This window comes from Candidatus Clostridium eludens, assembly GCF_045310515.1.
Taxonomy (GTDB): domain Bacteria; phylum Bacillota; class Clostridia; order Clostridiales; family Clostridiaceae; genus Clostridium_B; species Clostridium_B eludens.
The window spans coordinates 57672-109480 of the sequence record NZ_JBJHZX010000016.1 but is presented as its reverse complement, the minus strand read 5'-3'; the positions used below and the strand labels follow the sequence as shown (position 1 = coordinate 109480).

Annotated in this window: 56 protein-coding genes and 6 pseudogenes (1 of these 62 only partly in view); 5 read left to right on the top strand and 57 right to left on the bottom strand. The window is 31.5% G+C overall.

Annotated features, from left to right (window positions below; genetic code table 11):
* Window positions 1-78: 78 nt before the first annotated feature.
* A pseudogene (gene ppsA, locus ACJDU8_RS12205) lies at window positions 79-2256 on the top strand (phosphoenolpyruvate synthase); the annotation flags it as partial.
* 106 nt (window positions 2257-2362) lie between these two features.
* Here ppsA and ACJDU8_RS12200 read toward each other — a convergent pair.
* From ACJDU8_RS12200 to ACJDU8_RS12070, 27 genes and pseudogenes are all read right to left on the bottom strand, one after another.
* Window positions 2363-3163 (bottom strand): SDR family NAD(P)-dependent oxidoreductase, encoded by an 801-nt coding sequence (locus ACJDU8_RS12200; protein WP_406792418.1) that lies wholly within the window; start codon window positions 3161-3163, stop codon window positions 2363-2365.
* Between the two features lie 115 nt (window positions 3164-3278).
* The gene (locus ACJDU8_RS12195) at window positions 3279-3797 is read right to left on the bottom strand and encodes a hypothetical protein (RefSeq protein ID WP_406792417.1); all 519 of its coding nucleotides are present in this window, start codon (window positions 3795-3797) and stop codon (window positions 3279-3281) included.
* Between the two features lie 220 nt (window positions 3798-4017).
* On the bottom strand, window positions 4018-4539 hold the full coding sequence (locus tag ACJDU8_RS12190; RefSeq protein WP_406792416.1) for a hypothetical protein: 522 nt from the start codon (window positions 4537-4539) through the stop codon (window positions 4018-4020).
* A gap of 77 nt (window positions 4540-4616) precedes the next feature.
* A complete protein-coding gene (locus ACJDU8_RS12185) occupies window positions 4617-5699 on the bottom strand; it encodes a HAMP domain-containing sensor histidine kinase (protein ID WP_406792415.1) in 1083 nt (360 codons plus the stop codon).
* Window positions 5696-6367: a response regulator transcription factor gene (locus tag ACJDU8_RS12180; RefSeq protein WP_406792414.1), complete on the bottom strand. Its 672-nt coding sequence runs from the start codon at window positions 6365-6367 to the stop codon at window positions 5696-5698. The genes ACJDU8_RS12185 and ACJDU8_RS12180 overlap by 4 nt, the downstream gene beginning before the upstream one ends.
* A gap of 249 nt (window positions 6368-6616) precedes the next feature.
* Window positions 6617-7711, bottom strand: a complete 1095-nt coding sequence (locus ACJDU8_RS12175; RefSeq protein WP_406792413.1) for a zinc-dependent alcohol dehydrogenase — start codon at window positions 7709-7711, stop codon at window positions 6617-6619.
* 213 nt (window positions 7712-7924) lie between these two features.
* Complete coding sequence (locus ACJDU8_RS12170; RefSeq protein WP_406792412.1) at window positions 7925-8341, bottom strand: cupin domain-containing protein; 417 nt, start codon at window positions 8339-8341, stop codon at window positions 7925-7927.
* A 25-nt stretch (window positions 8342-8366) separates the two neighbouring features.
* Entirely contained in the window at window positions 8367-8906 is a 540-nt protein-coding gene (locus ACJDU8_RS12165) for a flavodoxin family protein (RefSeq protein WP_406792411.1), read from the bottom strand.
* Window positions 8907-9073: 167 nt separating this feature from the next.
* Window positions 9074-10426, bottom strand: a complete 1353-nt coding sequence (locus ACJDU8_RS12160) for an MATE family efflux transporter (RefSeq protein WP_406792410.1) — start codon at window positions 10424-10426, stop codon at window positions 9074-9076.
* 102 nt (window positions 10427-10528) lie between these two features.
* The gene (locus ACJDU8_RS12155; RefSeq protein WP_406792409.1) at window positions 10529-11428 is read right to left on the bottom strand and encodes a LysR family transcriptional regulator; all 900 of its coding nucleotides are present in this window, start codon (window positions 11426-11428) and stop codon (window positions 10529-10531) included.
* A gap of 218 nt (window positions 11429-11646) precedes the next feature.
* Window positions 11647-12781, bottom strand: a pseudogene (locus ACJDU8_RS12150) (aldo/keto reductase).
* A 550-nt stretch (window positions 12782-13331) separates the two neighbouring features.
* Window positions 13332-13511 (bottom strand): hypothetical protein, encoded by a 180-nt coding sequence (locus ACJDU8_RS12145; RefSeq protein ID WP_406792408.1) that lies wholly within the window; start codon window positions 13509-13511, stop codon window positions 13332-13334.
* Between the two features lie 218 nt (window positions 13512-13729).
* Window positions 13730-14146, bottom strand: coding sequence for a YjdF family protein (locus ACJDU8_RS12140; protein ID WP_406792407.1), 417 nt, complete (start codon window positions 14144-14146; stop codon window positions 13730-13732).
* A gap of 194 nt (window positions 14147-14340) precedes the next feature.
* A complete protein-coding gene (locus ACJDU8_RS12135) occupies window positions 14341-14787 on the bottom strand; it encodes a helix-turn-helix domain-containing protein (RefSeq protein ID WP_406792406.1) in 447 nt (148 codons plus the stop codon).
* 480 nt (window positions 14788-15267) lie between these two features.
* Window positions 15268-16740, bottom strand: coding sequence for a DUF4179 domain-containing protein (locus tag ACJDU8_RS12130; RefSeq protein WP_406792405.1), 1473 nt, complete (start codon window positions 16738-16740; stop codon window positions 15268-15270).
* Window positions 16733-16957 carry a sigma factor-like helix-turn-helix DNA-binding protein gene (locus ACJDU8_RS12125; protein WP_406792404.1) on the bottom strand — a complete coding sequence of 75 codons (225 nt, stop codon included), beginning with the start codon at window positions 16955-16957 and terminating at the stop codon, window positions 16733-16735. Before ACJDU8_RS12125 ends, ACJDU8_RS12130 begins: the two co-directional genes overlap by 8 nt.
* 15 nt (window positions 16958-16972) lie before the next feature.
* Window positions 16973-17305 (bottom strand): sigma factor, encoded by a 333-nt coding sequence (locus ACJDU8_RS12120; RefSeq protein ID WP_406792403.1) that lies wholly within the window; start codon window positions 17303-17305, stop codon window positions 16973-16975.
* A 478-nt stretch (window positions 17306-17783) separates the two neighbouring features.
* Window positions 17784-18908, bottom strand: coding sequence for a radical SAM protein (locus tag ACJDU8_RS12115; protein WP_406792402.1), 1125 nt, complete (start codon window positions 18906-18908; stop codon window positions 17784-17786).
* 28 nt (window positions 18909-18936) lie between these two features.
* Window positions 18937-19929: a hypothetical protein gene (locus ACJDU8_RS12110; protein ID WP_406792401.1), complete on the bottom strand. Its 993-nt coding sequence runs from the start codon at window positions 19927-19929 to the stop codon at window positions 18937-18939.
* Between the two features lie 41 nt (window positions 19930-19970).
* Window positions 19971-20195: pseudogene (locus ACJDU8_RS12105) on the bottom strand (acetyltransferase); the annotation flags it as partial.
* Window positions 20196-20231: 36 nt separating this feature from the next.
* Window positions 20232-21131, bottom strand: coding sequence for an ATP-binding cassette domain-containing protein (locus ACJDU8_RS12100; RefSeq protein ID WP_479723069.1), 900 nt, complete (start codon window positions 21129-21131; stop codon window positions 20232-20234).
* 594 nt (window positions 21132-21725) lie between these two features.
* Complete coding sequence (locus ACJDU8_RS12095) at window positions 21726-22586, bottom strand: AraC family transcriptional regulator (RefSeq protein WP_406792400.1); 861 nt, start codon at window positions 22584-22586, stop codon at window positions 21726-21728.
* The gene (locus ACJDU8_RS12090) at window positions 22561-23538 is read right to left on the bottom strand and encodes a DMT family transporter (protein WP_406792399.1); all 978 of its coding nucleotides are present in this window, start codon (window positions 23536-23538) and stop codon (window positions 22561-22563) included. Before ACJDU8_RS12090 ends, ACJDU8_RS12095 begins: the two co-directional genes overlap by 26 nt.
* Before the next feature lie 187 nt (window positions 23539-23725).
* Window positions 23726-24094, bottom strand: coding sequence for a DUF6483 family protein (locus ACJDU8_RS12085; RefSeq protein ID WP_406792398.1), 369 nt, complete (start codon window positions 24092-24094; stop codon window positions 23726-23728).
* Between the two features lie 171 nt (window positions 24095-24265).
* Window positions 24266-25005: pseudogene (locus ACJDU8_RS12080) on the bottom strand (EFR1 family ferrodoxin).
* Window positions 25006-25148: 143 nt separating this feature from the next.
* On the bottom strand, window positions 25149-25277 hold the full coding sequence (locus ACJDU8_RS12075; RefSeq protein ID WP_406792397.1) for a MerR family transcriptional regulator: 129 nt from the start codon (window positions 25275-25277) through the stop codon (window positions 25149-25151).
* 661 nt (window positions 25278-25938) lie between these two features.
* Entirely contained in the window at window positions 25939-26391 is a 453-nt protein-coding gene (locus ACJDU8_RS12070) for a MerR family transcriptional regulator (RefSeq protein ID WP_406792396.1), read from the bottom strand.
* A 230-nt stretch (window positions 26392-26621) separates the two neighbouring features.
* On the opposite strand from ACJDU8_RS12070, the gene ACJDU8_RS12065 reads away from it, so the two are divergent.
* Window positions 26622-27383 (top strand): SDR family NAD(P)-dependent oxidoreductase, encoded by a 762-nt coding sequence (locus ACJDU8_RS12065; protein ID WP_406792395.1) that lies wholly within the window; start codon window positions 26622-26624, stop codon window positions 27381-27383.
* Between the two features lie 640 nt (window positions 27384-28023).
* Here the strand turns inward: ACJDU8_RS12065 and ACJDU8_RS12060 are convergent.
* From ACJDU8_RS12060 to ACJDU8_RS12025, 7 genes and pseudogenes are all read right to left on the bottom strand, one after another.
* Window positions 28024-28369 (bottom strand): annotated as a pseudogene (locus tag ACJDU8_RS12060) (VOC family protein).
* 335 nt (window positions 28370-28704) lie between these two features.
* Entirely contained in the window at window positions 28705-29214 is a 510-nt protein-coding gene (locus ACJDU8_RS12050) for a DUF6933 domain-containing protein (RefSeq protein ID WP_406792394.1), read from the bottom strand.
* Window positions 29211-29336 (bottom strand): DUF1413 domain-containing protein, encoded by a 126-nt coding sequence (locus tag ACJDU8_RS26015; protein ID WP_479723070.1) that lies wholly within the window; start codon window positions 29334-29336, stop codon window positions 29211-29213. The genes ACJDU8_RS12050 and ACJDU8_RS26015 overlap by 4 nt, the downstream gene beginning before the upstream one ends.
* Window positions 29337-29787: 451 nt before the next feature.
* Window positions 29788-30129 carry a hypothetical protein gene (locus tag ACJDU8_RS12040; RefSeq protein ID WP_406792393.1) on the bottom strand — a complete coding sequence of 114 codons (342 nt, stop codon included), beginning with the start codon at window positions 30127-30129 and terminating at the stop codon, window positions 29788-29790.
* A gap of 101 nt (window positions 30130-30230) precedes the next feature.
* Window positions 30231-30752, bottom strand: coding sequence for a hypothetical protein (locus tag ACJDU8_RS12035; RefSeq protein ID WP_406792392.1), 522 nt, complete (start codon window positions 30750-30752; stop codon window positions 30231-30233).
* A 75-nt stretch (window positions 30753-30827) separates the two neighbouring features.
* Complete coding sequence (locus ACJDU8_RS12030) at window positions 30828-31595, bottom strand: epoxyqueuosine reductase (protein ID WP_406792391.1); 768 nt, start codon at window positions 31593-31595, stop codon at window positions 30828-30830.
* A 134-nt stretch (window positions 31596-31729) separates the two neighbouring features.
* Window positions 31730-32038: pseudogene (locus ACJDU8_RS12025) on the bottom strand (N-acetyltransferase family protein); the annotation flags it as partial.
* 228 nt (window positions 32039-32266) lie between these two features.
* Between ACJDU8_RS12025 and ACJDU8_RS12020 the strand changes: the two are divergent.
* Together ACJDU8_RS12020 and ACJDU8_RS12015 are read left to right on the top strand one after the other, a co-directional pair.
* Window positions 32267-32494, top strand: coding sequence for a helix-turn-helix transcriptional regulator (locus tag ACJDU8_RS12020; protein WP_406792390.1), 228 nt, complete (start codon window positions 32267-32269; stop codon window positions 32492-32494).
* Entirely contained in the window at window positions 32487-32795 is a 309-nt protein-coding gene (locus ACJDU8_RS12015; RefSeq protein WP_406792389.1) for a hypothetical protein, read from the top strand. The genes ACJDU8_RS12020 and ACJDU8_RS12015 overlap by 8 nt, the downstream gene beginning before the upstream one ends.
* Window positions 32796-32992: 197 nt before the next feature.
* On the opposite strand, the gene pgaD is transcribed toward ACJDU8_RS12015, so the two are convergent.
* The 21 genes from pgaD to ACJDU8_RS11910 all read right to left on the bottom strand — a co-directional run bounded on the left by pgaD (window position 32993) and on the right by ACJDU8_RS11910 (window position 50543).
* On the bottom strand, window positions 32993-33397 hold the full coding sequence (gene pgaD / locus ACJDU8_RS12010; RefSeq protein WP_406792388.1) for a poly-beta-1,6-N-acetyl-D-glucosamine biosynthesis protein PgaD: 405 nt from the start codon (window positions 33395-33397) through the stop codon (window positions 32993-32995).
* Between the two features lie 2 nt (window positions 33398-33399).
* Window positions 33400-34626 carry a poly-beta-1,6-N-acetyl-D-glucosamine synthase gene (gene pgaC, locus ACJDU8_RS12005; RefSeq protein ID WP_406792387.1) on the bottom strand — a complete coding sequence of 409 codons (1227 nt, stop codon included), beginning with the start codon at window positions 34624-34626 and terminating at the stop codon, window positions 33400-33402.
* 500 nt (window positions 34627-35126) lie between these two features.
* The gene (locus ACJDU8_RS12000) at window positions 35127-35753 is read right to left on the bottom strand and encodes a type 1 glutamine amidotransferase family protein (RefSeq protein ID WP_406792386.1); all 627 of its coding nucleotides are present in this window, start codon (window positions 35751-35753) and stop codon (window positions 35127-35129) included.
* 99 nt (window positions 35754-35852) lie between these two features.
* A complete protein-coding gene (locus tag ACJDU8_RS11995; RefSeq protein ID WP_406792424.1) occupies window positions 35853-36815 on the bottom strand; it encodes a helix-turn-helix transcriptional regulator in 963 nt (320 codons plus the stop codon).
* A 436-nt stretch (window positions 36816-37251) separates the two neighbouring features.
* Window positions 37252-37449 carry a hypothetical protein gene (locus ACJDU8_RS11990; protein WP_406792385.1) on the bottom strand — a complete coding sequence of 66 codons (198 nt, stop codon included), beginning with the start codon at window positions 37447-37449 and terminating at the stop codon, window positions 37252-37254.
* A gap of 531 nt (window positions 37450-37980) precedes the next feature.
* Window positions 37981-38817 carry a DUF2268 domain-containing putative Zn-dependent protease gene (locus ACJDU8_RS11985; RefSeq protein WP_406792384.1) on the bottom strand — a complete coding sequence of 279 codons (837 nt, stop codon included), beginning with the start codon at window positions 38815-38817 and terminating at the stop codon, window positions 37981-37983.
* Window positions 38818-38953: 136 nt separating this feature from the next.
* On the bottom strand, window positions 38954-39169 hold the full coding sequence (locus tag ACJDU8_RS11980) for a nucleotidyltransferase family protein (protein WP_406792383.1): 216 nt from the start codon (window positions 39167-39169) through the stop codon (window positions 38954-38956).
* Between the two features lie 609 nt (window positions 39170-39778).
* A complete protein-coding gene (locus tag ACJDU8_RS11975; RefSeq protein WP_406792382.1) occupies window positions 39779-40543 on the bottom strand; it encodes an ABC transporter permease in 765 nt (254 codons plus the stop codon).
* A complete protein-coding gene (locus tag ACJDU8_RS11970) occupies window positions 40540-41457 on the bottom strand; it encodes an ABC transporter ATP-binding protein (RefSeq protein WP_406792381.1) in 918 nt (305 codons plus the stop codon). The genes ACJDU8_RS11975 and ACJDU8_RS11970 overlap by 4 nt, the downstream gene beginning before the upstream one ends.
* Entirely contained in the window at window positions 41457-41594 is a 138-nt protein-coding gene (locus tag ACJDU8_RS11965; RefSeq protein ID WP_406792423.1) for a PLDc N-terminal domain-containing protein, read from the bottom strand. Before ACJDU8_RS11965 ends, ACJDU8_RS11970 begins: the two co-directional genes overlap by 1 nt.
* A 65-nt stretch (window positions 41595-41659) precedes the next feature.
* Entirely contained in the window at window positions 41660-42778 is a 1119-nt protein-coding gene (locus ACJDU8_RS11960) for a helix-turn-helix domain-containing protein (protein WP_406792380.1), read from the bottom strand.
* 491 nt (window positions 42779-43269) lie between these two features.
* Window positions 43270-44070 carry a permease prefix domain 1-containing protein gene (locus ACJDU8_RS11955; RefSeq protein ID WP_406792379.1) on the bottom strand — a complete coding sequence of 267 codons (801 nt, stop codon included), beginning with the start codon at window positions 44068-44070 and terminating at the stop codon, window positions 43270-43272.
* A 2-nt stretch (window positions 44071-44072) separates the two neighbouring features.
* Window positions 44073-44405, bottom strand: coding sequence for a PadR family transcriptional regulator (locus ACJDU8_RS11950; RefSeq protein ID WP_406792378.1), 333 nt, complete (start codon window positions 44403-44405; stop codon window positions 44073-44075).
* Window positions 44406-44966: 561 nt separating this feature from the next.
* Window positions 44967-45527 (bottom strand): hypothetical protein, encoded by a 561-nt coding sequence (locus tag ACJDU8_RS11945; RefSeq protein ID WP_406792377.1) that lies wholly within the window; start codon window positions 45525-45527, stop codon window positions 44967-44969.
* Window positions 45528-45576: 49 nt separating this feature from the next.
* A complete protein-coding gene (locus ACJDU8_RS11940; protein ID WP_406792376.1) occupies window positions 45577-46107 on the bottom strand; it encodes a hotdog family protein in 531 nt (176 codons plus the stop codon).
* A gap of 185 nt (window positions 46108-46292) precedes the next feature.
* Window positions 46293-46811: a methyltransferase family protein gene (locus ACJDU8_RS11935; protein WP_406792375.1), complete on the bottom strand. Its 519-nt coding sequence runs from the start codon at window positions 46809-46811 to the stop codon at window positions 46293-46295.
* 118 nt (window positions 46812-46929) lie between these two features.
* Window positions 46930-47526 (bottom strand): glycerol-3-phosphate 1-O-acyltransferase PlsY, encoded by a 597-nt coding sequence (gene plsY, locus ACJDU8_RS11930; RefSeq protein WP_406792422.1) that lies wholly within the window; start codon window positions 47524-47526, stop codon window positions 46930-46932.
* Between the two features lie 340 nt (window positions 47527-47866).
* A complete protein-coding gene (locus ACJDU8_RS11925) occupies window positions 47867-48379 on the bottom strand; it encodes an NUDIX hydrolase (protein ID WP_406792374.1) in 513 nt (170 codons plus the stop codon).
* 120 nt (window positions 48380-48499) lie between these two features.
* A complete protein-coding gene (locus tag ACJDU8_RS11920; RefSeq protein ID WP_406792373.1) occupies window positions 48500-48955 on the bottom strand; it encodes a hypothetical protein in 456 nt (151 codons plus the stop codon).
* Between the two features lie 325 nt (window positions 48956-49280).
* Window positions 49281-50141, bottom strand: a complete 861-nt coding sequence (locus tag ACJDU8_RS11915) for a DUF4351 domain-containing protein (RefSeq protein ID WP_406792372.1) — start codon at window positions 50139-50141, stop codon at window positions 49281-49283.
* Between the two features lie 81 nt (window positions 50142-50222).
* Window positions 50223-50543: a hypothetical protein gene (locus ACJDU8_RS11910; RefSeq protein WP_406792371.1), complete on the bottom strand. Its 321-nt coding sequence runs from the start codon at window positions 50541-50543 to the stop codon at window positions 50223-50225.
* A 181-nt stretch (window positions 50544-50724) separates the two neighbouring features.
* Between ACJDU8_RS11910 and ACJDU8_RS11905 the strand changes: the two genes are divergently transcribed.
* Window positions 50725-51012 carry a hypothetical protein gene (locus tag ACJDU8_RS11905; RefSeq protein ID WP_406792370.1) on the top strand — a complete coding sequence of 96 codons (288 nt, stop codon included), beginning with the start codon at window positions 50725-50727 and terminating at the stop codon, window positions 51010-51012.
* Window positions 51013-51015: 3 nt separating this feature from the next.
* Here ACJDU8_RS11905 and ACJDU8_RS11900 read toward each other — a convergent pair whose 3' ends face one another.
* Both ACJDU8_RS11900 and ACJDU8_RS11895 read right to left on the bottom strand, forming a co-directional pair.
* A complete protein-coding gene (locus ACJDU8_RS11900; RefSeq protein ID WP_406792421.1) occupies window positions 51016-51288 on the bottom strand; it encodes an FAD-dependent thymidylate synthase in 273 nt (90 codons plus the stop codon).
* 410 nt (window positions 51289-51698) lie between these two features.
* Window positions 51699-51809 carry the 3' portion of a GrpB family protein gene (locus ACJDU8_RS11895; RefSeq protein WP_406792369.1) on the bottom strand. 405 nt of this gene lie beyond the right edge of the window, so 111 of the gene's 516 nt are visible here — the last part of the coding sequence; its start codon lies off the right edge, out of view; its stop codon occupies window positions 51699-51701.

Genomic DNA, 51809 nt, shown 5'->3' with positions numbered 1-51809 from the left:
GCAGCACTCCATGAAAGTATTTATTGAAATTTTTAGAAGATTAACTTGTTATAACCATATATATGTCCATACGTCAGCCTAAACCATATCAGCAAGTGCTGGGCATCGCTATTTACCGAAAGGGCAGTAACTTACCGCCTTCAAAACGGCTTTGACCACCGTAAAGTCCACCTGTCTGTGGTTGTTCAAAAGATGGTCTTCCCGCAGGCAGCAGGGATTTTGTTTACTGCTGATCCCATCACTTCTAATAGGAAAGTGTTATCCATTGATGCCAGCTTCGGACTTGGTGAGGCCTTGGTCTCCGGACTGGTGAATGCTGATAACTATAAAGTACGTAACGGCAAGGTTATCCATAAGAAGATATCCACCAAGAAGCTGGCTATTTATGCCTTAAAAGATGGAGGTACGAAAGAACAGGAGCTTGAGCCTGAGAAGCAGAATAGGCAAACCCTGACGGATGAGCAGATTTTACAGCTTGAGAGCATGGGGAGAAAGATCGAAGAACATTTCGGCTGCCCACAGGACATCGAATGGTGTTGGGTTGATGATACATTTTATATTGTCCAGAGTCGGCCAATCACTACTTTATACCCCATCCCCGAAGCTAATGATGAAGAAAATCACGTTTATGTATCTGTAGGTCATCAACAAATGATGACAGACCCCTTGAAACCACTTGGGATGTCTTTATCTGAGTTAATATCTTTTGGACTCAGGTTTAAAGCTGGTGGAAGGTTGTTTGTTGATGTGGCACAGATGCTAGCTTCACCTAACAGCAGAAAAATGTTATTAGATACCCTGGGACAACACGATCCACTTATAAAAGACGCACTCATTACCATAATAGAACGAGATTTCATAAAATCTTTACCAAATGATAATGAGGAACAGAGTTCCGGTAAAAGCAATAAAAGAGTGTGGTCTGCGGATTCAGAGGCACAAATCGAAAACGATCCGGCAATGGTTTCTCATTTAATTAAGAACTGTCAAAGATCCATAGAAGAGTTAAAACAAAACATCCAAAGGAAATCAGGAGCAGATTTATTTGATTTTATTCTAGAAGATATCCAAGAGTTAAAGAAGATCTTATTTGACCCACAAAGTACGGCTGTATTTATGGCTGCTATAAATGCTTCACATTGGATCAATGAAAAAATGAAGGAATGGTTAGGTGAAAAAAATGCAGCAGATACGCTCTCTCAATCTGTACCAAACAATATTACTTCAGAAATGGGGCTGGCACTACTGGATGTGGCAGATGTGATTCGTCCTTATCCAGAAGTAATTGATTATTTACAACATGTAAAAGATGATGACTTTTTAGAGAAATTGGTTAAGTTTGATGGCGGAAATAAAATCCAACAAGCTATCTATGCTTATCTTGACAAATACGGAATGCGATGTAGTGGAGAAATCGATATTACTAAACCCCGCTTCAGCGAAAAACCAATTACACTTGTTCCCATGATTCTTAGTAATATCAAAAACTTTGAGCCTAACGCCAGTAATGAGAAATTTGAGCAAGGGCGGCAGGAAGCTTTGACAAAAGAACAAGAGTTATTAAAACGATTGAAGCAATTACCGGATGGTGAACAAAAAGCCAAAGAAACAAAACGAAAGATTGACCTAATCCGGAATTTCATCGGTTATCGTGAATATCCAAAATACGGCATGATTAACCGCTACTTCGTTTATAAGCAGGCGTTACTGAAAGAAGCCGAACAACTCGTACAAGTAGGCGTTATTCATGAAAAAGAAGATATTTACTACCTGGCTTTTGAAGAACTTCGGGAAGTTGTACGCACAAATAAATTAGATTACCAGATCATCAATAAACGAAAAGACGAGTACAAATTATATGAAAAGCTAACTCCACCACGTGTTATCACGTCTGACGGTGAAATCATTGCAGGTGATTACAAACGAGAAAATCTCCCAGAGGGCGCTATGGCAGGTCTGCCTGTTTCTTCTGGAGTCATAGAGGGAAGAGCACGTGTCATCTTAAACATGGAAGAAGCTGATCTAGGAGATGGAGATATATTAGTCACCTTCTTTACTGACCCTAGCTGGACACCATTGTTTGTATCCATAAAAGGCCTAGTCACCGAAGTTGGTGGACTGATGACCCATGGAGCAGTTATCGCACGTGAATATGGCTTACCGGCAGTTGTAGGAGTAGAAAATGCTACCAAACTGATAAAAGATGGTAATCGAATTCGTGTGCATGGAACAGAAGGGTATGTAGAAATCCTATAATGGGGAAGATACCATCTTCATCTTGAAAAAAATAATGGATGAAAGCTAGGAAGGCGGCTCAATCAGAGTCGCTTTATCTTCTTCCCATAACTAAATACAATCAGCATTAATGTGCTTTTGATCCCATTACATGTTTGATTAATCGCGCAGCAAAACCCGCATTAATACTATAAATAAAATTCATAGCTTTAGAGTCCTTACCAATGCAAAAACGGTACTTGTTCTTTTCCATTCCATTAATAATCAACTCAGCAGCAGCAGATGGCTTCAGAAGCATCTTAGAATTTTTCTCCTCATCCGCAGCACTTTTATTAGTAATCTGTGAGTTTTTCTTTATATCTGTTGCCATGGCTCCCGGGAACACGAGAGAAACATGTACATTGGTACCTAACAGTTCTGAATATAGACTTTCTGTCATCAGCTTCACCGCTGCCTTTGAAGCACCATATGAGCTTTGACCCGGAACTGGAAGGAATCCTCCCATACTGGCAATACTTACAATGTGGGCTTCAGGCCTGGTCAATAGATGATTCAAAAATGCCTTTGTCATATACAAAGTTCCATAAAAGTTAACATTCATTACTCTATCAATTTGATCAAATCTTAAATCTTTTAATTCTATAAAAGGCTGAATAATTCCGGCATTATTGATAACGCCATCAATATGATCAAGTGATGAAATAATTTCTTCTGCGAAATTAAATACAGCTTCTTTATCTGTAATATCCAAAACTCGAGTTAATAATTTTTCGTTCTTACCTGACATATTAAATGTTTCATTAAGCGCAGACTGATTTATATCAACTGCCACAACCCTTCCCCCTTTTGATAACAGCTGAAGAGTTAATTCTCTTCCTACTCCATTTCCACCGCCAGTAACAACTATGTTTTTATTTATTGCCCTCATTATTTCTTCCTCCAACTCATTATCTGCTATTTATTCTTATCATCTGATAGACTTCTATATTTGAAATCAACTAACTTCATTACTTGTATAATAAATACTCCCACTTTGACTTTAATTAACTTTCTAATAGCCTGCTTGCTTTTTCGCAAGTGTCATAAATCTTTTCGTACTGTGCATCAATAAGTGGATTTACTTGCTCTGTCTTTTTATTTTTAATTCTTAAATAACCGAAATACGGCAAAACCCATCCTGCGAATGCAGGAACTGCAACTACGATACTTGTAAGGATCATACCTCCCAAATAGCTGAACACAGAAAGTGCCATAAACGCCGTTCCTACGATTCCAATCCCATAAGCAAAGGCAGATGCGCCCAAGTTCTTAGATTTCTCCAGATTTTCAATCTCCTTTACACAGCCTTCAAACTGTCTCTGAAGTCTAGTTAATTCTACCTTGTTTCTTATCTTCCGCTCCCTTTTAAATTTAAGAGTGACAGAATTAATTCTAGGAACAGACGAGTTTCCTTCCAGTAACCAACCAAAACTTGCATAACTGTCTGTCCACAGTGGCTCCATTCCACGTATTACAGTTACATCCCTATACTCATAACCTACAAATTTTTTCTCTTTTTCCATAATTATTTTCTCCTTTCAAATAAAAAGATTTCGATATTTTTCAGCACTTTCTTTCTATTTCCCTTTGATGTATAGATTATGGATTTAAAATATTTATGAGTTGTCAGAGAATTGTTTAAGAAATGTTAATTTTGAATTAAATAAAAAAATCTGCTATAACTTCATTAGCTTTTGCTGTATTAGTCTTTTTAAAATTGTCATTCATTAAAAGTTCCTACTATTATTTTTCTGTTAATCTGCTGGCTTTCTCACAAGTATCATAAATTTTGTCGTACACTTCTTCAATTATGGGATTAATCTTGTCTGCCTTTTTACTTACAATTTTTCTATAGCCGAAATAAGGCAAAATCCATCCTAAGAATGCAGGTATTGCAAAGACGATATGAAGAAAGATCCTTCCTTTTAAATAACTGAATACAGCCAATGCCATAAATGCTGTTCCTAATATACCAACTCCAATAGCAAAGATTAATGCAGCCGTGTACTTGGAATTTTCTAAGTTTTCAATCTGTTTTACGGAGCCTTCAAACTGCCTCTGAAGTCTTGTTAATTCCATCTTATTTCTTATCTTTCGATCTCTTTTAAACTTAAGATTAACAGTATTCTTTCCTGGTAAAGGCGATGATTTTCCTTCCAGTATCCATCCAAAGCTTCCATAGCAGTCTGCCCACAAAGACTCCATATCACGATTTACCGCAACTTCCTTATACTCATAACCTATAAATTTATATTCTTTTTCCATACTTGTGTTCCCCTTTCAAATAAACAGATTTCCATATGCCCCTACTACCTTCTAACTGTTTTCTCTTAACTCATAAATTAGTCATTATTTACATTCAGCTCTACCATAAAGGTTGTGCCGCATCCCAGACTGCTATTTACGGATATTTTGCCGCCTACTAAATCTATAACTCTTAATGAAAGAGCAAGCCCTAGACCATTTCCCTCTTGAGAATGGGAAGTATCTCCCTGATAAAATTTATCAAAAATATGCTTTACTGTTTCTTCACTCATACCGCAGCCAGTGTCTTCTAGGGTTACAGTTATGGTATCAGAATCTGAAGTCTGAATAAGCTTAACATTTCCACCATACTCGGTAAATTTCAAAGCATTTGAAAGTAAATTGTTCCATACAATTTCCAGCATACTTTCATCCGCACAAATAATTGCACGGTCTTCTATATCTGCTTCAAAAGTAATATTTTTTTCTTCCCACAGCTCTTCAAAAGATAATGCGCATTCACAAAGCTGTTTGCATAGATCATAAGGTTCAGCTAACATGATGATTTCCTGATTTTCCAATTTATTAAGTTTCAGGATATTTGCAACAAGTGCAGTAAGTTTTTTAGATGCAGTTATGATAGTATCCGTATATTCTTTTCTGACTTTAGGCGTTAAATCTTCCTTCTGAAGTGCCATAGCATAACTCTGAATGACAGAAAGTGGTGTTTTTATCTCATGAGATACATTAGAAATGAAATCACTTTTCAAAATTTCTGTAGTTCCCAATTGTTCTACCATTTTATTGAAATCCTCAAACATTACTTCCACATAATCCTTTTTGCCGTCTTTCCTAATTGGCGGAACCCAAACAGAATAATCACCCTCAGCAACTTTTTTTGCAGCTTCACTAAGTGTCCTCATAGGCTTGTCGTAGGAATAGTAAATCAGGATTTTGGTTACCAGGCAAAAGAGCAGGCTGATGATTGCCCAATATCCTAAGGTACGCAAAACATATCCAATGGGTATGCGATCCATTTCTATGTAGGCACCATATATCATATTCTGACCAGTAGTGAGCACTGATAATATAAAATATATCAATAAAAATTGTCCCAGAGAAATATGTTTTGTATTGACCCGATTATCCTTTTCCTTATTTTTCTGTTTTGGTATAATCATGAAAGCACCGCCTTATAGCCAAGACCATAAACCGTTACAATCTTGAAATCGCTGCAGCAGGAGAATTTATCTCTAAGTTTTGTGATATACACATCCACTGCTCTAAGGCTGGTATTGCTTTCCAATCCCCAAAATTCATCCATCAGCTGTGCACGTGCAAAAGTATGCTTCGGATAAGATAGCATTTTATATAGAATATTGAATTCCCTTACTGTAACAGGAATTTCCTCGCCATCCACTGTGGCTGTCATTTCGTCTGCATTCAAAACAAGACTTCCTACCACAAGCTTTCTTTCATTGGTAATATTTGCACGCCTTAAAAGTGCACCTACACGCATTATCAGTTCATCCATATTTATTGGTTTTACCATATAATCATCTATTCCTGCACGGAACCCCTTTTGTTTTGAAGCAATGTCATCCCGAGCAGACATGAATAGTATTGGTATTGCCTTATTAATATCTCTAACAGTCTCTGCAAACTCATACCCATCTATCTGAGGCATCATTATATCTGAAATAATTAAATCGTATAAACTATTATACATAAAATCATAGGCTTCTCTAGCATTAAAACAGCCCGTTGCATGATAACCATTATCATTTAAATATGTACATACTATCTGATTCAGCTTTATATCATCTTCCACCACAAGTATATTTACCATAAAATATCCACACCTTTCTATCTAAAACATTTTTTCATACATAAACATAAAAGCACTAGGACTCTATTTCATCATATATTGTGCGCAATTGTATCATAAAAATGTTAAAGAAATGTTAAAGTACATTATGATCTTTACAAATAAATCAAACAAATAAGGTAACTTACCCAATAAGCAAGCTACCTAAAATTATTATATTAATCAAGCACTGGACTAAAGCCGCCATAAATTTATATGGAAAGATAATATCTATTCTAAATCCAACACAACCTTAATTGCATGAGTAGGATCCGCTGCAATTTCAAAAGCTTTTTCAGCATCTTCTAAAGAAAATTTATGGGTAATAATTTCTGAAATTTTTGATTTTTTCTTATCAAGGTTAAATATTACTTCCTCAATGTCACAACTTGCATAACCACGAGAACCCATTAATACACACTGAGTGCTCATTAATTCATGAAAACTAATAGGAATAGGCTGCTTATGCAATGCTATACAAGTATACCTAGAATACTGCTTTGCATGTTTCATAAATTCATCAACATAATCCTTGATTCCTGCACAATCAATAATAACATCGATATCAACTACTGAATTTTCTGTAACTATCATTTGACCATTTTCATTGCTGATACGATGATTTTTATTTTTAAGAATGCCAAAATAATTTTCAAGGAATTTATTAACATTATCAGAGCCGTTCTGTGTGTTAAAGCCGATTCCTCCTAGTTTTTCAACAGTTTTAATTCTTGCATCATCTTTGTCCAGCACAACAATTTTTTTGTTTCCTTGTGCAATAAGACTGCATAATACACTTAAACCAATTGTTCCTGCACCAATAATTAATACATTTTCATTAGGCATTGTTTTTGCTGTATTTTTTCCATGAGTGCCAACACTAAAAGGTTCTATCAGAACAGCATCATCATAAGAAAGGCTATCAGGTAGAATGTAAAGGTTATATCCAACCCTTGCGTTTTCAACTATCACATACTGCGAAAATGCACCTGCCATGTCAGCTTCATATGGATCAGATGTACACGTTGCAGGGTCTACAAACACTCTTGCGCCGATCTCCACATCTTTTACATTTTCGCCCTTTTCATATATATATCCCACCATTTCATGTCCAAATTCACGCCCCGGATAAATTGCAACTTTTTCTCCGCCATAAAAGTATCCCGTAACGTCTGTACCGCATATACCTGCTCTAACATTTCTAACAATTACATCATTAGGACCACAGAAGGGAATTTCTTTTTCCTCTAATTTAACGTCCCTAATTCCATAATAAACTAATGCTTTCATAATAGATTTGTTTTCATTGTTCTTTAACTCCTTCATAAATAATGCTCCTTTTCAATAGTTTTTTCATTGTTTGATTTTCTATTCTTATAATGCCTTAGCACTATTTAAGTTTTGTTAGAGAAATGTTTGAAAAATATTAATATATAGAGACTCCAATAACCGGTAATATGGAACTATTAACATAGTTATTACCTTTCCTCGAAAAATATACAATTAATTCTTTTGCCATTTTGCATAATACCTCCTGTTTTATCTTAATTTACTGTATACTTCATCTGTCACCCCTTCTAACCATTCATTGCTTGCGCCTTCTGCCGGCACTTCAATAGCCAGATGTGCAAACCAACTATCCGGTGCAGCACCATGCCAGTGTTTCACATCTGCCGGAATATTTACTATATCTCCTGGCTTTAATTCTTTTGCTTCTTCTCCCCATGCCTGATAGTAGCCTCTGCCACCTGTCACGAGAAGAATCTGCCCACCCTGGTGATGGATATGCCAGTTATTACGACATCCTGGTTCAAATGTCACGTTTCCGACCCCTACACCTGTAGTGGTCAGCATGTTTAAATATGCCTTTCCAACAAAAAACTTATTAAACTTTTCTGGTAGAGGTTCCCCTATGGGAAAGATCGCACCTTTACTTAAATCTGTAGTTTCACTCATGTTAAAATACCTCCATTCATTTTCTTTAATTGTCCTTTAGATTTTTACCAGCTTCATATACCTGCTGCATAACTGGAAGTCCTAAGATATCTCCCTTTTCCCATGCCCCCGTTCCATAAAACACACCTTTTTCTTTTGATCCTGGCAGACATGCTATATAGCCTCTAAATCCAGCAAGGGTAGCATCCATTGCTTCATGAACAGGATCAGCAGCGGCTACTGCAAAATAAAAATCCTTATCTTTAATTTCCTGATATCTTGGTAAACAACGATCAATAAACATCTTCATCTGCGCATCCATGGAGTAGAAATATACCGGAGTTGCAAGAAGAATAACATCTGACTGTATTAACTTATCTAAAGTCTCTTCCATTCCATCATTTTGCATACATTTTCCCGTTTTTCCACATGCATAGCAGGCTAAACAAGGATTTAGTTTAATTTCCACAAGATTGACTTTTTCTGTTTCACATCCTGCCTCTTTTGCACCTTTTAAAAACTGACTGCATAATACATCTGAATTGCCTCCAATTCGTGGGCTCCCGTTAATCGCTATTACTTTCATAATTTTCAACTCCTTTTATCAAATATTGTACTGACATCTTCCAAATAACCTCTAATTTTCAAATGCTGTGGGCATACCACTGGTAGAGTGGCAAGTCCTCCTCCTTTTACTGGTTCCATCACAATTACTGGTTTATTATATCTTTCGCATACCTGATAACAGCAATATCAGATGACTTTAAACTTGGTCCACTTATCATTTTTATAATGCCATTCATAAATTACTGATTTTATCACCCAGTCTACAAACATAGCGACCCAAGTGCCTAGCATCCCCATATGAAATCCTATTGCAAATACATAAGACAATGCAATTCTGCAAAAAATCATAGATAAAATGCTGACTACCATTGGAAATTTTGCATCTCCAGCTCCTCTGAATACAATGGGTAACACATACCCAGATGGCCAAATTAAAATCATCAAAACTGCATGTGCAATGACAATCTTCCATGCCATAGACGTTGCTTCTGCTGAAAGATTATAAACATGCATAATCAGTGGCATTAGAAGCAATACTATCGTAGAACTAAGAATAAATCCTATATGAATGATAATTCTCACTTTTCTCTTATAGTACTTTGCCTGTTCAAAATCTCCAGCTCCAACACATCTGGATATAATAACGGAAAGCCCCAAATTTATTGCCATACCCGGCAGCACTTCAAACATAACAATAGTTCCAGCAACAGAATTAGCTGCAATTGATGCGGTTCCAAACATTGAAACAACACTTAATACAATCAGCCTTCCGAGATAAAACATCCCATTTTCAAAACCAAAAGGCGCTCCAATGTTTAAAATTCTTTTTAACATCACCTTATGAAATTTTTCAGTGAAAAAGTTTGTAATTCTAAGCTCACAATCCTTTTTATGTGCCAGAAGAAGAATAATTAGAGCTGCACCAATTCTTGATACCAATGTAGGAATTGCAACACCTTCCACCCCCAGATGAAATCCTGATACTAATAATACATTTCCTGCCACATTTATGATATTCATAACCAGCATAATTTTCATTGGTAACTTAGCATTACCCATAGTACGAAAAATCGCAGCACCTGCATTATATAAAGCTAAAAACGGAACTGATATTGCTACTATCATAAAATAATAATTTGCTGCATCCGATACTTCTTTTGTAATAGATCCAAATAAATGATTTAGTATCAGCGGTTTAAAAAGATATAGTAATATAGTTATTACTATCGATAATGATAGTGCACATTTAACGAGTTGATTTGCTGCCTTTGTTGCGTTCACATTATCTTTACGCCCAAGATACTGTCCTGCAATTACGGATCCTCCTGTTGCCAATGCTGCAAATATACTAATGATTAGTGCCATAACAAAATCTACTAGTGACACCCCTGATACAGCCGACTCCCCAACTTGTGCTACCATCATGGACGCTGCCATTCCAACAGTATATTCAAGTCCCTGCTCTATTATCAGCGGTAAAAATAACGTAAATAAATCACGATTAGAAAAAAATCGCTTTTTTGCTAAAGTTGTTTCCATTTTTAACTGCTCCCTTTTCTTTTGTACTTTTATGATATCTTTTAGCCATTAAAAGAGCAATTTCACTTTCTAATCTAATCCATAAGTAATACTTATCCGAAATCATTCCATCTTGCTTCTCTGAAAAATAGTGCGTAGAATATCTGCAAATTCTCTAATCAAATCTAGATCTTTATCTTTTTTCCAGAAAGCAAAGTAATTACGTTGTATCTGATTTCCACTTCGAAACAGTGGCAGTCGTTTTATTGCTATTCCTGCCTGCATAAGTCTGTTACTACCCTCAACAGGCAAGAATCCTTTATTCCCAGCTACCAAAAGCCTCCCTTCTTCCAAGTTTTCTACGAATAGAAAATTTCCAGCAAATCCGAGAGTATTTTTATAGTATTCCCTCTCATTTTCCTGCTGCTCCTTAGATGCAACAAGGATGCAGGGAACTCGCTTTAGTTCTTCTATAGCTATTGCTTCAAAATTACTTAAAGTACTTCTGCCAGCAACTTCTACGTAGCTATAAGCAGTGCATAAATGATAATTGACATATTCATCCGATAGTGCACGCCTCTGGTCATTTATTACCAGACTCACGTATCCATTTTTTAAATACTGATATAGTTCTTCATGATTTCCATTTATTATCTGAATATCTATGTTTGAATATTTTTCAGAAAATACTGCTATTGCCTGCTGCAATTCTTGCAAACCATATGACTTGCAATAGCCTATGCTGACTATATTGTCCCTGTTTCTTGCAATATGATGCGTTTCTTGCTTTAATCTATCAACTTCGTCAAGTAAAAGCAGACTATGTCTGTAAAAATGCTCACCCGCAGGTGTTAATGAGAATTTTCTGTTTTCCCTAACAATCAGTTCTACTCCTAAATCAGCTTCCAATGCCTGAATCTGTTGAGATATAGCAGATTGCGATATAAAACATTCTTCTGCTGCTTCTGTAAAGCTATTACAATCCACTACTTTAACAAAATAATATATCTGCTTAAATAACACTTGAATATACCTCCATTCCAATGTTAACATAGCTAAAAATAATCCTATAAAGTTCCCATCCAGTTATTGTTTTTATATCTAATTAAAATAAGATTACAACTTTGAGTTAACTCCATGTCAATAGAAATTGGTAAAATAATTCGTAAAATGAAAAGCCATTCAAAGTGAAACACTCCACCTTAAATAGCAATTTTCATTTTTCTCTCCCCTTTTGGTAATTATTTTCGTGCTGGGTAAGTATATTGCATGAATTCCTCATGAACATTTCTTAATAATTGCGGAATGTTTAAATTCTGCGGGCAGTGTTTCATACAGATCCCGCAAGATACGCATTGATCTGCACCAGAGCCCGCAGGAAGCAGATTGCTTTGGTATACTGCTTTATCTATCACATGTGATTCCATTAACTGCTGACTGTTATAGAGCCTGAATATTTCAGGAATCGCCACGCCTTTGGGACACGGCATACAGTATTCGCAGCCGGTGCGTGCAGCCAATGCTCCTTTTTGCTTCATAAGCCTCACGAATGTTATTAATCAAATTTAAATCCTCTTCTGACATAACATTGGTGGCCGCTTGTTCGAAGATTTTCAGATTATCCTTTAACTGATCCAAAGAACCTGTGCCACTCAAGATTAAGGATACCTCAGGCATGTTGTAAAGCCACCTGAAACACCATTCTGCCAAGGAACGCTTTTCAGGATACTTACTCAATAAATCCTGTACTTCCTTGGGAGCATAATTAAGAATGCAGCCTCCTCTGAGAGGTTCCATTATAACAGCAGCTAAACCTTTAGCCGCACCATATTTCAGCCCCTCTACACCCACTTGCTGCTTCACATCTAATATATTTAGCTGTATTTGAAACATTTCCCAATCAAAGGAGTCTACAATTTCTTTGAAGGCATTTAAGGTATTGTGAATAGAAAAAGCCTTATGGACTATCTTTCCTTTTTGCACCATTTTATCTAAGAAAGTAAGTCCATCAAATCTCTTAACCTTCTCCCAATTACCGTGGTTCATATTATGAAGTAGGTATACATCTATATGATCTGTCCCTAGTCGTCCCAATTCTTCGTCCAGATATTTTTCAAAGTCCTCATGTTTGCTTACATTCCAAATAGGACTTTTGGTAGCTATATAAGTTTTGTTTCTATAACCATCCTCTAATGCTTTTCCTGTAATAATCTCGCTGTTTTTATAAATAAACGCCGTATCGAGATAATTCACCCCGTTATCTATGGCATAACGTACCATCTCAATTGCTTCTTTTTCATCGGATGGAAAGCGCATACACCCAAGTCCAAATCTGGACACTCTCATGTCTGTTCTCCCAAATTGTGAATATTCCATAATATATCATTCCTTTTCATAATTATATTTGATAATGCCTTTAGGAATATTATCATCAAAAATGTCTAATTTCTCTAGACCGTTACTGCAAAAAAAATTGCCTAAAGCTGCAAATCAAATATAGATATTAGCATTAGCACACGAATTGAAAATGCCAGTTGTTCTCTGTCTATTAAAAATTGAGCATTCTTACCATGATAAATCATATAAGAGAATTGTTTACAATTATCGAACTTGATTATAGCATCATAATTTTGATGACAACACCAAAAGTAAATATACTTAATAAAATCAACGGGATACCATCTGTCTTTTTACCTTCCTTGTAAAAGTGTAACCAATTGAAAACTTGAAAAACACCTAAACAAGTAAGCATATAAGGCATTATAACTTTACTATTAACATTAGTATCCTGAGTTGGCAAAAATATTTTCTGCTTCACCTAAAAGTATTTTGCTAATATCAATACCCGTATATGTACTTCCGCTAGGTAATATAGGCAATAATAGTAGTCCGAAATAAAAATAATTACATACTTAAATTAGTAGCATCAACTATTTCCTTTATTTTCTAATTTGTCTAAAATAATATCTATCTTTTTATTCATCTCTTTATTTCTATTAATGAAATTTTTAAATCCTCGTATTGATTTATATACGACTATTATAATTGAAAATAATACAATAAAATTAACGACTGTAATAATAATAGTTACATAATCACTCTCCATATAACTCTCTCTTTCCTAATATTGAATATTTCTACAATTCATTCATAACTGATTCTAGTATATCATGAAATTTCAGGGAATTTAAATTACTTTAAAACTTTTTAACCAATTCGTTTTATTATGAAAACTATAATTCCACTACCTACAATCTAAAGGCTCATTACTTACTGCATTAACATAGTTAAGGCAGCACTAGGGCTGCCTTTTAGCATTACAAATTAATGTCCTTTATGTTTTTCTTTCTTTTTACGTTGATGTAATTGAAACTTAAACTCTTTTTCTTTATCATTTTTCTGTTTAAAACTTTTTCTTCTTTCTGCTTTGTTTTCTTCATATTGCAATTTCATGGCAAGTTGTGCTTTCGTTCCTATGCCATTAGTTTGTGTTTGTGTTTTGATTTCTCTTTGAAGCCTTTTAGGATTTATTTTTTTGTCTCTAGGCTCATCAATTAATAAAGAATTACCAAATTTCAAATCACAAAAGTGCTTTAATATAAAATCATATACTTCATAATCTTTTGGTTCAGAACCAAATACAACCTTTGAAACTTCATATTTATTGAAGGATACTTTTTCAAAAACACCTACCCAAAATATATCTTCAAAAAATACAGTGAACTTAATACTTACTTCCATTTGAAATTTCCTCCTGTAAAATAAAATTTAACATAGAGAATGGACGACCCCAGGAGGGAAGGTTACTTCTATCTATAACAATATAGACAGGTTTGGACTACCAACCAAAACTGTGTTTTTATCTCTAATCTAGTAAAGATATGCATTAAATTACAAAACCATAATAACATTTGTAAATATTATACCATAAATTATTACTTACTTTTCTTTTTTACCATTTCGTATTTTTGATAAAGAATATCTTTCAAAACTAAAACAGTATCCATATCATTAAAGTCGAACTCATTTTTACAATCGTCATATAACTTGGATATTTTATCACAATAGGTATTTATTCCTTGTATATCTTGATAAGATGCTAAGATTGGATATTTTTTGCTCCACGCACCGGTCCAGTCAATTTCATCAACTATCATTTCAATGCTTGTGACATCTCCACCAAAATGACTTCCACTAATAAGATAATCATAACTTATATTATACAATTGACTTAGTAATTTTACTTTAGCTAACTCTGGAACTGTTTGACCAGTTTCCCATTTGCTCACTGTTTGCCTGGATACACCTAATTTATCAGCAACATCTTCCTGAGATAAACCTTCCTTTTTACGCAAATCTAATAATTTTTCACCTAACAACATAATAATTACCAGCCTCTCTTTTATTTCAAGTGAACTTGTAGATACAGTATACTTAAAATAAAAATTGTTTTCTACCAAATGAAGATGGAAATTTGTCAACTAAACTTAACATTTCTTCTCTTTAAAAACTTTTCTATTCCCACTTTTACTTCTTCATCCATATCAATATTTGGAATTTCAACATTTTCTTCGAATCCATCCATCTATACACCATCAAAACAATATAGTTTAATTAATAATTTCCATAGAGTTTCTACTTCTTCTTCGGTAAAATCCTTTACTATAATCCATACTAAAGATCTCCTCCATAAAATTATATAATCTATAGACCCTACATTTAGTCAATGTATTGTCTATTTCTTATATTATAAAATTTCTACAATGTTAAAGTATTAAATATGAACTTTTCTTTGAGATTGTACTTTATAATATTTAAAAACCCACCCATACTCTAAAGCATAAATGAGTTTTTAATCTCTATTATTTATTACCAAGATCTATTCTGAATTTCAAGTCATTTCTTATTTCACAATCACCTAAATCAGTAGTTACTATTTTATATTTTGTATTCTTATCTAAAGGTTCAAATTCCATAATATAATCATTGAGATTATTTTTATCTTTTTTTACATTAAAATTTTCATCCTTATTCTTAACTGCATTGCCTTTATCATCTAGAATACCTAAGTCTTTTGCCTGTAAAAATGGAGCATCCCCTTCCACTGCATATTTAACCACAGTTTTATCCTGTCTGATTCTTATTTCTTTAATTATAAGCTTACCTACCTTTCCCTGAGAAAGTTCTATGGGGTAAATTCCATTTATATCTTTACATATCGGAGGTATATATATTGAGCCATGGGCATTTTTATATTTTTTATAATCATCGGTATTATAATTAGTTCTATATGGTATAACAGTCAAATACCGAGGAATATTCTTTAAACTAACAAATCTAAATTCCTCCCAGAAATTACTTGAAAGCGAACCTACTGCATTACCCGAACCACCCTTCTCTGTAATTTCATTACCTTTATCATCAAAAACAAGCCAATTAAACTCTCCACCTTCTTCTTCTAACTTTGTTGAATTTATATACTCTTTGTTATATTTAATAGTAGCATCTATAGAGGTATTTATAGGTGTAAAATTTACTTTTTCCACATTAACATAACCATATGGGAATTTTACTGTGGTATTAGGTTTGAATACTTTAGTATTTTTAAGTATTTCATCTTTTAAAACACTAAATTTAAAACTCCAGTTTCCTTTTACACCATATATATCCTTTATATCTAAATCCACATTAAAAACAGATGGAAGATTTTTATTTCCTATATCCATAGTTTCTGAATTTATATAAGTATGGTCATCTAAGTATTTACCAATTTCACCTGAAGAACTGCTAGTAACTGGCTTTCCATCTATTTTTAAGGACCTTATCAGTGCGAAAGGCATGAAATTTTCATTTTTTCCTTGGGCTTCAATAATATCTTTTCCACTTTTAACAATTCTGTTTATATGTCCTTCACTTTTTATGGTATAACCTATTACTAAACTGCTTTCATCACAGAGCACTTCATTTATAGTGAAAGTCAGTCCATTATCAGTTATACTTTTATTTACTACTTTAGAGTACTTTTCATATTCTCCATAGTCACTGCCTATACCGTCTAAAGCTTCAATTATAGATTTTAAAACTGAAATATTTTTTGCAAGGGCGGGAATTGTCACACCAATTGATATCACAGCTATTATCACGGCAGCTGCTGCTTTATATTTAAATTTTTTTATACTATTTTTATCTTTAACCTGTTTCAGCAAATTTCTTCTTAATCTTTTCTTTCTCAAATCGTCTATCTTAAAATCCGTATCATCTTCTTCTCTATCCTCAGCATCCATATAATTGAATAACTGAAGTATGTCTTTTTCATCAAATATATCTCTATTCATTCATACAATCTCCTTTCCTTAAAAAATTAAGCTTTTCCTTCAAAACTTTTCTACCTCTAGAAAGTCTATTATCCACTATACTCCTGCTTATTCCTAAAGAACTTGCTATATCAACTATATCTTCTTGTATTAAATATCTCCTTATAAAAATTTTCCTATCTATATCCTTTAATTCTTTTATAGCTTTTATGACCTCAGCTTTGCTTTCCTTTGACACAATTAAATCTTCTACTTATTCCTTGGATTCAAAGATATACTTCTCTATAGAGTTTACGTTAGTATCTTTAATAATCTTTTTCCTACAATTTATAGACTTATATTTTGCTACTGCTTTAAACCAGTATTTAAAACTCCCCTTTTCTTTATGAAACTTGTCTATATTATTCCAGAGGCACATAAATATATCGTTTATGCATTCATCTATATATGTAGAATACTCCTCTGAGCCAAATACTGAAAATACTATTTTATATATATAATTGTAGTAATTATCAAAAACATACTCTAAAGCCTTCGAATTCCTATTTTGTAATTCTTCAATAAAGTTGTCCCCATTTATATGCATTTTTCCCTCCTAATTATTTCTTTATCTTTACACTTGAATTGTATTATATCAAATAGTTTCTAAAAGCGCTTTCATATACTAATACAAATTTTTCTACAGCTTTCTATCATTTAAAATAAATATTTTTTTAAAAATATTTATTTTAAATGCTTCAACCATCTCATAAAGATAAAATTCATTAAAAAATTTCTAAACTATTTAGCTAAAGTAAATTTTCTCTACGTAGAAGTTTCTTTCCCTTCAAGATAATAAAAAAAGGAATGGCTTTTACCACTCCTAACCTTTCAATGTTCTATACAATTCTTAAAATTCTCACTGACTTACCTTCCATATTTATCAAATGGTGAAAAAGCGTTATCCCCTCTGAACAAAAAATACCCCAAAACCCTAGTCCATGCAAACATAAAGCACACAAAAAAAATAGGGCAAAATGCCCTAAGCTCTGGCTTTTTTAAGGAAAACAAAATGACAAGACCTCCTAAAAAATCATCTCTCCTGGCTTATAACCGTCAGGCAATTCTTCTTCACTTAAAAATTTGAAATTGTCATCACGTAGTATTGGTAAAAACACTTCGTATGGAATCCTGGAAAACTCACAGGCATAATTACTGGCTCCGAACCACTTACCCTCTTTGCTGCTCAAATTTAAATCTCTAGCAAATTTTGTATAGTTTGAGCAATCATGAACTACTAAATCCCACTTTTCTTCATCGGCTATTTTCATGAATTCCAGAGTTAATTCCCTACTCCAAATTGGAGATATATAGCCATGTCTAGAAATATACATATTTTCTCCATAATAATTGTCTATGTTATTCTCATTTAAATGTAATTCTGCACAATTGATAAAATCAACCTTTGTCTCTAAGATAGCTTGCTTTTTCTTAAAAAAAGTTTCGAAAAACTCAGGAGTCATTGGAGTTTCAATACCTACATTTTTAATATATTTTTTCGCTATTCCGATATTTTCAATCACTTTGTCTGAACACTTAGAAGCACCCAGGTTGAAACGTATCTCGTTAAGACCGGCTTCACCTAATGCTTTCAATGTCTCTGACCTAGCTAAAATGCCATTTGTATATAGATGTTGATGAACTTGAGCATCACTAAATTTCTTTATTACCGAATAGTATTTTTCAATTTCCATGAATGGCTCTAAATAAACGTAGGAAATGCCAGTAGGTTTCTGCTGGATAGAAAGAAGTAAATCAATATCCTTATCATAAAATTTTGTGCCTCCTATTTCCCACATACCTTCGCCAATTGGAGGAATATCTTGTAGTTCTCCATAATTATAACAGAACTTACACTCTATGTTACATTTGTTCGTTTTCCTAATTGCACTCAAACCAGTGCCTACCAAACAAGAACGACATCCTTTGGGGAATTTACTTTCATTTCCCACAAAAAAAGTTCTATTCTCCAAAGTTTTCAAACTTTTAATTTGGGACATTAACATATCATTTCTATCATCGATGGCTGCCTCAATTTGCGCAAAGGTAGAGTAAATGATTTCTTGTTGTTTTGTCATAATTTCCTCTTCCTCAGGCAATATTGAAAAAAATTCAAACCATATCAACGCATCTTTCTTTGAAATTTTCATAATATATCCTCCTCTAATTTTGCTTATCTCAGTTACCCAGCTCTTGTACTAATTTCTTGAATGTGTAGTAGGCTGGTTTTGGCGAATAATCATCCTTCATAATGCCATATTGATGGAAAAGATCCTCTTTCGAGCTATCTGCATCTCTGAGTCCAAAGAGTTCGTAATGAGAAATATTGAATTCTTGACGCAAATTATAAATGGTTCGGATAATCGTTTCAAGAACTTTTTCCTGATTCTCGTATGACCTTTCTATATTAGCAACAGGATTCTTTCCCGTAGGCCATCCATTTTCTGTAATCCGTATAGGGACTGAAACTGGTATGCCTGCTGTAACAAGATCTTTTTCCCTTAGATTTCGGAGTGTATGCTCTATCAAAGCAGGTATTTCTTTTAAATCAAGCGGTTGTTCTTCGAATACATCCACATAAAAATTATGCCCCACAAAATCCACAGAATCGATAAATATGCCACTTCCTGCCTTAGCGAGATTTTTCCAAAAATCAGGTATAGCTGCAGGACTTTCCGGTACTGAGCCGAATCCAATCTTTATAGGTAGGTTGAGTATCCTGCTTTCTTTTTTTGCCGCAATTACTCCTTCAATAAGAGCTTGCATTATATAAGGCTTTGAACCTTCCATAAAGAACAAATTGGGTTCGTTGGTAATTTGAAGAGAAGCCAAGTGAGAACCGTATTTGTTAATGACTTTTCGAATAAAATCCAGCCAATTATTAAGTTCTATTACCGGTTCCTGATGCTGTGTCCAATCACCACATCCTATTACCAAGTCCCCTAATAAGCTTGCCTCAAGATAGTGATCCGCATTTGATAACATTTTTGATTCCCACGCCTTTGTATAAATTAGATAGTTTCTTGGAGACAACTTTTTAGACTCACCTCGAAGGTCTCGGAGAGCGTATCGAATTTTCTCGTAGTCATCTTTAGGTCCAGCGGCCAAACCAAAAGGCGTACCAGCCACGCTTAGCGGGTAAATCCCAAATGTTAATCCTGATGAAACCATATTTGTTCACCCTTTCTTTTTTATAATCTACTCCATAACTTTTAAATCTCCAACAACCTTTTTACTGCAGCAATATCATTAACAGAAAATAATAGTTCAAGATTATCAAATATCTTTTGCTCATCCCAATTCCACCATTGAAGCTTTAACAGCAATTCAATCATTTCACTACTGAAACGTTTCTTAATAAATTTAGCTGGATTCCCACCATAAATTGTATAAGGTTCAATATTTTTTGCTACAGTTGAGTTGGCAGCAATAATTGCTCATTTTTGATCTCTGATATATGCAGATAGAATAATTTATCGGACTCTATTAAATTTTCTATTTTTAATTTCATAGACCACATCAGCTACATTATCAAGAAGTCTTTTGTCATGAGTGATAAACATAATGGTTCCAGCATATTCTTTCATCAACATCTCCAAGGCCTCTAAACTTGGTAAGTCAAGGAAGTTGCTCGGTTCGTCCATTAACAAGATATTATACCTCCCCATTAACATCTTAGCCAGCAACAATTTAATAATTTCTCCACCACTTAAAACAGAGAGTAACCTTTTGAAGATATTATTTTGTGCAAAACCCATAGAGGCCAGCACTGAACGGATTTCTGACACATTATAATCACAATCCTCCTGCATAAATTCCATAACTTCTTGATTACGATTGTATTTATAACCATTTTGGGCAAAGTAACCTATTTCAGCCTTAGGTGAAATGGAAATACCATCTTCATGGTTTAAGATCATTTGGATTAAAGTTGTTTTTCCTGCACCATTACCACCAGTCAGTGCCACCTTTGCTCCAAGTGGTATACTAAAAGCTGCCTTTTCAAACAATACTTTATCCCCAAACCTTTTACTAATTTCCGTCCCACTAATCGGATATGGATTATGAAGTTCCAATGCTTTACTCTGCCTGAAACGAATCTTTCGAATGTCTTCTGGAGCTTTCATATCTCCCAAAGCTGCAATCTTATGTTCCATAGACTTAGCAGAATTATACAATGTTTTTTGCTTACTTCCCATTGTTTTCTGATGGGCCAAACGTCCACCTCTTTCAGAATTGTTTTTCTTAGCAACACCTTTTGTTCCAACCAGTCCTATACGGTCATAATTATATAATTCTAATTCATCTATATCTAAAACATTACACCCTGTGTATTCTACACGAAGATCTCTTGCTTTTATTATTAATTCCATTTTCCTTCCTCCTGTCTAAAATCGCACGTTTTCATTTACCTGTTCGCAGGGAAAACCCTGCGATTTAAGCAGGAAGGATTATATAAATATATAATACATAAATGTTCCTCCTTTGAATATACAAAACATTTAAAGAAACTCTTATTATTCTGTATAAATTCTCTAATTCTATCTTTTTTCTTAATATTTTGTATACACACATTCTCAAATTCACCTCATTTATTAATTCGATGTGAATTCTTGAAAATGACCCTTCAACGTAAAAAGGGCTGCAAATGAACATAATCCATCTGCTACCCTTATATCTCTATAGAAAATATAGGACATCAAAAACTACACCAAGGCAGTCACACTTAATATCTGTAGTAGGATATGATAGAAGTGTGTGAGTGTTCATTGTAAGAATCCGAAAGCAAGGTATAACAAATAAGCCTAAAGCTGCGGGCTTTTTTTATCTTATCTTTTATTTAGTTATTTGTATTAAACTAAATAACGGAGTCTCATTTTAACAATAAACATTCTCGTACCTCTTTTCCAAATATTTGTTTTAGTATAACACATATAAAAATGGTTATCAATATGCTCCTAATATTATCATCCATGTATACGCTGTATATAATTATTTATTAATTGAGTTTGATATTTATAAGGAGTTATACCAACAACACGTTTAAAATGACGCGTAAAGTGACTCTGATCTGCAAATCCAATTTTTAATGCTGTAGATACTATTGGATATCCTTTAATTAGTAAATTCTTAGATTTTTGTATACGAACAACTATTTGGTACATATGAGGAGGAACTCCCCATTTTTTTTCAAAAACTCTGAGTAAGTTAAATTTACTCATATTTGACACTATAGATAATTCATTCAAAGAAATATTTTTATTGTAATTATTATCTATATATTCTCGTATATCATCTGCAACCTTATAATTCCAGTTTATTTTTTTCTCTTCATAAGAAAATTTGGCATGATGCTTTAAAACTTTACTCATTGTTGTAAAAAAGCTGGTTTGACATTCAAGCAGAGAAGATGATCTATCCAATAATAATTGAAACATTCTGTATAAACTTTTTTCACAGTAAGTATCTGAAACTACTGCTTTAGGGAAATATGGTATGTAAGAACATCTTTTATCTATCTGTTTTATAATTTCCTGTAAAAGAATTGGAGAAGGGTACATAATCCAATAACGCCATCCTTTCTCTTGATTAACAGCTTGACCTGTGTGTATAATTCCTGGATTCATTAATACTATACTACTTTTTGGAGCATAACACTTTTCCTTATTATAGTCAAAGGTTTCTACTCCATTCTCTATGATTCCAATACCAAAATTTTCGTGCCAATGGCGAGAAAATGTCTGGGTTGTATAAGAAGCCTTTAAAACCTCCATATCTCTCATATCTTGGCGTAGGATATACTCAACGTGATTTTTCATCTTCAACATTATATTTTTCATCATCTCCATTTAAACAATTTATTGTCTGAATATAATATAAAATACCTGTTATTATTATTATTATACTTATTAATTCAATAACGTGGGGTAATCGGCCTTTAATAATAAAAGAATACATTAATCCAAAAACCGTTTCTCCAACAGTGATTTGACCTGCTAAAGACATAGGTAAAACATTAGATGCCCTATTCCAAAAAACAGTTCCCACCCATGAAACAACAATGCCTAGGATTACAGCTGTACACCAAAATTTAAAAACAATATTACCATAGTTTATAAGTTTAAATAACACAATTGAATCTGGTATTATTACTTTAATCATTAATATAAAAAAAGGAATTAGACATAAAGTAGTAACACCGGTAATTGTAGACCACATTTGTGATGTGATTTCACCATTTTCTTTTAAAAAGCGTGCATTAAAAACTGCATACCATGTCCAAAGACATAATGCAATTAAACCGTATATTACACCATATATATTAAACCTATCCGTAGATCCGTTCAATAATGCATAATTCAATATTAAAATACCTATAATAACAATAAAAACTGGCCCAATTAATTTTTTAAAAGAAAATTCATGATTTATAAAATTACCATATAATGAAGTTGTAATTGGCAACATTCCAATAATTAATGTGGCAATTGCAGATCCTGTTAATTTAATCGACAAAACAAGAAAGAAATAATACCCTATATTACCGCAAAATGAAAAAAGAAAAGCATTTTTCAACACACTAGTATTCATAATTTTATGACTTCTTTGTTTTTGAAAAAGTAGCATAACCACTGAAAAAATACCATAAACAAAATATCTTCCGAATGTTATTTCAACAGCAGTATAGTTAGGTAGTAAATTGGGAATCACATAGGCAAGTCCCCAAACTGCATCAGCTATTAATGCATAAAATATATCTAAAACAAGTAATTTTGACATACTATTTTCCCCTCTGAGTTTTTATAAAGTATATCAATTGTTACTTATGAAAATATAGAACAATATTGCTATTTTAAACAAACCAATAACTCTTTTTATCATGAATCTGAAAAAGAACTCTCAAAAATTAGTTCTTGTAAAGCTTATTGGAATACAGTATGTTTGAACAGCTGCTGAATCTAAATAACTAATCTTTTTCATATAACTTTCTTACATCTTTTAATCCTTGTTCGATCTCAAGTTTTGAAAAATTACATTTAAAAAGTTTAGTCTCATCCCACTTGCTAAGTTCTTTATAGAAGAATAATGCAGTTTCTAAATTTTTTTTAGTTTTACTAAATTCTATAACTTCAAATAGAATATTTTCGGCTTCGTTAATTTTGCCCTGGCTTATATATTTTTTTATCATAAATCCTAACACTTCATCTTCTGAAAGAGTCATATTATAATTTTTTATATCAATATCACTTTTCACGGCATCTTTTCCTGCAAAAAGAGCAACTGCTGTTTTTACTCCTGCTTTTATAATTCTAATAATATAGTCTTCTTCAAACATTTACTACTAAATCCTTTCATTAAATTACCTATTAGTATTTCATTATATTTAAACTCTCCTATATTTTCATCTATTGTTGTTCCACCGTTGATAAAGAAACTAAAAGGAGAATACTTGGAGTATATATCGTTTTTACCATAAATCAAGAGCATTATAAATCCAACTAATTTTTCATTTGTAATACTGCATGATCTTTTTATGCCCAACTTGAGGATGTATATATCGCCTGCGGCCTTGAGTCTTATCTTTGTAATTGAGTGCCCTCTTTGGACAGTGTTGAATACAGGCAAGGCAACTTTCACACTGATGATGAAATAACAGTCGACCGGACTCCAAAGTAATATTCCTAGCCGGGCATACATCTCTACATATCCCGCAGGAAATACAGTTATTATTTACATTGAATTCATTGTCGGTTGTATGGATACGGCCAATACTGCTCAGGTATGTTCCATAGATAAGTCTATTAATGGAATGTATTTTTTTGTTTTCTTATTTTCTACATTATTAGCGATTGATAGCACCTTTTTATCCGATTCTTCAGTAATTTTATCGACACGCTTACTCATACTGATTCCAGCGCTATTATTCAGGTGAACTCCTTTTTCAAGAAGCAAAGTGCTGGTCATTCGGATGGCGTTGCCTACCATACCAGCATAGGTCGCTACGGCAAAAAAATAAGTGGAACCTTGCTCATAGAAATGAGCATTACGTAAGAAATCTGAGACCATCGCAGGTAATCCCCAAAAATATACTGAAAAAACAAAGCCTATCCGTTCAAAATTACCTGGTATTTCAGTGTCCATGCCCCTATGAATGGCCACCAATTCACAACTAGATAGCACTTTAGCAATGTCTTCAGCCACTTTAAGGCTGTTTCCGGTTCCAGTAAAAAAATAAATTCTATTCATCATTACCATTACTCCTTAATTCTTCAAATATTTCTTTGACCAATGTATCGATTTTAGAGATATCGGTTGGCTCCTTTTTCTGAACCATGACAGTCTCTGCTTCAGAAAATTACCTCCGTATATTGCAAATCAAGGATATCCTGTTAAGTATAATACCGATATCTGTTCTCTGAACATTTAGGGCATATCAAGCCAAGTTTATCATAGTATCGCAATATGTCTTTTGACATTTGCGACAAATTAGACACCTGATGGATAGAATAAGTATCCATAAAATCTCCCTCCTATGTACTTATTGTAACATTACAGTATACTCGAATGTCAACAAAAGCATGATGCTTCAATAGGGCTAGTAAACCTAAGCGTCATAACCATTATCATTGAAAGGTTACTAAGGCCGTGGTTTATAAGCATATCTCTACGATTTTGATTATCTGCTTCATTACTTCTTCTTAGTGTGGATAAAAGTTGATTTCTTTACCAATTTTTTATTTTGTCGTGTGTTTTGGCCTGGTAGGAGCATTTGTGTTCTGTACTGCAAAGTAGTTTGTAAATAATGGTGTGTTGTAGCTATTTAGAGTAATTTACAGCAAGCAAGAATTCTAAATTTAAAAATTTTACTAAGATTTAAGACGTTTCAAAAATAGAAAATCACCCATCAAGGTGAAACTTGCCCCAAAATTAGAATTAGATGTTTTAATAATTGGTCAGAAAGATTATAATATCCAATCAAAGTATCTTAAAAAATAAAACTACAGTGTCTTTACTCTAGTACATTCTCAAAAGATAAAGTTTTTGTGATATTGAAATTCACTGTCATTAAAGTATACTTTTTCACTTATGTCCTATCACAAAAGTAGCTAATATAATTTTGTAACACTCAAATGGCTGTCTTTATCATTAATCGTTGCCAAATGCCATAATTATATGTAACTATCCACAAATATTACCACCTTTTGCTGTTTGTAGTAATTTATTCTCACGTTTTTCTTCATAAGCTTGTTTTCTTTGTTCATTAATAATTTCTATGGCATTAGGAGACTCATATATTTCAATCTTAAAATCAACTATTTCTAGATTTTTATTGAGTTCCTCCATCTGTTGCATAATTTCCTTACGATGTTCTAAAAGTATTTTTTTTCGTGCATCTATAGTACTGGCACCTTCCATACAGAAATCAATATATTTTTTAATATCTTTAATTTGCATTCCTGAATTCTTTAAACAACAAATTACCTTAAATAAATTTAAATCTGATTCAGTAAATTCTCTATTTCCTGATTTATTTCTTGAGACAAATGGTAAAAGCCCTTTTTTGTCATAAAAACGAATTGTATATATAGAAAGCCCCAATATCTGTGATACATCTTTTATAGAATATGTCAATTTTAAAATCCCCTTTAAAATTTATTCTTAAAAAAGCTTGACCTAGATATAACTCCAGGTATTAACATAAGTATAAATTATAAGAAATTTATTTTCAAGTGATTTATACATGCTTAGGTAAATAGAAATTAATGACTAAGGTAATATTATAATTTTAAATATAAGTAGCGGTATAAATAATGAGATATCAATTTCTAAATGATTAATAAGTATTTAAAGGAGAGTTTTTTATGAACAATAATAGTAAAATTGCACTAGTTACAGGTGGAAGTCGTGGAATTGGTAGAGATTCTGCAATATCATTATCTAAAAAAGGAATAGATGTAATTATCACTTACAATAATCAAAAAGAAAAGGCAGATGAAGTTGTAAAAGAAATTGAAGCAAATGGTGGTAAAGCTGCTGCTATTCAGCTTGATGTAAGTGATATATCTTCCTTTGATTCCTTTGTATCTAAGTTATCAGATGTTTTAAGTGATAAATGGAATCAAGAGCATTTTAATTTTTTAATTAATAATGCAGGAATTTCAAATCATACACTTATTTTAAAAGTTACGGAGGAAGAATTTGATAAAATATTTAATGTACACTTTAAAGGAGTTTTCTTTTTTACACAAAAACTAATTCCACTTATTGCTGACGAAGGTAGAATTATAAACACTTCCACAATGTTAACTCGTTCTACATCTCCAGGTTCCGGGCTTTATGCTTCTGCGAAAGGTGCGGTAGAAGTTTTTACTAGATATTTAGCTAAAGAACTAGGACCAAGAAGAATAAGAGCAAATACTATAGCTCCAGGAGCCGTTAACACCAAATTTAGTGGAGATACCTATATCAAAAATCCTAGTTTAAAAGATATAATCGCTTCTCAAACTGCATTAGGAAGAATGGGCGAAGCTTCTGACATTGGACCTGTTGTTGCTAATCTATGCTCAGATGAAATGGGATGGGTCACTGGCCAATGTATTGGAGTATGTGGCTCAGTACTATAAGAACAAAGTTGCCCTATAGGCAACTTGGGGCTGTAAATATTTTTGTGTATTCTAATTTTCTTATTAGAAATAATTTATAACCTTAGATTTTAAATTAGCAGTGAATATTATAAAAAATATATACTTATAACTTTTAATTTATTTATCCTATATGAGGTAATACTAGTCATGTATTGAGAAGTAAATGGAAATAAGTGTAATGGGCTGATATAAAAGCTATAAGGCATTGATACCTTATAGCTTTTAAGACGTAAAAAATTACACTTATTACACAAATTAATAATGTTACGGAACTTCAATAACTACTTATTATATTATTTTTATATATTTACAAATAAAGTTATTTGATATATGTAATTCTGCCAACTATTCCTGCGTTATCTCTTTCTCTTTCCTTTTTTGAATAATACATTTACTTATATTTAGCTCTTTCATATCTATCACCTCTAAGGTAATATAAAAATATTTAGTTGTAGATTAAGTAGGAAACCTTTTTCCTCCTTTTCTATCTTACAATAAATTCTGTACATTAATTTTAAGTCCCTAGTCTTTGCAAACATAAAACACAAAAAAAATAGGGGAAAATGCCCTAAGCCTTCTTATATAGAATATTTTTTGAGGAATACAAACTAACTTACAATTATTTCTTTTCAAAAGTTAATTGCCATGAGACTCCGTATTTATCATTTACCCAACCAAATCTTTCACTAAACGGATAAGACCCAAGGGGCATTAAGATTTTACCTCCTTCAGAAAGCTTTTCAAACACTTTATCGATCTCTTCTTCAGTATCACATGTTACATATAAAGACATTGCAGGAGTAAATGTAAATTCATGCTTGATATGGCTGTCTATGCACATATATTCCTGTCCATTCAATGAAAATATGGCATGCAACAGTCCCCTCTTTACCAGCTTCATTTACTCCATAGCGGGTAATATTCACTATTTCAGAATTATCAAATAGTGAAATGTAAAAATTCATTGCCTCTTCCGCATTACCATCTTGAAACATTAATGTAGTGATTTTCTGTTTTGAAGTATTCATTCAATTCTCTTCTTTACAGATATTTACTAATGATTTATAACCTAATTTAAATAACTATTATAAGATAATGTAATGCACAATATTGCAACTGATGTATCTTATAATTTCCTAATCCAAAATAAACTTGTGCTTCAACAACACCAATATCATGCAATATGGCAACAATACTGATTAATTCTTTTTCTTCCTCCCCCGATATTTTCACCTTTCATTATATCTTCTGCATTTTGCAATACTTTGAGGGTATGCTCCACTCCAAAAGGAATTTCCTTTTAATCCATGCTCCCAAATTCTTCCCTTAGTAAATCTATTGGATTGGCATAATTTAAAGAGCCACACATCAAGTTACTATTAACCCATTTGTTAAGTTCAATAAGATTAATATTTTCACTTGGTAAATACTCTTCTATTTGCCATGATATACTTATATAAAAATCTTTCATTTGCCCTAAAACACTACGATCATGTGTTTTTGTATAATCTACATCGCCACACTTAGCAATATACCTATCTACTATATCCGCCTCTAATCCTTCTGCTAAAAAGATTTCTTTGATCACATCAATTACGATCTTATCAAATTTTTTAAAATGCTCCATCTTTACACCATAAAGCACAATGCAGTACCTAGTCTTATTATTCATTAGAAGAATACCTTTTCTTCTATCAAACATAAATAAGTTGGCATGCCACCCATAAAAAGAATCTGTGCTTGTGGCATCATATGGCTTTAACTTTATCTTCATTGCCTCTGCTAATTTCTTTGTACATTCTATAATCATAACATCACCTTATACTTCTGCTGACCGGAAGAGGTCTTTTCTATGGCATAAATTTTACAATTCATTTTATTTACATAATTTAAGAACAAGGTTCCAAATAACAATCTATCATTTCGAGGTATCCTATTCCACTCTTACCCTTTAAATAAATCTTTCACTAAAAATATTTCATTACCTATAAGATTTTCTATTTCTTTAATTGCTAACTTCAACAACTCATTTACATTAATCATGTTGATTCTCCTTAACAACCATAATGACAACATTGTCAACCTTATTGTATATCTTTCAAGCTTTAAAAGTCAAACTATTCATACATAATTTACAAGAATTAAAAAATACCCCATAGGCTTTTATAAACCTAAAGGGTGCTACACTTTTGCAATTTTTTACATATCCACCTCTATCTCTATGCCAGACTTAAATTCCACACTCCCCACAAAAGACTATTTGTGAAAATGCGTGGTTACAGCTAAAGTTTCTTTTCTTTCCACTTGTGCCTATACACCCTTTACCCCTGCGAACCAGTTAGTACATCACTGCCGCTGTAAGTATACCAGCCATCTGCATAACCTATGAGCTTCCCCAAGTAAAGTAATCATGAGGGTCCTCTGCAATATCTCCAGTTAAAACCATTACCCTGAATAGATAAGTTGTATATATATCACCCAGCATATTTTCCTGCATGTTATCCAAGATGGGATAATAAAATCCGTCAAGGTAAGCCATCTTACCAAATACAGCAGATATTCTATTTTCACTTTTAGCTTCATAGGTATTTCTTACTGTTAAGGCAGCATAAAGTTTTACTGTAGCTGTGCCTGTAAAAGGTAATATTAATTTTTCCTTTAGAATTTCTATTCTAGTTCCTTTTATTAAATCTTTGATGTAGGATAAACTTTGTTTATAAAGCATAAGTGTTTCCTCATCTCCAAAATTTTGAATATAAAAGAAGCCTATACCGTTAGATATGGGCTTTTTGTCATCTAATAAAAAAGTTGCGAATTTTGTATAATTTATTTTTTAAGACTTAACTCTTTGATTTTTCCTTCATCATACTGCTTCGCAACTGATACTATAAATTTAGAGTTATCGCTTGTAAACTTATAATTATCCAGTTTGAAAATAACAGGTAGTTGGTTTAAACTATATTTCGCTGACAAAATAACTTTATTGCTTTTTTTAAATACTATTATAAATTGTTCATCATTTACAGTTTTATTTTCCATATTATGGAACAGAAGATATCCAATATATGTTCTTGCTGTTGTCCACTCTGTTCCTACCTTTTTATAAATTGCTTCTGGTGGATAGTAAGGATTAAATACATAGCATTCATCCCAAACAAAGTCTGATAATTCTTTTATATCTATTTTGGTGTTTGTGTTAACCACTTCTTTTAGTTTATTTTCTAAACTTACAAAATCCCTGTTCTTTATTCTTATAGACTGGTATCCTGGCGTGCCAATTATTAAAAATAGTACTCCTATTAGCAAAACTAATGAGACAAACGGTATAACTTTCTTCCTCGTTAACATAATAAACCTCCCAACTCACCTTATGTTTAGCGCATAATAGTTTATTGTTTCGGCACAACTTAAGAAAAATTTCATTTACAATAGTTTTACTGGATTCACTCCTGAACAGGGAACATTAACCAAGCATTTACCACAAATATCAGTGAAATCAACATCTGAATGAAATTTATCGTTATATAGACACATTTCATAACATTTGTGCCTATCAAAATAATCAACTTTTAAAGCATTATTTACACACCTATCTACACATTTTTTGCATATATTCATATGTTTATATAAACAATTATCTTTATTTTGTCTTTTAGTAGGCTCTAGCTTTAGTTCAGTTACAAAACTTCCAATTCGCCCACAGCATCCTTTATCAGTAATTAGCATATTATTTAATCCAAATTTACCTAATCCTGCAATAAAAGCAACGTGTCTTTGAGACCAATCAGTAATTAATTTTTTATCATCAAAATTATATGTTGGTGGTATACTACTTGATTTATACCCTGATTTTTGTAATTCATTTGTAATAAAAGTATTTAAATCCACTATTAGTTTATTGGTTTCTATATAAGCTATTGCCCAAATTTTAGAGCATTCTTTCCCTTCTATATTGCTTTTAACAATGTCTTCATTAAAAGGTATAAAATATGATACTACTGTTTTTGCTTCAGATAAAAAATCTTTAGGCATTGCATGAGAAGAACTTACCACATCTTTAAGTTTATAAAACATCTCGTCCATTGCATCTGCATATGCTACTAAAGGTTCTTCCCATTTGGTTTGAACATCTTTTATTTTTAAATAGTGCTGTACAAATTGCTTTATAATTATCTCTATTTTATTATCCATTTTTCCCCCTAAAACATTTAAGATAAGGCATAGTAATTTACAATTCCACCATAACTAATTCTAGTATATCATGAAATTCGAGGGAGCTAAATTGAATTATATTGCCATAATTTATTTTTCATTACAACACCTACTTATTTAAGAATTTTCCCCATATAATATTCATCAACATAATTCTCATCAACTATTAACGACTTTTCTTTCAATCCTTCTATTTTAAATCCCATTTTTTTATATAATCCTATAGCACTTTCATTATGAGTCATTACTATTAATTCCAACCGTATAATAGCGTTCTCTGATGCCCATTTCTCCAATCTTTCAAATAATTTTGTCCCGATTTCTTGTCCCCTGTAATCCTTTAGTATACCTATAACTATGTAAGCACTATGTTTTATCCTATTAGCAGCTCCTCTTTCAGCAGACATAAATCCAACTATATTCTCATTTTCCTCGCTGGTTTTCCGAGTGCAAAAACTGCATTTCGTTTACAAATATTCAGTTGTTGATTACAAATATTGCATTTGGTTTTACAAAGTTGCATCTCGTTTTACTATTCAGTTTATGAGAAAATAATTAACTATTAAATTACAAGTATACTTATCAACTTGCAAAGTATACTTGACATAACTATTCTCATATAGTACTATTTAATTAATGGAGGTGATAGTTTGAATAAAAATATACAACTAAAGAACCGATTAAAAGTTGCTCGTGCTGAAAAAAGACTATCACAGGAACAACTTGCTGTACTTTCAGGTGTAACCCGACAAACAATTAGTTCTATTGAAACAGGTCAGTATTGTCCTAGTGCAAAATTGGCATTAATACTCTCCAAAGCACTTGATAAAAAATTTGAAGAATTATTTTATTTTGAGGAGGTTAAAAGTAATGATTAATAAAAAAATAGAAAAAGATGAAAGAACAACTTTTATTGAAAATATCAGTTACAGATTTGGATATAAATTCATTGGAATTGCAATACTTTTTGATGTTGTGTATAGAAGCCTAAGATTCCACGAATCATCATGGGATTTACTTGCTATAGTTATGCTAAGTGCTTTACCTACAATAGGATATCAGTATAAACAAAAAATTTTAGGAAAAACTTGGATGAAAAGCGCTGCTTTAACATTTATATTAACATTTGTAGCCTCCCTTATTCTCGCTTTTTTATTAATATTTACTGGCAAAAAATAATGATAATTAAAATTAAAGCATGAGGTAACTTAATCAATCTATGTTTTAACTTGTCTATAAATTAGATTATTTAATGGATTGCTTTAGAAAAAAGCTACACCAAAATAATTTTGTATTGTAGCATAAAATGTTAGGATTACCATGTAAAAGATCCCGTAAAATATCAAAAACTATGATAATACGGGATTTTACATAAGTTAAACTATAGTTTTTTCTAAAACAACAACCTTATCATTCTTCATCTTTTCTACAAGTGAAATTGGCAAATTAAAATAAAGTGCAATTTCATGGTTAGTTACATTTTGAGGAAACTTTCTTCTCTTTAAATGGGCATATCTTTTATAATTATACCTTCCCCAAGAATACATTACTATAAAAACACATAGTGCAATAACTATTGTAGTTATTAAAATACGAAGTGTTGTTTTAATGTTATATAAAACAAACAACTTATGATAAAAATTAGATAAGTTGAATGACCAGAGCATTACAGATGCTAGGATTTGAAATACATATCCTAGCATAAAAATCCATCCAATTGTAGTTATCAATTTTTCCAATATTTTAATAGCTCGCACCTTCACTACATCATTAATATTCATATTCAAATCCCCCTATCAGGACTATCCCATATTGCAAACTTTTTTCCTTTATCTCTGAATAATACTTTAGGTATGGCTCTTAATAGAACCAAAATATTCAAATACCAATAAAAAGTTGGATACCAAATAGCCCATAAATAGTATTTCAGCAAATTTTCATCATATCGTTTATCTAAAGTCATTGCCACAATAAATTGTACTAAGCATAATAGAGCTAAATATTGTCCTTCCCAAAACATAGGAAAGAAGGGCTGTTTTCCTATAATAACCTGTATTATAATTATTATAAATAATATACTCCATGCTATTGCCCAAAATATGCTGAGTACTTGTTCCATATACACAGGTATCAAACGTCTATATCTCCAATCTAAAAATATATCCCAATGACGCAGCATAACCTCAAGGCCCCCTTGAGCCCACCTTACTCTTTGTTTCCACAAACCAACAATTGTTTCAGGTACTAACATCCAACAAATAGCCCGAGGCTCATATCGAATATCCCAAAAACGTTTCTGAAGTTTCCACGTTACTCCTATATCTTCTGTAACTAAGTCTCTATCCCATAATCCACAATCTATTAATGCTCTCTTTCTAAACATTACAACAACACCTGAAATAGTCATTACTTTACCTAACAACCTTTGTGTTCGTTTAATCATACTAACAATACTTGAAAATTCACACAACTGAATCTTTGCTAGTAACGAATTACGATTGAGTACCCTTGGATTTCCAGTGGTAGCACCAACTCTTTCTCCATAATGGGGCGTTATAAAATGAGGTATCATATAATTTAGAGCATCTGCATCAAGATAAGCATCTGCATCCAATCCCATTAAAAACTCTCCCTTTGATGCAAGTAATCCTAAGTACAATGCATTTGCCTTTCCTGCATTAGTTTTAAGCTGAATAACTCTCAGCTTTTCATATTTCCTTGATAGGTTGTCTAATATTAGTGCTGTCTTATCCCTGCTCCCATCATTAATAGTTATAATTTCATAGTTAGGATAATTTAGATTATTAAGGCGTTCTACTGTATTTTCTATTGTATCTTCTTCGTTATAACATGGTATTAAGATAGATACCATAGGAGTTTCATTTAGAGGTCCTACAGTTTTTTTCTCTCTTCTATAATAAAATAAAATTCCACCAATAATCCAAACTATGCTCATTACAAGTGGATACCAAAATATAAATACCGAAACATATAATATAAGATTATTCATATGAACTCATAGTAATTAAAATATTATAAAAAATTTTATTACCGTTAACCCCCACATAATCACCTCATATAGCTTTTATTATTTAATTAGGATAATTAATAAATATTTTATATCATGGTAATTTTATTAATTATTTGGTTCTATTCCTCTATTTTGACTTTATTAATGTAAAAACTATAACATATTTGTTATGTTATTACACCAATATTTATATGGGAATGCAACCATTTCTAATCTTAAAAGCTATTTTATTCATTTACCACCAATTCATGATTTGCTTCACATCTGATAATGAAAATATCCATACCATTAATCACCATGACCCTATTTTCGCGGCAATGGATTCTTCCTTCGGCACCATAGCTGATTATCGAAGTATTATAATCATAAACAATGAGATACTCTTGATTCCTTGGAGGGGTGTAGCCGGCATTGCCGACAAAACCCACGCTAAAGTAAAAGGTGGTGAAAAGTAGCTATCTTACCCACTTTAAGCCATTTTATTGAATTGAGTTCATCAACTCAAAGAAATATTTTGACTCTTGGGTTTTATAAAGATTGTACCAGGAATCTAGGGTTTGCGGTAAGAATACATCTAGAATTTTCAATATATGCAAAGCAAATTCAAGAGGAGCTATTCCAGAAGCAGTAATCAAACTTCCATCAGTTACTACACATTCCTGCTTATAATACATCTCTCCATCATAGTTTGGACAGACCATTTTAAGATACCCCAGGTAATTGCTTGTATGGTCTCGTTGATCTAATACTCCCCCCATAGCAAGTCCTATTGTAGCACCACAAATTGCCCCTACAACAATACCTTTCTCTAAATATTTTTCAGCCATTCTTATAATGGGAGCATGAATTGCTTCTGTCCATGTATTCCCACCAGGTAGAATCAAAGCAGCAGTATCTTTAACACTACACTCCTTAAGTTCAATTTCTGGCAATATTTTCAGACCTCCCATTGTAGTAATAGGGGTCTTGGTAATTCCTACAGTTACTACTTTTAGCGGCATTAATCCCTTTTTGTAGTACCTTCCTGAATTGATTTCAGCGATTAAATAACCTATTTCCCAGTCTGCCATTGTATCAAATACATAAAGATATACTGTATTCTTCATTTTCTATTCCTCCACATTCATTTTATTGTTGCTATTTGTTACAGGATGGTCTCAACTCCATCTCGATCTATTATATATTATCTTCACTGACAAATTCAGTCAGTGAAGATAATGGGCCATCAAATCTCTAAGAATTGCTGCCATAGCATCTTTAAAACTATTTGGTTCAAGCACCTTTATTGATTTACCATATTGAAGTAGAATATGAGGAACATAGGTATGGATTGAATTTTCATCCATTAAAAAATTAGCTCTGCATTCAGTTCGTTCTATCAGATGATATCCTAAAAACCAATGTGAACAAAGGTCGTTCAATGCTTCTGACTTGCCCTCAATTACTAAAGTGCAAAGTCCTACTTTGCTTTCCACATTCGATAATAAGTTTTTTGTAAAAAACTCACGTGCCGAAAAAGCTTCAGGACGCTTAAACGTATTTTTAGTGCTTATAATATTTACTATTCTATCTACCCTAAAGCTGCGAATTTCATTCCTAAGATGGCAAAATGCAATAGCATACCATTTATCGTTCCAGTAAAGAATCCCATAGGGGTCAACAACCCTATGCTTAGGATGCCCTTCATAACCTGCACAGTATTCAATTTCCATAGAGCATTCATTAGCAACAGCTTGCTCAATTTCCATTAATATAGGTTTGACAGCTGGATCACAAATACGGCTCACTACTTCAAATCCGACTAAATGACGATTGAGAACTTTTTCTTGTTCTTGATTCGAGAACATCTTTAACTTTGATGTTGCACTATTTAGTGCTTCCATAAAAGGATATCCTGCTTCCATTGCAAAAGTGGCAGCATGCAAAAGTGATTTTTTCTCTTCAAGATCAAAAAACAGGGGTGTTCGGATAAAATTGTTAAGCAAACTATATCCGCCGTTATGACCAGGCTCCGATATTATTGGCACTCCACTAACACACAATGCATCCATATAACGATAAACTGACCTTATGTTTATTTCTAACCTTTCGGATATTTGCTTTGCAGTTATTTTTGTACCTGAATTCAGCATCCATAGAATTGCTAGCATATTATCATTTTTTGGCATAATGCGCCCCACTTCCCTAGATTTTTAATAGTATCATTTATAAATAAATGTAATGCACCTCATTGCCAAGACATATTTTTCTCATATTTAAGTTAGTATCTTTGACACCCTTTGTTTGTTAAAGGGAATCAATGGGGACAGTTCTTTTTCTTCATAATATATAAACTAATCCTAACTATAGTTAAGTCGTCATATCTTACTATTCCGTAACAAGCAATAACCCTAACTTATACCATTTTATACAAGGGTTCACTATAACCTTTTAGATTAGCTCCTACTATACCAATTAATTCTATTCACTTTGCAGTACATGTCAGCTACTCTTTTTACCCCTAATAAGATCAAAAATTTTGTCCGCTAGTAATTTAGATAATGATGTTTTCTAATTCCAATAATATCCATTCAAGCTAATAACAATCTTAAACATAGTTCATAATTAATTACGTGAATTAATTTTTAATCTTTTATTTTTACCAACAAAAAGAGTTGCCCAAATAATAAATATTGCAGATGAAATACCATATGATATGGTTGAATAAATAGTTGTGACTTTGTTACTCAATTCACTTCCTAATATAACAAACATACCACCTAAACATAGGAGAACTATACTCAAAATTTTATTTTTATCCACTAAAAAGCACCTCCTTTCAAAACTTTAAAATTTAATAATTGTATTACAAAAAATCACCATTGTAATCTAACTATTTAGAAATATTATACCATTAGGTAAAATTTTTATAAACCTTATATATTTATCCTTTAATAAATTCTTCTTTCTATTTCAAACTAAAAATAAGCACCAACAATATATTTGGTACTTATTTCTACATATATGCCATAAGAGATATAACCTTTTGCACAATTGGGGTCTGTAACATTATTTGGCCTATTATTTTATAGTTATTATTATAATTAATAATTGTTATGATATTATTTCGCATATATTAAATAAATATTTACAATACATGCAAAAGGCACCTGGATTTGACTAAATGCCTTATGTCTGAAAAGAATGCAGATTGTTTTACTGATTTAAAACCAGATAAACAATAGGAACTTCTGGATTATATAGCAAATAACTTAACAAGTCAAAATATCAATTTATTTCATTTACATGTGTGATTCAAGTTAAAAAATATAAATTTATTATTTTTTATCAATATTAATAATTACTCATAATAAAAATTTTCTCTGAATTCATTTCAATCATATCTTTAATACTGATTTGTGGATAAATTTTCCTAAAATTGTCAATAATTTTATATCCAAAAAAATATCCTGCACACCAAGGTATTCCTGCTTCATCATCACCAAACATATATTTTTTATAATCAAAACTGGTCTCATATAACAATTTATAATAATAATTATTCCACAATTCTTTTTCTTGTTCTTTAGATATTTGATAAATCCATCTTGGATTTAATGTAGGGTTGAGGCTTCTAGCAAATGTATCTGCTTCTCCATCTATTAACATCGTTTCTATCAAGCTTCCAGTACATCCTCCATGAATCACATGCCAATAATTTCCCCACACACTATGATGATATTCATGAGCAAATATATATGGAATCCACTCCAAATAATTTTCAGCAAAAGAATTAATCTCAATTAAAATATTACCAAATACATTAATTCCTTGTACACCATTTTGATGCTCTTTAACTATAGTATTTTCATCATCCAATGGATAAATTGCTATTACTATCGTATCATCATCATAATTGGGAAGTGCATTCACTGCCTTCCTAAACTCATTTTTAATTGTACTAAGATTTATTTCTTTCATTAACTTGATCTGCTGTTTCAATTTGCCTATATCCTTTATTGGTTTTGGCTTTCGAGCAGATGTATCAAACGGTGCCCATTGACTAATTTTCTCCCAATAAGGCTGAATGGCATACTTATCCCATAACACCTCATAATCTGCATCATCTTTTTCCATTTCCAAAATATAGTCATCCAAATCTTCATAAACTGATATTATTTCTAATTCCATTCTTTTCTCCTCCAACTCAATTTGTTCGTCATCTGCTAAAGATTTTTCATCAAAAATGGATGTCCTTTTACATTGCAATGAATATAATGTTTCACGCTATGATGGCTCTGCTCCTCCAACTGCTGACTTTGAAATTCTACCAATTGCTGTAGAAGAACAAACTGAATTTTAGTGGACAATCGGAAAGATAATTCCAAACTGTTTGTGCAATACAACCAGCACCTATATAATAACTGCCTATGTCTAGCCGTCTGGCTCGTTCAATTGCTATATTAATAATTTCATTTGACATAATAATGTTTTCTAATGCTTTAAATTGTGCATAAATATCCAAATTATAACCATTTATCATTTGATATTTCCCCCACCTCCTAAATATATAAACAATCTTATTGTAAATGAAACACATTTTTCTTCTTATTACATTATATAGGATAATAACATTACCTTCAAAATATACTCTGGTCCAGCATCTTATATTGACTATATAAATTCTTTTTTTCTTTAGTGGCTCTTCACAAAAGTACAGCCAAGCATTTTTAAAACAGTTATATTCTCTTCCAGAAAAGGAATTATCCACGTTTATTTTCCTTTCAAATTTGCCATTTATGGAGTTGTTTTACCTCTTTCATATGGGTCATGGAATTATACTTATGACACTTTCTAATTGAAACCATTTTTAAATTTCAGCTTCCAATTATAAACATTAGATATATTGAAATTTATCACTCTCATATAACCCATATAATATAAAAACTCTTAATATAAATAGTTTCAACAGAAATTGATTCATTCCTCCAATTCCCATGAAATATATAAATCTTTCGTATAGGAATTATCGACAATTACTGCAAAAAATAATAGAAGGCCATTCACCTTCTACAGTAGTTTATACTTTTATTAATAAACGAAATAAGAAAACTAGGAAATAGCTGCGAATGAAGATTATGCTCATAATCTTCTACAAGATTTTTTTATTAAAAATTCTTATAGACAGCCCTAATGCACATAGAATAATAGATATCATTATAAAAAACGAATATTTTATGTCATAAAATGTAAGCATGCCTTGCAACATTTTCAAATTACTGTTTGCCAATTGCAAAGGATTCCATTTTATTGCTTTAGGGAACATATTAATGATGAAAAGTATTAATGTAAAACCAACTGTAAAAAGTAAAGAAGCATAGGTATTTTTAAAACTTATGGAACCCAGCATAACTATTGAAAGTAACATAATACCAAAAAGGTAAAAGCTAAAGACAGCCAAAAATAAGCCTGTAGTTTTTCCTTCTGGGAAATAGTATCTTGTGTATATTGAAGCAATAAAAAAACATATCCAATAACTTATTGTCCAAATTAAAACCACTACTGTGTATTTGGCTGCAACAACCGTCTTACGTGATAATCCTTTCGTGATCAGATTGACCAACGTTCCCTTCTCATATTGATGAGACATCATTCCGCTAAAAATAATAATAGCTACAATAGTACCCATTTGAGATACATTTTTAAAAAATTGAGTCCATGAATCTATATTAGAAGGTTCTGTTAATTGAATAGATATACCAGCAGGCATGAATTCTCTAATAATCTCCGGCATAAACTTAGCACTAAGTGGACTAATAATTCCTAAAATTGCAAATACTATTATCATGATTAATATTTTATAGTTTCTTAGATAGTCAATCCATTCTTTTTTGATAAATGCAATATATGACCTCATTTAACCACCTCCATAAATATATCTTCAAGACGAGGTTCTATAATTTCAAGTTTTAATGGCTTAATTGATAATTTAACCAGAACTTTCATTATCCATTTCATGATTTCATGTACTTGAGTTGTTTTTATATAAATAGAGGTTTCTTTAAACTGAATTTTCTTGTCCAATTTCATTATTTCCTCAGACTTCAACAAGACATTTAAATCATTATTTGAAGAAAGCAGCATCACCACTGTATTCTCTTGATATCTATGTTTTATGTCATTCAAATTACCTGCTAAAACAATTTGGCCATTATTTAAGATTCCAATATGATCACAGATTGTCTCTACATCATTTAATATATGGGTTGAAAAAATTACTGTTGTATGTTTTTTCACTTTGGATAAAATATCTAATATTTCTTTTCTCCCAATAGGATCTAAAGCTGAAGTGGGCTCATCACAAATCAATAGTTTAGGATCATTTAACAATGCCTGAGCAATCCCAAGACGCTGCTTCATACCTCTTGAAAAACTTCCTATTCTTTTTTTTACATCCGTTAACCCCACGATGTCTAATAAATCTTCACTCTTTTTTTTAATGAAATCAGCTGACATTCCTGTAATTTCAGCACAAAGTTTTAAATATTCTTGGGCAGTCATAAAATTATAAAATTCTGGAACATCCGGCAAATAACCAATATACTGGTTTGTTTCTGAAGACCCGAATCTAACTTTTTTATTACATATCTGTATCTCACCAGAATCCGCTTTTAATAAAGCTAATGCAATCTTCATCGTTGTTGTTTTGCCTGCACCATTCTTACCAATAAAACCATATATAGAACCTTGTGGTACACTTAAGTTCACCCCCTTCAATATCTGATGTGTACCGAAGCCTTTATGCAAATTGGAAATTGTAAGTATATCCACTATTCATCATTCCTTCCAAGTAGAAAATATAAAATCGGGCCAATGATATTTACACAAACAATGATAATAATCCAAAGAGGTTTATTTCCTCTGCGTACTGTAGAATGTCTTAAAATATGAACTAATGCCGTAATCATTAAAATTAATTGCAGAATAATTAGTGGTAGCAAAACTGGTAAATACTTAAAAAAAGTATTAATCATTATTTTTCACCTAACTTTCCTTTCAATTTTTTAATAAGCATATTGTACTGTTCATCTTCTCTTAACTGCGTAAATGCAGGATTTTCAGTAAGCATCTTAATAAAATTTTTCTTAATTGTTATCTCATCTAACAGACTGTTTGTTCCAATACAAATATTATCCTCAATCCATTTATCTACCTGAGTAAAATATCCATTTCCTTTTAATCTCAATGGATATTGATATCCACAAACAATATCTACATATTGTTTCAATGCATCTATTGCCTTTTCTTTCTTCTGCTGAATCAAATACCCCTGTGCAGCAACAATATGAATTCCAAAAACTGCATTTGTCAAAATCTCTTTCATCTGAAAAGAGTTAATAATCTGAATCCCCTGAGAATATATCTGCTCAAATAAAACTGCTTCCATCATGTGCATGGAAAGATAGTTGGTTAAAAGTGTTAATGTATTTATGATATTTTGGTATAGTAATATTTGATTCACGACCTTTGCTTGATCAATTTCCCCCAGCATTTGATATGCATTAATCAGCATAACATCGTCTCCACTATACGGAGTTAACTTATCATCTAATAATCGAATAACTTCTTTGTTATTTCCCTGCATCATCTCTGCCAATGCCTCCATAGTATTTGCACTTTTTATGTTAGAAATATTCTCTGATTCATCTTTTACTCTCCAACTCAGCAGTATGCATTGATGAAGAACTTCTTTTTTTATTTCCTCATTTTTTGCTGAAGGCAAATAGTTTAATAATAATTGAATCATAGACAATAAAAACGGAAAACAAGAATAGTATTTCCTTATCATTTTGTTACACTGCTCCATTACTTCGTCAAATGGTTTCGTAGCAAATTCATGTGAAAGTCTATTATAAATTTTTTTAATGTCTTCCTTTGTAAGTTGTGGAGAATATCCCAATAATTCATCCACTGAAACATTAAAATAAGTTGCAAGTTCAGGAAGAAGTAAAATATCAGGATAACTTAATCCTGATTCCCACTTGGAAACGGATGCTTTAGAAACCCCGATGTAATCTGCCAACTGTTCCTGCGTTATCCCCTTCTCTTTCCTTTTTCGAATAATACATTTACTTATATTTAGCTCTTTCATATCTATCACCTCTAATGATATTTTATGTATTAAGCCAACTCCTGTCGATGGATTTATAGTTGATTTTAATGAAATAAGTTAACTTACAGGAAACTTTCTTCATTAATTAAAGCCCTGCTTCTCTTGGTTAAGCAAGGCCAATACAAATAATATTTATATGCTCCCCTATACTCTTACATAAGCCAGCTTGCTCCTCTTTTGTTAGGATAAACTTAGTTTATAAAGCATGATTTTCCTCCTCTCTGAAATTCTGAATATAAAAAAGCCTATACCGTTAGATATGGGCCTTTAGTCGTGTAGTTGGGAATATTTTGAAACATATTTATCTCATGAATATCTCATTTTATATTGATATTAACTTTTAAAAAAATCCAAACAATAGCAGATATTATGGAACAACCAGCCATTCATCCTCCTTGCTTTTTGAATAATTAATATCTTGTTCAGTGATTTTATAGTATTTACGCCTTCCTCGCCTTCCTCCATCACAATTATGATATAAATTCAACTTTCCTTTTATGATAAATATTCATGAAAGAGGAAATCATAAATAAAACAATACTTGATACTATACATATAGTTATAAAGATACTTAAAATATTATTGATTCCATATTGCAGCCATTGAATTCTTGGCGTGATGTAATGAACAGAAATATACCACTTATTATTAGTAGTTAAATATTCCTTACCTGACGAAGCATTTGATATATATCCTATTCTCTTTAAATCATTACTAAGCTGAGCATAGCTTGGATATATATTTTTTGCATCCTTAAAAGAAGCTATATCCATATTTCCATTATAATTTTTGGGATATTTGAATACTGCTATATATTTTAATTCCTTATTGTAAAATTTAAATTTATTATTATTTTCTTTGAATAAAGTCTCTAGTTTACCGCTGGATACATCATTATTACTTTTTATTATATTTTGTACATCATATAAAATTTTTGTATCTATATAACTTGAATTATATTTAATAAAATTTTGAAATATTAAAAACATCACACCTATAATTAATAATATAAATGCCATATTATTAATTTTTCTTGAGAAGCTTTTTTCAATAGTATAGACTTGCTTAAGTTGTTTCTTTAATATATCCACTTGTCCAAATCTATTTATAGCAATATCAATGCTTTCATCTTGGGATTTTCCCTGCTTTTTTAGTTCTTCTATAGATTGTAATAAATGATTCTTCATTTCTTGTCTTACTACGGTAATTTCTTCATTTCTACCTTTTAAGTTTTTACAAACTGAGTTAATATATCTTTCTAATTTATCCATACTTATACCTCCTTAAAAAAAATATCAATAATATTCTTAAAAAATATCCACTCACCTTTCTTTTTACTAAGATACTCTATACCTTTATCAGTTATTTTATAATACCTCCTTCTTCCCCCATTACTTTCTGTATCACCCCAATAAGAATGAACTAATTCATTCTTTTCTAATCTTTTTAACACCACATATAAAGTCCCTTCCTTAATTTCAAATTTTTCTTTACTCATGTTCCTAATTTTTTTTGAAATTTCATAACCATATAAATCATTACTTCTAAGTAAAGATAATATTATACTTTCTATGTATCCTTTTATCATTTCTTTATTTATTTCCAATAAGCATCACTTCCTTATGTCATATATATCATATATTACTATATAGTGTAAAGTAATATATAGTAATCAAGTCATTTTATATATGCTAAAGAGAGCTAGTTTAAAGTAACTCGCTCTGCATCAATATTTTTATGGCCACTCGCAAGGAAACAATGCCAAGTAACTTCGCAGTATTTTTAACTGAAGGCTCATTATCCATATAACTACTCCCTTTATTTGTATAACCTTTAAGTGGCAATATCTTATTACTGTAACTTAACTATCATGAAAATCATACCATACTTTTATAACTACACGGGAAATATATGAGTTTTTCAACACTGTATTATTCAACTTTCAGAGAACAATGTTTATATCTTCAATTTCATCGGTAATTTTTACATAAAAGTACAGGTCATAACTACAACAATCATCTATTTCTCCTTAAATTTAGTCTATTTTAATCCATGTTAAGTTACACTTGTGACGCAAGTTAACAAAAATGTGACTGATAGATAATTTCCTAAATAAACTCATTAACTTTAAAAAAATTTCGTTTTCACTTTCCTTGTCTACAAAAAACTACTCTATAAGAATTCCTGCTCCTGTATATTGATATGGAGAATTTCTCTCTAATGTAAGCTTGTCATTAGGTTCGATAATGAAATTTTCCCAGACCACATTATCAATACCATTACCATAGATAGCTGATGAATTTAACATTTTGAATGTATTATTCTCATATTTGATGAGTATGTAATGTAATGCTTGAGTGGAATTTTCCAAACTACACAAAATAATTGCATATTTATTAGCACCTGACTTAACTTTATCAAAAACATTTATATTTACACCAGATATGTTAAATCCCTTTGCAAGTGGCATAAGTGGACTGTTGGATAATATACATGCATAGGAATATGAATGCCAATTATCACTTAATTCCTTAGATATTTTTTCTGGATTTGAATAAGCTTCAGGAATACCCATATTATTTGAACCAACTTGTATCTTTTTATAAATATTAGCAATAAAAATTCTATCATTTACACATTGAGCTTTATTGGTTTCCCATAAATAATAAGCAATTGAATATGCACCACAACTCATACTACCTTTAGGTTGAGAAATGTATGGTTTCATGAAAACATCGCTCTCCTTTCATTCAAACATGAAATATACATGCTTTTTGTTAGAGAGTTGCCTTAAAGCATAATATATTTTTACTAAAGCCTTTGATAATATTTTTTTCATGTTTGATATAGACTGGATTACCTCCATAAATTGGGTAAGTATATTTTATCTCTATTTTGTTAGCTTGAGTTGTATCACAAAGCTTTTTCAAAATAAACAATCCTTGTACAACAGGATTTTCTGTAAGATGAATAGAATTTGTATCTCCTGTTAGATGACTAAAATCTATAATTTCTTTTTTGGAGAAATCATACCACAAACTTCCAACATCTTTAATATTTTCTGTTTCAATAGGTTCTTTAATTTTTGCATTTAACATTAAATATACTGTTAATATTTCTGCAGTTTTATTTTCAATATACCCACTACAGTTGAGTATACAAAGCCTTCTATTATTTTTTACAACTTCAGTTCTATAAGTTTTTTCATTTATTTTCGGCTGAAAACATTGATATTTTACTTTAGCAATAAATGCACCATCATAAAAAAAATCTTCTATTGAGCAAAACTCTTTAAATAAATTTATCATTTTTGTTCCCCTTATAGTTTTAATAATTATCATCTTCACAAAAATTTACTATTGTCTAATTATCGCTATGTTAAAGTTAATAAACATAATTTGAAATTTATGACATTGCAAGTATTCTCCTTGGTGAATATAATATAATAAGAACACAAATCATCACTTGAATAATAGAGTTATAGTATACCTGTCTAAATATAACGTCTCACTTTATTCATGTATTTTATATATTCTTCTCCGAATTTCTTAATGCACCATCTTTCTTCTGAAAGGATAATCCAGTGTTCTGATACTTGAAAACCGATTAATAATGCAAGTAATATCAACGAATGTGTTAGGAACACACACCCTAAAAAATAAATAAAATATGCAATGTACATAGGATTGCGGGATATTCGGTATAATCCGTTTAAATTTATTCCATTCATTTTAGGCTTAGCATAATTTACTACAGATATAGCATATAAAATAATTCCTAAACTATATATTACTAGACCTATGTAAGACCAGTCAGAGTCGGTTCTGATTTTGAGTAATAATAGGTATAGTAAAATAAGGACGGTTGTAATTTGATAAATCCAGAATGCTACTTTTTCTCTTCCGATTAATGGAGCAAAGAAACCTGCACGTTTAAGTGATCCTTTGTCTATTATACTTAAAACCCCATATCTGATAAGTACTAGTGGTATTACTGTCAAAAATGCATTCATTTTGCCCCCACCTTTTAGATTTTTGATCTATAACATTTCTATTTTACTTGGTTGGCGTTTTTTTACTCTTGTGACGTAAGTTACGAATAATCCGTCATAAAATATTTTAGATATTATTTCAATTTTCTTCATTATGTATAAGCCTTATTAAATTTTCTTTATGCCTAAATACTATTAAAATAGAGGCTATTGTAGAAGTCATTACTATTGAGACAGGTACTTTCATAAGAACACACATAATGGGTATTGATAAACCTGTTACAATTGACCTAATAGAAACTATATTGGTAAATAAACGTAATATAAAGTAAAATGCAATTCCTATTAGCGTAGGAATAGGTGCCAATAAAATAAATGTTCCAAGTGTTGTATTTACACCTTTACCACCCTTAAAACTAAGAAACGGAGTATAATCATGTCCTAAAATTGTTGATATGGCAATGATGGAAAGATAAATATCTGTTGATATTGGTAATTTCATAATCCTCGCCAAATACATTCCTAAAATTATAGGAATACTACCCTTTAAAGCATCTATTACCTGGGTGATGATAGATAATTTAGTTCCAACAATTCTTTTTACATTTGTTGAACCTATATTTCCACTACCTTTAGTTCTTATATCAATTCCTTTAAATTTTTTAGCAATTAAATATCCTGTTGGAATTGAACCACATAAAAAAGAAATTATAATTGTAACCATAATAATCATAATCATCTATTTCTCCTTAAATTCAGTCTATTTTAAGCCATGTTAAGTTACACTTGTGATACTTCCAATGAAGGTTGTGGCATAAGTGAAAGCAATCGATAAAAATTACTGTTAACGTGTGGTTAGAATTACCTTCATAATGAAGCTTGTTATCTTTCCTAGCCAATGTACCTGTGTCATTCACACTATAGAGATCCAAAATTCATTTTCATATACTAAGTCTATATAAAGCAACACTCCAGCAATAATTGAGCCATAGAAATAAATAGCCATATTGAAAATGGTTTCCCCCTATTTAATTTACAAGTTCTGAGAATTATAAAGTAATTAACGGCCATTTTTCTTATTTGGCAAATAAAAAATCTTCAAAAATCTTTCTCAAAGGTGCTAATCTTTCTGCAACTGGCAATGCAATAATTCCTAATTTTATCATTTCATCTAATTTGTCCAGTGTTACCCATTGTGCTTTTACTGTTTCACCTTCTTGCATTGTTAGTTCAGATATTTTAATATCTTTTCTAATTATGTAAGTATCAACAAATGCTGTTTCTTCTTTTTTTGTACCAAGAAAGAGTAACTCATCTTCATTGGCCATTATTCCTGTCTCTTCAAACAATTCTCTAATTGCTCCTGCCTTACTGGTTTCTCCTACTAAAGTAGATCCACAAGTATTCTCCCAAAAATTTGGATATTCTTTCTTATCTGGATGTCTCAATGTTAGTAAAACTTCATTATGGTTGTTAATAGTCCAAATACCTACAACAATATGATATTCCCCAATTATCATTTTATCTTGTCTATTGTGAATTTTATTTAGTGGTTGTCTTGTTTCATCAAATAAATCCCATTTTTCCATTAGTTGTTTTCCTCCATGAAATATAAATAGTCATTACTACTTTTTACAATATCTAATACCTTAAAAATACGTTTGGCAACATCTTTAATTGTGGCTTAATTATTTGGAGCAATGTTTAATTTATGGTCCAGTTCCCATGTTAGTGATTTTATATTCATTGTTTACTTTCTCTACGTCTATAAATTCACCTTTATTTACAACCCAGTCACCTTTTAATACCCCATTGCCTGCCATCCAATATGAATTCTCATCGGATGGTTTTTCTGATGGTTTCACAGAATAGTGAACCCAAAAACTAAATTTGTCAGTATTCCCTCGTATATCCTTGATGTTATTTATAGTATAATCTGTACTTTTAAATTTTTTTGATACTGCATCTTTCTTATATTCATTAAGATATTCTTTCGTAATCTGATAGGAAATTTCTTTTACTTTCGTAGAACCTGTCTTTAAAACAACATCTTTAATTGTTGGTTCATAATTTGCCATTTTATTATCACTACAGCCTACTCCTACAAAAATACTAATTATGCAAAAGATATAAATTACAATAAAGTTTTTCTTTATAATATCCACCTTCCTTCACTATAAAATTTTATTTAGATGTATTAGTTTACAATTCTATTATAACTAATTCTAGTATATCATGAAATTTGAGGGAATTAAATTGAATTATTTGGACATCCTTTAAGGTATATCCTATATCTCTTATATACAGTATTATAGTTGACTCTTATCTCCTTTAATTTCAAAATATCTGTACTAGCTGTAATTATGTTCCTAGTCATAAAATAGTAGTTTTTTTATCATAGATGCAGGTCACCCTATCACTTCCAATAATTTTAATTCACAGCAATAAAAAAACTAGCCTACTATAGACATAATAAGCTAATTTTATATTTTAGAAATATTGTTCTAACTCTTCTATTGAATTCAATTCAAATATATCCGTTGCAATTAACTCTATTGTTTCTTCTGGAAGTGCCTTTATTTTCTCTTTATATTCACTAGGCATTTTTTTAAACTTTTTCATCAACATTTTAATTAAAAGTTCAGTTTTTCCCTCTTCTTTCCCTTTTTCAATTCCTTCGTTTATTAAGCTTTTACCGAGTTCAGTCATCCTCAATTCCTCCTTTACTCTCTCTAAATCTTTTCCACTTAAAAATTTATTTGCAAAAGCATATAGTATTGATTCCACGTCATATTTATAGTCTTTATTTACGTCTTTTACTACATCTATGGCATTAATTATCTTGTCTACTGTACTTATATCTCCACCCATTATAAGTGTAAATGTTAAAGATATTATATCTTGTTTTGTAATATCCACTCCCGATTTTATTTTAGCCATGATATCATTATATATCTTATCTCCATCTTTACGGGCCATAGATATTGAATTTACTTTGTATGCATTTATTCCTGTCTCTAAAACATTCCCTGGATTTTTTATATTACCTGAATAAACAACATATGTAACCACATCTTTTCCTGTTTGATGTCCAAGCAGTGCTTCATAGGCTCTAAACCTTCTTAAATCTGCTTTTCCTTTATTAGTTGTTTGAAATTCAAAATGTATAAAAGTATCATCCTCCATCAGGAAAGTATAATCCATAAACATGTTTTTAGTTTCTAAAACTACTAATTCTGTTGAACCAAGTTCTTTAACTTTTTTATTTATTCCAAAGAATTTTAAACCTTCCTCTGCAAAAAGATCCATTGCCCTTTTCATTATTAGATCTTCATAATTTGTAGGCCTCATCAGTTCACCTTCCCAGTTTTCCATTATATCTTTATTTTAATTCATTAGTATGAATAGTTCAAATAAAAGTAAATTTTTTATCTACAACCACCGCCAGTTTGGTAAAAGCTCTACTTTAGTAGCACTGCCACTCCACTCTATAATATTTTGGCCAGGTTTAAGTTTTAAGAATTCACCTGTCATCTTGCCATTTAAATTACTTCCTCCATTATCACAGCAGTCCTGTATAACTGAGTTTATTATGACCTTTTTGGCTATATCTGTAAGAGTTATCTGATCCTCATTCATTTTAAAGACTATATCACCGGAGCCGTAAATGCTTATTACAGCCTCGCTTTCTATGCTTCCTGGATTAGTTACAGATGTACCTGATATATTTAAGGTTACTATATTATTTTCCACTGCATACTTTAAATGGTCTGCAGTTAAACATTATGGGAAACTGCCTGAAATATCTATAAACCTGCTTAAAATCAATGGCATTTACCACCTGGGCAATATATTTTTTATCAGATTGAAAGCTGAATATGAGATCATTATACCTGCAACTTCATAGTTACTATCATCAATTTTCAAAAGAAATATGGCTTCTAAAATATATAACAGTGAATTAATTCAGCCTTTCGCCTGCAGTGAAAATTCTAAAACTAATACAGGCAGTGGCTCTTTAATACAAAACCTTTTCTGTTATACTAATATTACAGATGTAAAGCAAGCTGTGGATCTTATCTTATCCCAGCCAAAACTTATTCTTAACGGAGAACTTTTAAATGATGAATCAAAGACTGCTATAGCTAACGCTCTAAATATGGGGCTAACTTATGCTGAGAAGCTACACCAGAAAGAAAATAGTAAAATTAAACACAAATAAAGATTAAGAGGAAACTGTAACTACGATAAATAAAATTGGTAAATTTTTCGTTAAATTATCTCTAAAGAACAGAGGTTCTATTACTGTAATTTCATTTTCAAATTTATCTTTTGAATAATTACAATACCTAGTACTCTCTTGACCAAAACTTGCAAGTCTATGTCTTACTAACTCATGGCTTACCCCTCTATCACATATAAATCTAACTGAAATAGAATTATGCTCAATCATTGCTTCATGCCCATTTTCTAATTTTCTATTAACTTTGCAACAAATTTCTTAGCTGAATCATCTGTAATATTGTTTACTTTTTAAATATTTCATTTTCCTTTTCCTCTCTTAAATACAATTTTACAGTATTTGCCTCACAGAAAAGAAAACAGGTATAGCAAATACTATACCTGTAATATATCTATATCAGAAATATGTCAGTTTCGTATCTTCTGTAAGGCATTGTAGGTACAACAAGAAATGCTGGCAATCCAACTATTGTCCTAAATAAATTAATAAATGCTCATTACAGAATTACTATCAAACAGACACCACCTTTTAAATAATATATCATAAGTGTATCTATTTTATATAATATTGTCAACACGAAAACTATAGGGACAATACTTGCTTTACACTTTATACTGATGTGACACAATAAAGTTACACTTGTGACACAAATTAAAAATATTATATTATGTATCTAATACTTCTCTTATAAATGCACCTTTCATTTCAGTATAGTTTTCTCTATCATTGGGAAATTGCTCACAAAGATCAATTTTTAACTGTTCATATTTCATTCT

Excerpts from the sequence above, each read along its gene's own strand:
- ACJDU8_RS12100 (WP_479723069.1), bottom strand. The coding sequence starts at position 21,131 with ATGGAATTAATAATAAAAGCAAGAGATCTTCGTGTAGAATACACAGGG.
- ACJDU8_RS12090 (WP_406792399.1), bottom strand. The coding sequence starts at position 23,538 with ATGTCAAAATTACTTGTTTTAGATATATTTTATGCATTAATAGCTGAT.
- ACJDU8_RS12040 (WP_406792393.1), bottom strand. The coding sequence starts at position 30,129 with ATGCTTTATAAACAAAGTTTATCCTACATCAAAGATTTAATAAAAGGA.
- ACJDU8_RS12190 (WP_406792416.1), bottom strand. The coding sequence starts at position 4,539 with ATGGAAAAAGAATATAAATTTATAGGTTATGAGTATAAGGAAGTTGCG.
- ACJDU8_RS11940 (WP_406792376.1), bottom strand. The coding sequence starts at position 46,107 with ATGATAAATTTATTTAAAGAGTTTTGCTCAATAGAAGATTTTTTTTAT.
- ACJDU8_RS12015 (WP_406792389.1), top strand. The coding sequence starts at position 32,487 with ATGATTAATAAAAAAATAGAAAAAGATGAAAGAACAACTTTTATTGAA.
- ACJDU8_RS11905 (WP_406792370.1), top strand. The coding sequence starts at position 50,725 with ATGGCTTCTAAAATATATAACAGTGAATTAATTCAGCCTTTCGCCTGC.
- ACJDU8_RS12120 (WP_406792403.1), bottom strand. The coding sequence starts at position 17,305 with ATGCATATAAATGGGGACAACTTTATTGAAGAATTACAAAATAGGAAT.
- ACJDU8_RS12130 (WP_406792405.1), bottom strand. The coding sequence starts at position 16,740 with ATGAATAGAGATATATTTGATGAAAAAGACATACTTCAGTTATTCAAT.
- ACJDU8_RS12200 (WP_406792418.1), bottom strand. The coding sequence starts at position 3,163 with ATGAGGGCAATAAATAAAAACATAGTTGTTACTGGCGGTGGAAATGGA.
- ACJDU8_RS12135 (WP_406792406.1), bottom strand. The coding sequence starts at position 14,787 with ATGTTGTTAGGTGAAAAATTATTAGATTTGCGTAAAAAGGAAGGTTTA.
- ACJDU8_RS12050 (WP_406792394.1), bottom strand. The coding sequence starts at position 29,214 with ATGATTATAGAATGTACAAAGAAATTAGCAGAGGCAATGAAGATAAAG.
- ACJDU8_RS11915 (WP_406792372.1), bottom strand. The coding sequence starts at position 50,141 with ATGAGGCCTACAAATTATGAAGATCTAATAATGAAAAGGGCAATGGAT.
- ACJDU8_RS12180 (WP_406792414.1), bottom strand. The coding sequence starts at position 6,367 with ATGGTAAATATACTTGTGGTGGAAGATGATATAAAGCTGAATCAGATA.
- ACJDU8_RS11925 (WP_406792374.1), bottom strand. The coding sequence starts at position 48,379 with ATGGAAAAATGGGATTTATTTGATGAAACAAGACAACCACTAAATAAA.
- ACJDU8_RS12140 (WP_406792407.1), bottom strand. The coding sequence starts at position 14,146 with ATGGAAGTAAGTATTAAGTTCACTGTATTTTTTGAAGATATATTTTGG.
- ACJDU8_RS11955 (WP_406792379.1), bottom strand. The coding sequence starts at position 44,070 with ATGGATAAATTAGAAAGATATATTAACTCAGTTTGTAAAAACTTAAAA.
- ACJDU8_RS11995 (WP_406792424.1), bottom strand. The coding sequence starts at position 36,815 with ATGCCAAAAAATGATAATATGCTAGCAATTCTATGGATGCTGAATTCA.
- ACJDU8_RS11985 (WP_406792384.1), bottom strand. The coding sequence starts at position 38,817 with ATGGAATTAGAAATAATATCAGTTTATGAAGATTTGGATGACTATATT.
- ACJDU8_RS12175 (WP_406792413.1), bottom strand. The coding sequence starts at position 7,711 with ATGAAGGAGTTAAAGAACAATGAAAACAAATCTATTATGAAAGCATTA.
- ACJDU8_RS12110 (WP_406792401.1), bottom strand. The coding sequence starts at position 19,929 with ATGGTTTCATCAGGATTAACATTTGGGATTTACCCGCTAAGCGTGGCT.
- ACJDU8_RS11975 (WP_406792382.1), bottom strand. The coding sequence starts at position 40,543 with ATGAGGTCATATATTGCATTTATCAAAAAAGAATGGATTGACTATCTA.
- ACJDU8_RS12035 (WP_406792392.1), bottom strand. The coding sequence starts at position 30,752 with ATGTTAACGAGGAAGAAAGTTATACCGTTTGTCTCATTAGTTTTGCTA.
- ACJDU8_RS12085 (WP_406792398.1), bottom strand. The coding sequence starts at position 24,094 with ATGTTTGAAGAAGACTATATTATTAGAATTATAAAAGCAGGAGTAAAA.
- ACJDU8_RS11965 (WP_406792423.1), bottom strand. The coding sequence starts at position 41,594 with ATGATTACGGCATTAGTTCATATTTTAAGACATTCTACAGTACGCAGA.
- pgaD (WP_406792388.1), bottom strand. The coding sequence starts at position 33,397 with ATGAATATTAATGATGTAGTGAAGGTGCGAGCTATTAAAATATTGGAA.
- ACJDU8_RS12185 (WP_406792415.1), bottom strand. The coding sequence starts at position 5,699 with ATGATTATACCAAAACAGAAAAATAAGGAAAAGGATAATCGGGTCAAT.
- ACJDU8_RS12000 (WP_406792386.1), bottom strand. The coding sequence starts at position 35,753 with ATGAAGAATACAGTATATCTTTATGTATTTGATACAATGGCAGACTGG.
- ACJDU8_RS12165 (WP_406792411.1), bottom strand. The coding sequence starts at position 8,906 with ATGAAAGTAATAGCGATTAACGGGAGCCCACGAATTGGAGGCAATTCA.
- ACJDU8_RS12195 (WP_406792417.1), bottom strand. The coding sequence starts at position 3,797 with ATGGAAAAAGAGAAAAAATTTGTAGGTTATGAGTATAGGGATGTAACT.
- ACJDU8_RS12160 (WP_406792410.1), bottom strand. The coding sequence starts at position 10,426 with ATGGAAACAACTTTAGCAAAAAAGCGATTTTTTTCTAATCGTGATTTA.
- ACJDU8_RS12030 (WP_406792391.1), bottom strand. The coding sequence starts at position 31,595 with ATGGATAATAAAATAGAGATAATTATAAAGCAATTTGTACAGCACTAT.
- ACJDU8_RS12115 (WP_406792402.1), bottom strand. The coding sequence starts at position 18,908 with ATGAAAATTTCAAAGAAAGATGCGTTGATATGGTTTGAATTTTTTTCA.
- ACJDU8_RS11960 (WP_406792380.1), bottom strand. The coding sequence starts at position 42,778 with ATGAAAGAGCTAAATATAAGTAAATGTATTATTCGAAAAAGGAAAGAG.
- ACJDU8_RS12145 (WP_406792408.1), bottom strand. The coding sequence starts at position 13,511 with ATGGAGAGTGATTATGTAACTATTATTATTACAGTCGTTAATTTTATT.
- ACJDU8_RS12075 (WP_406792397.1), bottom strand. The coding sequence starts at position 25,277 with ATGGATACTTATTCTATCCATCAGGTGTCTAATTTGTCGCAAATGTCA.
- ACJDU8_RS11945 (WP_406792377.1), bottom strand. The coding sequence starts at position 45,527 with ATGAAACCATACATTTCTCAACCTAAAGGTAGTATGAGTTGTGGTGCA.
- ACJDU8_RS11980 (WP_406792383.1), bottom strand. The coding sequence starts at position 39,169 with ATGATAAATGGTTATAATTTGGATATTTATGCACAATTTAAAGCATTA.
- ACJDU8_RS12065 (WP_406792395.1), top strand. The coding sequence starts at position 26,622 with ATGAACAATAATAGTAAAATTGCACTAGTTACAGGTGGAAGTCGTGGA.
- ACJDU8_RS12170 (WP_406792412.1), bottom strand. The coding sequence starts at position 8,341 with ATGAGTGAAACTACAGATTTAAGTAAAGGTGCGATCTTTCCCATAGGG.
- ACJDU8_RS12095 (WP_406792400.1), bottom strand. The coding sequence starts at position 22,586 with ATGTTGAAGATGAAAAATCACGTTGAGTATATCCTACGCCAAGATATG.
- pgaC (WP_406792387.1), bottom strand. The coding sequence starts at position 34,626 with ATGAATAATCTTATATTATATGTTTCGGTATTTATATTTTGGTATCCA.
- ACJDU8_RS11935 (WP_406792375.1), bottom strand. The coding sequence starts at position 46,811 with ATGAATGCATTTTTGACAGTAATACCACTAGTACTTATCAGATATGGG.